Origin of the sequence: Neobacillus solisequens, from assembly GCF_051233465.1 — a bacterium.
Classification (GTDB): Bacteria; Bacillota; Bacilli; order Bacillales; family Cytobacillaceae; genus Neobacillus.
In genome coordinates this window covers 1-57671 of sequence record NZ_JBKFGJ010000006.1, presented here as the reverse complement: position 1 = coordinate 57671, position 57671 = coordinate 1, and the positions used below count along the sequence as shown (strand labels likewise).

Sequence of the window (57671 nt, the reverse complement as noted above, 5' to 3'; positions counted from 1 at the left end):
ACCCGAGCAATATGGGGCAAATGGATTTGACCAGAAGCCTGATACCGAAGCCATGCAAAAAGCCTTAGATAACGGAAAAGAACTTGTGCTTAAAAGCGGGGCGACCTACATAATTGATAAACCCCTACAAGCCAGTCATTCACTTAAAATTAGGACGGATCAGAGTGATCCGGCGAAAATAGTCCAAAAAGGAAAGACTAGTGCGTTTATTTTTGATAACAAACCAATAGTGAGTACAAACGTGGTCCAAAACATCACCTCCCAGCAGCCTTTTGTCGTTTTGGCAGACACAAAAGGGATCAAGCCTGGCTCATTAATTCACTTAACCTCCAGCAAGTTATGGTACTGGGACGATAGGGGATATCTGAAGAAGGGTGAACTGCACCAAGTGACGAGAGTTTTTGGGAGAAGGGTTTATTTAGACTCCCCTATCGTAGAAAACTATAAGGTTGGGTATGGGGAAAATGTGTCAGCTACCATTTATCCCAATGTATCGCTGAAAATGGAGAATATAACATTTGCCCATCCCAAGCCGTACCAAACCATTATGATGAGGATCAACTATACGACTGATGCAACATTCACCAATGTCTCTGTAGAAAATTCAAAAGATATTGGAATTCTCTTAAATACCACTTTCAAAACAAAAGTTATCCATTCTCATGTAGAATTAGGTACCACGAAAGATATTAAAAAAGGGTACGGAATACAGGATTATGGAGGGACAGGCACTCTGATAGAAAACAGTACTTTTGAAAAAGTCAGACGGGGAGTCGACTTCTCCGGTAGTACTCCTTCTAGATTTGGAGTGGTGAGAAATTGCAGGTCGTACGGGTATAAAAAGGGAACACTAGCAAGCGGCAACAGCGGATTTGGAACCCATTCAACGGCAGAATATATCACTTTCGAAAACAATTACGTAGAAAACTTCAATTATGGATTTTTAATTCGAGGTAAAGATATTACGGTTACTCGAAATATATTAAAAGGGGACAGTTACGGGTTTATTGCCGTCTCCTACGGAAACCGAGCCAAGGTAATGGACAATACTTATCAAAGTTTAGGAGGCAGTGCTCTCGAAACCTTTATTATGGCTCCTGATACGTACAAAGGATCCATTAATGCGCAAGGTAACGTTGCGGATATTATAAAAGGTCCATTTCTGACAGGAGATACCAGAAGGCTAAAATTGATTCTCAAGAACAATCACTACACTTCACCAAGCAGGGAACTGGGAGCCTACTAAACTCTGAATAAATAATGTCAACAACGTCCATAATCTACCAACATTGTTAACTGGTAATTCGTTTACAATTCGACAACTTTCTAGTAAAATAGATGAATATGAATAATTCAGAGGGAAGGGTGTCGAATTGAACGAGCAAGATACGAATATGCATGCTGATCAGGTAGAATTCTCTGAGATTGTAAGAAAGGCCTATCTAAAAGGTCAGAATGAATCAGAACTGACACTGGACGAATTAATAAAAGATTTAAAAGAAGAGTTAAAGCATTTACTTATTGGGTAAATATTATATAGTAATAGGGCTGCTGGAGAATCACCGGCAGCCCTTAGTAATTTTTATCTTTTTTTATATTAAAAAACAAATATGATAGAATGAAAAGGTTGAATACATAAAAAGGGGAGAGAGTAGTGGGGAGGATCAAGAAAGCCCGTTTTCTGAAAGGCGCATTAGGAGTTTGGATGATCGGTTCCATTCTTCTGTTTTGGCAACCAATACAGCCTGTGTTTGCGGCAACATCAACCATTAAGCAGGATGTGGCGGGCCAAGAACTAAAAATCTTTAAGCGGATAGAACCAAATAAAAATTCTATTAAAATAGCAGATCAAATAGTTAATAACCAGTATTATGTTAATAGCATCTTTCCAGTTTACGCAATTAGCGGGAAAATAACTTGGAAAGAGGATCCATTTAATAACGCAACCTGGTGTTTTTACTTTCATAGTTTAGATATGGTTGGTTATTTAATGAACGCTTACGAGTTGAATCCAAAACAGGAATACTTGGAAAAATCCAAGTGGTTAATCGAAAGTTGGATGAAAGCCAATCCTTCTCCAGCCAACCAGGCAAGCCCATCTGCATGGGATGATCATAGTACTGCCAATCGGGTGACCAATATCGTTTATTTCTGGGAATACTATAAAAACTCTACGATATATGATCAGGCCTTCGCTCATCAATTAATGGATTTACTGGAAAAGCACGGCGAATTCCTAGCGGATGATCAATATTATTCAAAAGGAAATAATCATGGAATATTTCAAGATCGTTCCTTGATCGAACTGGCATTACTTTTCCCGGACATGGAGAAAAGTCAGTTTTGGTACGATAAGGCCATGACACGTCTTTTGATTCATGTGGACAATGATGTTTCTGCCAGTGGCGTCCACAAAGAGCATAGCCCTAGTTACCATGTGATTATCTTAAATTTATTTAAAGGGATTAATGACTTTATTGGTCAATTTAGCCAGACGAATTCCGCGTTAAAAAATAAAGTAATCCTAATGGAGGATTACTTAGCCTATTTAATGAAACCGGATGGAACCTTACCAATCTTAGGTGATTCAGAACCGGGAGATCTCTATAGCCTTAATCCAAATGATTATACAAGTCCAAAACTCCAGTATGTGCTTTCGAAAGGAGCACAAGGAGTGAAGCCGGATGATGATGCTGTTTTTCCTGACGGAGGCGTGGGCATTTTGCGAAACGGGTGGAATAAATCTATTCCAGTGTATCTTTTATTTACAGCTGCCTACCATTCGAATGTTCATAAACATGCGGATGATTTATCTTTTGTACTAACATACGGAAAGACGGACTTTTTCGTCGATTCAGGAAAATATAACTATGTAGAAACGGATGCTTACCGCAAATATTTTAGAAGTGCTATGGCCCATAACGCCATCGTTGTCGACAATACAACATATGCGCTTACTAAAACCCAAATCAATAAGTCGCGAATATTAAAGTCTAAATCAGCTGGATACTACAGCTACATTGTTGGCGGCCACGATTTATATCCAGGCGTAAAGGTTAAACGAACCATCATCTATTTGAAAAGTAAAAATAGCATCCTAATCCGTGATACAATGCAATCGGCTACGAAGCATACATACACAGAAATATTTAACATCGGTAAGGATGTCCAAATAGGAAATAGCAAGAACACCACCTTTAATTTGAAAAGCACAATAGAAAGCCGGCAGTTAGAATTCATCCAGCTAACACCTAAAGTAAGTTTTAAACAATACAAAGGCTCCACTAACCCAATTGCCGGCTGGGAATCCTTAAAATTTAATAATAAAGATCCCATTTCTCAACTGCGTTTCACCAACAGCGGAGCCAACACAGAATACAAATCTATAATGAATTTGAGTACGAAGGTAGGAGTTAAAACTTATTCTGTAAAGGAATATTCGACTTACACGCTCTATACGATTGTTTATAAAGATGGAACTAAGGGTAATATTAAGGTTGAGAATTAAAATAAGGCTGCCGGGCTAATTCCGGCAGCCATTTTTAATCCTGACTGATGAAATATTTTATTAAATACTCACTCCACATGCGATTCCCCTTCTCACTTGGTGCACTTTGATCTGGCAGTAAGTAATTTTTAAATTCGCTAGTGTTAGAATCAGGCCATGCGGCCCAGTGATCTAAATAAGAAATCTGATTTGACTCGGCGAATTTCTTCAATTCGCCTACTTGAGTTGGATAATTTTTAGCATTATAAAGCGGATATGATGGCTGCAGAATAAAGGTCATCTTCGGATTACCAGCCTTAATGTCATTCATCATTTGGGTAACGTTCTTTAAGGTATCCCCAATTTTAATTTTCCCATTATTCAGCAAAATAAACGGCTCTAACACTACTAAATCCGCTTTTTCTCCGATCACTTCCTCCATCCCCGGACTATGAAGTAATTGAGTGGAAGTGCTGTTAAAGGTTTTGATTCCAACCTGTATATTCTTCTCACCGTAAGTTTCCAGTAATTTATTCTTAATGATCGGATAGGCACCATCTGTTTCTGACCCAATCGCAGGAGAACCAACAAACAGTATTTTAAATGGACGTTTTTCTGTCATAGCCTGTTTAAACTCTTCAATGGAATCGGCCGGCCAATTCTTTGCAAAAGCGAGTAAATTACTGGAATTAGCCTCACTTTCCTGAATATCTTGTTTCGTAACAGCAGAAGAATCCCTCTTAGGCGCAGCTTCAATTTTTTGATTCCAATAGGAATGGCCGTAAATTAATACGCCTATTGTAATAAGTCCTAGAATATACGTAAAAAAAGTTTTCATGAAAAAACCTCCAAATAGATTGCACAACTATTATAGCAAAAATAAATGTATAAAATATTCCAATTATGATGTTTTCCCCCATAAATCTGCGAATATAGGAAAAATTTCGAATGAAATAGGAAAATTTTACGGAAATATGTCGGAATTACCAACATATATGGTATAATACCAGAAGTTTCAACTTTACTGGATAAAAACTGGGAGGACATCATGGAAGAAACGATAAGTTTAGTAGAATTATTACAAACCTTGAAGAAACGATTACGATTAATCGTTAGCATAACTTTTATCGCTGTATTAATAAGTGGAATCATCAGTTACTTTTTCCTTACCCCGATTTATCAGGCATCCACACAATTGCTGGTGAACCAATCTAAACAGGACGAGTCTGTTTATAACTACAACGAAGTTCAAACAAACCTTCAACTAATTAATACCTATAACGTCATCATTAAAAGTCCGGCCATACTAGAAACGGTTATTGATGAATTGAATTTGGATATGACTGTGAAAGAATTAACAGAGAAAATTACAGTTGCAAATGAAAAAGATTCGCAAGTGGTGAATGTATCTGTACAAGATCCTGATGCAGCAATGGCAACGGAAATTGCTAATAAAACTGCTTCAGTATTCAAAACAGAAATCGTAAAAATTATGAGTGTCGATAACGTAAAAATTCTAACAAAAGCAGAAGTAGAGGACAGTGCCGCTCCAATCAAACCAAGACCATTGTTAAACATTGCAATTGCATTGGTAGTTGGCCTTATGGTCGGAGTCGGTTTGGCATTCTTATTAGAATATTTGGACAACACTATTAAAAATGAGCAGGATATAGAAAAATTAATTGGTGTTCCTGTTTTAGGTGTCATTGCCACTATGGATGAGGCAACATTAAAGCGAAACAGCAAGAAACTTAGATCAGAAAGAAGTACTAAGGGAATGCGAGGTGAGACCTTTGGCTCCTAAGAAAAATAATAAGAGAGTATCAAACAATCGAAGGACATTGATTGCCAGCCTTGATTCCAAATCTCCCATTTCGGAACAATACCGTACCATCAGAACAAACATTCAATTTTCATCCGTTGATGATGATATACAAACATTAATGGTCACTTCATCTGGTCCATCGGAGGGTAAATCTACTACCGTAGCAAACTTGGCTGTTGTGTTTGCACAACAGGGTAAGAAAGTTTTACTAGTTGATGCAGATATGCGTAAACCAACGGTTCACTACACATTTAATTTAACGAATGTCCATGGTTTAACCAGTGTGTTAACAAGACAAATGACTTTAATAGATGCAATGACAGGAATAACAGAAAATAATCTCTTTGTGTTACCGAGTGGACCTATTCCTCCGAATCCGTCCGAGCTGATTAGCTCAAGAGCAATGGATGCCTTCTTTAGGGAAGCGCGTGACTTATTTGATGTCATACTATTCGACACCCCTCCAGTATTAGCAGTGACAGATGCACAGCTTCTTGCTAATAAATGTGATGGAACCGTGTTAGTGGTATCAAGTGGAAAAACAGAAAAAGAGCAATTACTAAAAGCTAAAGATTTGTTAGATTCAGCACAAAGCAAACTACTTGGCGTGGTTTTAAATAATAAGAAACTCGAAAACACAAATTACTACTATTATTATGGAAATTAATTGATTGTATACAAATCTTTGTGAAAGGAGTGGCAAACTTTGATAGATATTCATTGTCATATATTACCTGGTTTAGATGATGGAGCACAATTCTTGGAAGATAGTATAACAATGGCGAGGGAAGCAGCAAAGGAAGGTATACATACCATAATTGCCACTCCCCATTTAAATAGTCAGTATGATAATCGAAAACAAAGTATCTTGGAAAGTGTAAATCAGCTGAATCGGGCTTTAACTGAAGCTAATATTGGTGTAACCATCCTGCCAGGCCAGGAGCCGCGGATTTATGGAGAAATCATCGCAGATTATGAGCGTGAAGAAATCCAAACATTAAATGGAACTCAGTTTCTATTTATTGAATTCCCTTCAAATCATGTTCCAAGATACGCAGAACAACTACTATTTGATGTTCAGTTAAAAGGATTAGTACCTATCATTGTTCATCCAGAACGAAACTCAGAAATAATAGAACGCCCAGAATTGTTATACCGCTTTGTAGAAAAAGGAGCACTAGCCCAAGTAACAGCATCCAGTCTATGTGGATATTTCGGTAAAAAAATCAAGCAATTTTCAGAGCAATTAATCGAAGCAAATTTAGCTCATTTTATTGCTTCAGATGCACACAATGTGAATAATCGAACATTCAAAATGTCTGAAGCATTTGACCTAGTTGATTCAAATTTTGGTATAGACTATGTCTACTTATTTAAGGAAAACGCAGAATTATTAATTGCTGGAAGTAACATAGTGAAAGAAATACCAGCTCCAATTGCTAAAAAGAAAAAGTTTATCTTTTTCTAACCAAACGGAATTGAAAATCCCTCTCTGTCTACAATAGTTGGGTTTTTCAACTTGAAAAATAGGTCTTTTTGTCTATGACATTAGAACCAAAAGAAAAAATGGGTATAGTGCAAGAGTTAACTCAAAACTCTAAGAACTATAAATATCTAATAGAGGATAGGTTTAAAGACTAAACCTATATTTCCATTAGGTATTTATTTTTTAAAAAAGTATTTAGTTTTACGAAAAATGTTTATAGATAATATGAGGAGGAAGTAAGCTGTGACTTATAGAAACAGGGTAACAACGCTGGCAGGTTTGGATTCTATTATTGTGTTTACCGCGTTTTATGTGAGTTATTGGACACTAAGTCCTGAACTTGTTATTTTTGAGAATCCAATGTTACTGGCAACTGTTATTACCTTATTAATTGGGCACCATATTTTTTCCTTTATTTATAAGCTCTATAGTAAGGCATGGGAATATGCGAGTGTGGGGGAGTTAACTACAATTGTTAAGGCAGTATCTCTCACCATTGTTGTAGCTGCAATTATGCAAGAGCTGTTTTTTCATAATATATATGTAAGAGCATTAATGATTACTTGGATGCTTCACGTTTTATTAATAGGAGGATCCAGATTTACATGGAGAGTATTCCGTGATCATTTCGTATATAACAAAAAAGATATTAAGAAGACTTTAATTGTTGGAGCCGGAGCAGGTGGAACGATGGTGGCGCGTCAGTTATTACATAATCACGACATTGAGCTAAAACCAGTTGCCTTTATCGATGATGATCCGAAGAAATTCAAATTGGATGTTTTGGGTATTCCAGTTGTCGGTGACTCCAGACAAATCCCAGATATCGTAGAGAAATACAAAATAGAAAATATTATTATTGCGATTCCCTCTCTAGGAAAAAAAGAATTAAATAAGATATTCTCTGAATGTACCAAAACGAAAGCAAAAACCCAAACGATTCCGATGTTGGAAGATTTAATGACTGGGAAGATTTCAGTTAATGAATTTCGGGATGTTCAGGTTGAGGATTTATTGGGTAGGGAGCCCGTGGAGCTCGATATGGAACGAATCTCTGATTATGTTGCTGGTAAAACCATCCTGGTTACAGGTGCTGGTGGATCAATTGGTTCGGAAATATGCCGGCAAATTTGTAAATTCAATCCTCAAAAACTAATACTCGTAGGACATGGTGAAAACAGCATTTACCTAATTGAAATGGAACTACGTAAGAAATACATAGGGCAAATTGAAATTATCGCAGTCATTGGCGACATTCAGGATCGGGCTAGAATGTTTGAAATCATGGATCAACATCGCCCAGCTGTGGTGTACCATGCCGCTGCACATAAACATGTACCATTAATGGAATACAACCCAAGAGAGGCTGTAAAGAACAATATCTTCGGAACTAGAAATGTTGCCGAAGCAGCCGATACATTTGGAGTGAACACGTTTGTTTTAATCTCTTCCGATAAAGCAGTAAATCCAACGAATGTCATGGGTTCTACAAAACGATTTGCCGAGCTAGTGATTCAGAGCTTAGCTCAAAATAGCCATACAAAATTTGTCGCTGTACGATTCGGAAACGTCTTGGGTAGCCGAGGCAGTGTCATTCCATTATTTAAAAAGCAAATTCAAGCCGGCGGACCGGTAACGGTTACCGATCCGGAAATGACTCGATATTTTATGACCATACCCGAAGCATCAAGGCTAGTGATTCAATCAGGTGCTCTTGCTAGGGGTGGAGAGATCTTTGTTCTCGATATGGGAGAACCGGTTAAAATTGTTGACTTAGCAAAGAACCTAATCATACTATCTGGTTTTACAGAAGAAGAGATCGGAATTCATTTCACTGGTCTACGCCCTGGGGAGAAGATGTACGAAGAGTTACTAAATGAAAATGAAGTTCACCCAGAGCAAGTTTTTCCGAAAATTCATGTTGGTAAAGTAAAGGTTATTGACAGTTCTATTTTAAATCATTTAATCGAAGAACTATTGGAAATGTCTCAAACAGAAATGCATGACACGTTACTAGCAGTGGCGAATAATAAATATGATTTCTCAACTATAGTGAGTGTATCAAGTTAATCGACTCTATTTAATCTATAATTACTAATATGCAGATAAAAAATGAGTATTGGAATACCTATCATTCATTCTTCAAAAGGAACAAGTTCATTAATTGAAGAAACTTAATAATTAAAGGGGATTATTATGAATAAACCGAGCTTTTCTTCTTCGCTATTAGAAAAGAAAATGAATATACCTTTTTCACCTCCTGATATTACAGATATCGAAATAGAAGAAGTAGTTGATACTTTAAAATCTGGTTGGATAACAACTGGCCCAAAAACAAAGCGATTAGAGCAGAAATTAGCTGAATTTACAAATACACCAAAAGCGGTATGTTTAAATTCAGCTACTGCAGCAATGGAACTTACCCTAAGATTATTGGGAGTTGGTGAAGGTGATGAAGTTATTACCTCAGCATACACCTATACAGCTTCTGCAAGTGTCATCCATCATGTAGGAGCAAATATTGTTCTAGTAGATACAGCAGAAAATTCATATCAAATGGACTATGACCAATTAGAGAAAGCTATCACCTCTAAAACAAAGGTCATTATCCCTGTTGATCTTGCTGGTGTGATGTGCGATTATGATAAAATTTTTGAATTAGTTAATAGAAAGAGGAATCTTTTTAATCCTGCCAATAAAATTCAGGAGGCTATTGGGAGAATAGTCATTTTGGCTGATGCTGCCCACTCATTTGGTGCGACGTACAAAGGAAAAAATAGTGGTGAAGTTGCTGACTTTACTAGTTTTTCCTTTCATGCGGTTAAGAACTTTACAACCGGTGAAGGCGGAGCACTTACTTGGTGTAATATTCCTGGAATTGATAATGAAGAAATCTATAAGAATTACATGTTGTTATCTTTACATGGACAATCAAAAGATGCCTTGGCAAAAACCAAACTTGGTGCGTGGGAATATGATATTGTTTCCCCTGCCTATAAATGTAACATGACTGACATTATGGCCTCTATTGGATTAGGGCAAATGGAAAGATATTCATTAATATTAGAAAGAAGAAGACAAATTATAGAACAATACAATAAAGGATTAAGCAATCAGAATATTGATATTTTAGAACATTATGGAACTGATTTTTCATCAAGTGGGCATTTGTACTTAATTAGACTATTAGATAAAGACGAAGAATGTAGAAATAAAGTTATTGAGCGAATGGCAGAAAAGGGAATTTCTACAAATGTACATTATAAGCCACTACCCATGCATACTGCATATAAAAGCCTTGGTTTTAATATAAAAGATTATCCTAATGCATTTAATATGTATAAGAATGAAGTAACTTTACCTCTTCATACTTTATTAAGTAATGTGGAAATAAATTATGTAATTGATACTTTTATTGAACTAATAAAATAACTGAATTTTTGATTATCGTTTGGGGTGTCAATGTGTATAAAAGTATTCTAAAAAGATTATTTGATTTGATATTAGCGGTATTTGCCCTCCCATTTTGGCTCATTATTTTGATGATCATTGGTCCAATTATATATTTTCAAGATAAAGGCTCACTTTTTTATAATGCACCTAGGCTTGGTAAAGACGGTAAAGTGTTTAAGATGTATAAATTCCGTTCGATGAAAGTAAATGCTCCTGATTTAAGAAATGAGGACGGTTCAACCTTTAATGCCGAAGATGATCCGCGATTAACTAAAATCGGAAAATTCATTCGGAAGACAAGTCTGGATGAGACCCCACAGCTTTTAAATATTATCAAAGGTGACATGAGTATTATTGGACCACGGCCAGACTTACCAGAACATATCGAACTATATGAAGGCAATGAAAGACGAAAGCTTGAAATTAAACCTGGTGTTACTGGTTATAACCAGGCATATTTTAGGAATACAATTCCATGGAAAGAAAGAATTCAAAATGACATTTACTATATAGATCATGTAACTTTTTGGTTTGATTTTAAGATACTTTTTAAAACTGCTTTATCTGTTTTAAAAAGAAAAAATGTATTTGTTACTGAAGGCAAAACTGAGTCAGAAAATAGTAGCAACCTTGAAGTATAGGTTCGGAGGGGTTCTTTTTGATGAATAGTATTATTGATAATTCAGTAACTTTTAATGACTTAAAATGGGATTCTGAGTTTTTTGGAGTTAAAAGTGCAAAAGCCAATTTGCATAGACATGTTGCATCAAATGAATGGGAAAATCTAAAAAATAGATTTGATAACTATCAGTTTATTTCAATTGTTAATGAAAATTCAGTTCCATCAAATGCCCAATTAATAGGGAAAAGTACAACAGCATTTTTAGCCGATGTGAATATTCAATTTGTAAAAAAAATAGGTAGTGAACTAGATTTACCAAAAGAAATATCCATTCACCATTCTTTAAAAAGAAATAATCAGGTTATTAACCTAGCAAATTTTGAGTTTTCGAAGTTTACTGAGGATCCTGAACTAGCAAAACGTGGAGGCGAAAAAGTTTATCATCAATGGATTATTAATTCTTTTGAAAGAGAAGAGAAGTATTTTGCTTTATCAAAAGATCAAAATGGAGATATTAACGGATTTTTACTACATTCATTTTTAGATGATGCCTGCGTGATAGAACTTATAGCCGTATCAGCAACTAATAAGAATAAAGGCATTGGAGCTCACTTATTTAAAGCGGTGGAATATGCTGCGAAAGAACATGGCTCTAGTGAAATACGAGTTGGGACGCAATTAAGAAATATTGGAGCCATTAACTTTTATCATAAGGTTGGATGTAAGCAGGTAGGATGCCATCAAATTTTTCATTTGTGGAATTTGTAGCGAGAACATAGATTATTTTTATGAAAAGTAAGGAGATCGAGAAGATTTGAGAGTATTATACATTGCCACCTCATTTCCTGAGCCAGAAAAGGGTGCAACCATTTATACTGACTTAGCTGAAGCCCTATATGAAGCTGGACACGAAGTTACGGTTGCTGTTTCAGAACAAGCAAGAAATAAACAAAAAACAGAAATGAAAAAAGAACGTGGCTTTGATGTGCTCCGTATAGTTACTGGAAACTATTATGATGTAGGTCTGATTGAAAAAGGAATTACTACTTTAAAAATTCCAATTTTGATGAAACAAGGCATCACTAAGTATCTTGGAAATAAAGAATTTGACCTAATTTTATTTGAAGCACCCCCAGTAACGAATGCTGGGCTTGTTGCTTGGGCAAAGAAAAAATATAATTGCCCTTCATATTTAATGCTGAAAGATATCTTTCCTCAAAATGCAGTTGATTTAGGGATTATAAAAAACAATAGTCTTGTGTATAAATACTTTTTATCCAAAGAAAAAAGGCTATATCGGACCGCAGATATTATCGGTAGTATGTCTGCTGCTAATATGGATTATATTTTGAAACATAATCCTTGGTTAGATTCAGGTAAAGTTGAAATATTCCCTAATACTAAAAAGATAACAACTCTTTATAAAACAAATAAATTAATTATGCGAAATAAATTCAACATACCAGATGATGCATGTGTTTTTGTTTTTGGAGGCAATATGGGAAAGCCTCAGTATATCGATTTATTATGTAGTGCAGTAAAAGAATGCAAAAACGAAAAAGGGGTTTTCTTCCTTTTTATTGGTAGAGGAACGGAAAGATATAAATTAGAAAAAACGATTAGGGAATATAACATAAAAAATGCATTAGCTATTGAAAATTTACCAAGAATTGAGTACGAACAAATAATTAAAGAATGTGATGTAGGTCTAATCATACTTGACCCAAGGTTTACAATACCAAATTATCCGTCACGAATTTTATCATATATGGAGTATTCAAAGCCGGTGTTGGCAGCAACTGATAGAGTCTCAGACCTTAAAGATTTAATAGAAGAGGTTCAGTGTGGAGAATGGGTTTGGTCAGGTGATACAAGCGCTTTTATTTCTAAAATAAAAGAAATGTCTAAAATGAACGAATTGCAGATCAAGGGAATTAATGGTCGAAAGTACATTGAAAAGTATTTGACTGTTGAAAATTCAGTAGATCTTTTGAACAAACATTTTAACTAAATAAATTATGGAGGATCATAATGTTTAAAAATAAAACATTATTAATAACAGGTGGAACGGGTTCATTTGGTAATGCAGTAATGAAAAAATTTCTAGATACAGATATTAAAGAAGTTCGTATCTTCTCTCGGGATGAGAAAAAGCAAGATGATATGAGGAAACAATATAAAAATAATAAATTAAAGTTTTATATTGGAGATGTAAGGGACTTAGCAAGTGTAAAAAATGCCATGCATGGTGTGGATTATATCTTTCACGCTGCAGCTTTGAAACAGGTTCCTTCATGCGAATTCTTTCCACTTGAAGCTGTTAAGACAAATATTCTAGGTACTGATAATGTGCTAACAGCAGCTATCGATTATAACGTTAAAAAGGTTATTTGCCTTTCAACTGATAAGGCTGCATATCCAATTAATGCTATGGGAATTTCAAAGGCTATGATGGAAAAAGTTCTCATAGCAAAGTCTAAAACAGTCTCTCCAGAAAACACGTTGATTTGCGGAACTAGGTATGGAAATGTAATGGCTTCAAGGGGTTCAGTAATACCTTTATTCATTGAACAGATTAAGAGTGGACAGCCATTAACGATAACAGATCCTAATATGACAAGATTCCTTATGAGTTTAGAAGAGGCTGTTGAGTTAGTTGAATTTGCTTTCCATAATGCTGAAGCTGGAGATATTATGGTACAAAAAGCACCTGCAAGCACAATTGGTGATCTTGCCCAAGCAATTAAAGAGCTATTCGGCGCTGATAATGAAATTAAAATAATTGGTACTCGGCATGGAGAGAAGTTATATGAAACTCTTCTTACAAGGGAAGAATATGTTGTGGCTGAAGACATGGGTAGATTCTTCAAAGTACCTGCGGATCAAAGGGATCTAAACTATGATAAATATTTTATTGAGGGAAATCAAAAGCTTACGACAATTGATGAATATAATTCACAAAATACCGAACTATTAAATATTGAACAGATTAAAGAAAAATTACTTACACTTGATTATGTAAAAGATGAGATAAAAAAATGGAATGAAAATATCTATGTTATGAATTAAAGGGAGTACTAAAGGATGAAAATTTTAGTTACAGGTTCGAAGGGTTTTGTGGGGAAAAATCTAGTTGCTGAACTAAAAAACAAGGGATTTACCGAAATTTATGAATTTAGTAGACAAACCGACATTGAATCATTAGAAGAATATACAAAGGATTGTGATTTTGTATTCCACCTTGCCGGTGTTAACAGGCCAAAGGAAGAGCAGGAATTTATGGAAGGTAATTTTGGCCTTACTGAACAATTAATTGGACTATTAAAAAAATCGGGAAATAAGGCACCAATTTTAATAACTTCTTCTATACAAGCTGAAAAGGATAATCCATATGGAAAAAGCAAAAAAGCTGGTGAGGAATTACTATTTAATTATTCCAAAGAAAATGATATTAAAGTGCATGTTTATAGATTACCAAACATATTTGGAAAATGGAGTAAGCCTAACTATAACACGGTAGTTGCTACTTATTGCCATAATATCGCTAGGGGATTGGATATACAGATAAACAATCCAGAATCAGAACTTACTCTTTGTTATATTGATGATGTCATAGAGGAATTTTTAAGAGCATTAGATGGAAATCCAACTGTTAATGATAATTTCTGTATTGTCCCTTTGGTTTATAATATTAAACTTGGTGAATTGGCAAAGACTTTAATAAGTTTCAAAGAAAGTAGGAAGAATTTAAGTATTCCTAATATGGAAGATCCTTTAAATAAAAAGTTATACAGCACCTATTTGAGTTTTTTACCAGAAAGAGACTTTTCGTATGATTTGAAGATGAATTGTGATCAAAGAGGTTCTTTTACTGAATTTATTAGAACTTCAGAGAGAGGACAAGTTTCAATTAATGTATCAAAGCCGGGGATTACTAAAGGAAATCATTGGCATCATACTAAAAATGAGAAGTTTCTTGTTGTAAGTGGTGAGGGGTTAATTAGATTTAGGAAGATTGATTCGGATGAAATCATAGAGTATAGAGTTGGTGGGGAACGTTTGCAGGTTGTAGATATTCCTGTGGGATATACCCATTCAATCGTTAATGTAGGAGATATTGACCTGGTAACAGTAATGTGGGTAAATGAATGCTTTGATCCAAATCGGCCAGACACATACTTCTTGGAGGTTTAATCTATGAAGAAATTAAAAGTTATGACAGTTGTAGGTACAAGACCAGAGATTATTAGACTGTCAGCTGTTATAAATAAATTAGAAGAATCAGAGGCAGTTGAACATATTCTAGTTCATACTGGACAAAATTATGACTATGAATTAAATGAAGTATTTTTTAAAGACTTTAAATTGAAAAAACCCAATTTTTTTCTAAATGCTGCTAACGGAACAGCGGTTGAAACAATTGGAAATATCTTAGTCAAAATTGATCCTATTTTAGAAGAAGTAAAACCAGATGCATTTTTAGTACTTGGAGATACAAATAGCTGTTTAACAGCTATAGCTGCTAAAAGAAGACATATTCCAATTTTTCATATGGAAGCAGGAAATAGATGTTTTGATCAAAGAGTGCCTGAGGAAACTAATAGAAAAATCGTTGATCACACAGCAGATATTAATTTGACATATAGTGATATTGCGAGAGAATACCTACTTAGAGAAGGATTTCCTTCGGACAGAATTATTAAAACTGGTAGCCCGATGTTTGAAGTACTAAGTTCAAGAAAAGATGACATTGAGAATTCAGATGTATTAGATAGATTAGGACTAAATGAGGGACAGTATTTTGTTGTATCTGCTCATAGGGAAGAAAATATCAATTCTGAAACAAATTTTAAGGATTTAGTTAATAGTCTAAATGTTATTGCGGAAAAGTATAACATGCCGATTATCGTAAGCACACACCCTAGAACAAGAAATATGATCAATTGTTATGGGGTAGAATTTAATCCATATGTAAAAATAATGAAGCCTTTAGGTTTTATCGATTATGTTAAACTTCAGTCCAATGCAAAAGCTGTTTTAAGTGATAGTGGGACTATTAGTGAAGAATCTTCTATCCTTGGTTTTAGAGCACTCAATTTAAGACAAGCACATGAAAGACCAGAGGCGATGGAAGAAGCATCGGTTATGATGGTCGGGCTTAAAAAAGAAAGAATTCTGCAAGGATTAGAGATTTTAGAAACGCAAGAGTCAAATTCTCTTAGACGTGTTGAAGATTATAGTATGCCTAATGTATCGGACAAAGTTCTTAGAATTATATTATCTTATACTGACTATGTTAAGAGGGTGGTATGGAGCAAACAATAATAAGGGCGCTTAAATTGTGTGCAGACTTAAGTAAAATGAAAAACAATTTTTTAAAGGGGCTAATAAAAAAGTGAAAGTATTATATCTTTGTTCTTCACATCCACCCTACGATAAAAGGGTTTATTATAAAATAAGTAATGCTCTTGTAAAAGGTGGATACGATGTAATTAATATAAACCCAAACGCAAAAAAAGAAGTATCTAAAGATAAAATTATTATAGATGGCTTTACTCGTAAAAAGGGCCTTTTAAATAGGGTGCTTAGTCTAAAAAACTTATATAAAGTGGGAAAGGAATATAATCCTGACGTAATTCTAGCTCCTGAACCAGATTCAATTGTTATTGCTTATATATTAAAGTTATTAAAAAAGGATATCAAAGTAATTTTTGATTGTCATGAATGGTATGAAATTCATTTTAAAGAAAAGATAAATAATAAAATTATTGCTAGTATATTAAATAATTTTATTGGGGCATTACTGAAGTTTATTAGTAAAAGGATAGATGCAGTATTTTGCGTGAATAATACTATGCGAAGGAAATATGAGAAATATAATAAAAATTCATTTTCTATTCCGAATACTATGTCAATGGGAGTTAAGGATTCTCTATGTGAGTTACAGAGGGATAATAATAGTTTTGCCTTTATTGGCAACTTTTCAGATAAGAGACAGGAGAGTATATTAATTGAAGCTGCTAAAGTCTTAAAAAGGGAAAATTCAAATGCTAAAATCCACATAGTTGGAGGATTTCCTGATGATGAAACTTATGAGGGTAAATTTAATGAATATACTTTATTAATAAAAGAAAATGATATTCAAGGTAATATTGAGATTATTCCCTGGATGAGTAAGGATAATGTAAATAATTTCTTAAAAAAAAGTATAGCAGGCATTACTCGCTTTGATTCATATCTTTATGGTGATTATCACTGTTTACCTAATAAGTTATTTGATTATATGGCTGCTAATCTTGCAATTATTACTTGTGAACTAAATGAAGAAACGTCATCAATAGTTAAGGAGAGTGAGTGTGGGATAGCTGTATTGGAGGAGTCAGGGGACGCACTAGCAAAAGGAATTATTTATATGATGAACAATAAAGAGAAAACTATACAAATGGGTAATAATGCCTATGAAACAATAAAAGGCAAATACAATTGGGAAAAGTACGAAAAGGAACTTTGTACAATACTAAAAGATATATAAAAATGTTGCTAAATAGTAGAGAGCTAGCTAATCAGTTGGAGAATAAATTAAACATTTTTATGTAAATTATTAATTAGTATTATCTATAAAGATCAAAAAACAGAATATATTAATGTTATAAATTGTTGCTTTTTACAGTATTCAACTTTGATAAAAGTACTTTAAGAAAAATTTATAATAGACAACAGAGACTAAAGGATGTTTATATATATGTTTACTAATTTTAAATATTACTTCTGGGTAATTCTCTATAAAATTGTCTTAGAAGTTGTTTATTATGTTTTTGTTTCCCCAAATTACTCCTATTCTGGAATGGTTTGGGAACCGTCTTTGGTTAAGTTTTTATTTTCTAATTTTGCACTTTTTCTAATGCTAGTTGTCCTGCCAAAGAGACAAAATAGGCCATCTTATCAATTAGCACAATTATTTTTTATTATAACAGTGGTTCCTATATTAAGTATTTTTTGGCAGGCAAATCTAAACATAAATTATTTTATTTATGTTGTAATATGCTCTTTAGTTTTATTTATCTTAATAAGAGTTTCAAAGCCTTTTAAAATAAAGTTTATAAAATTTGAAACAAAAAATTATATGAACTTTGTTAATGCTATTTGTATAATCTCCTTTTTACTTCTGATTCTTTTTTCTATTAGATATGGAGGAATTGATTTAAGAGCTTTTAATTTCAATGATATATACGAGTTAAGGGCAGAAGCAGAATATAGTGTTTTTTGGGGCTATTTGATCAACTGGATTTCAAAGCTTTTAATACCTTTTTGTATTGTAATGTATATGATTGAAAATAAAAAAGCTATGTTATTTTTCTCCTGTTGCTTGCAAATTTATTTTTATTTATGCATAGGATACAAATCAATATTATTTTCGGTTGTATTTCTTATTGTCTTTACATTTTTACTAAAAAGAAATAAGTTCCTTTTTGGGGTTCCTATTTTTTATACTGTTGCCATTTTTGCATCTAGCTTGCTATATAAACTAACAAATAACTTATTTACAATTGCAATAATGCCTATCCGACAATTAAATATACCTGGATTACTTAATTTTAGACATTATGATTTTTTCTCGCATAATCCTAAACTATACTTTTCTGAAGGACTTATAGGTAAAATATTTGGTCTAGAGTCTCCTTATACTATTCATTCTACTTTTCTTGTTTCATCTAATGGAGCTAATGCGAATACAGGATTTTTAGCCGATGCATATGATAATGGCGGGTTAATATTAATGCTAATATATACAATAGTCTTAGGACTAGTATTATTATTAATTGATTCCACTTCTCAGGGTTTAGATAATAGTAAGAGATATACAGCGCTAATGCTATATACAGTAGTTATCTTAAATGATAGTGCCTTACTTACAACTTTTTTGACCTCTGGAAGTATTTTATTGGTTCTATTTCTATATATCGTATCCTCGGGTGAAAGAATATAAAAAGTATAATGTTAAAGTGTTTATAAATATTTTATTTATTTATTTATTTCCTTCTGGCTATAGATACTATTTGTTTTTTCTCTTTTATAATTTTAAATATAGATAATTTTATAACATAATCACTTAAAAGGAATAGGGATAATATTGAACATTGTAAACCTTAAAGGAAGGAAATTTTTATTTGATATTGTAATAAATATTTTTTCTTCTGCAATCTCAGTTTTATTATTACAATTTTTTGTTTATCCATTAATTGGTAGGAAAATTAATGGTAATCTTTTTGGTGAAATACTTACAATTATGGGGATAGTTAATATTATATCGGTTGTATTGGGGAATTCATTAAATAATATTAGACTAATCTTAAATAATGACTATGAAGAAAAAAAAATATCTGGAGACTTTCTTCCAATATTGTTTTTTGCAACAATTGTAAATATAATCTCAATTTTTTTATTAACTCATTTTAATATTATAAAAGAATCGACGTCCTCAATACAATTACTAATTATTGTTTCTATATTAACAATGTTTAGATCATATTTAATAGTAAGCTATCGTTTGGACCTTAATTATAAAATGATTTTTAATCATAGTATTTTTTATTGTTTAGGATTGATAGTAGGGATATATATATATTACTACGGATATTCCGAAAAATGGGAAAATGTATTTATTTGCGGGGAGTTAATTTCAATTCTTTTTCTGGCATTTACTACAAGGTTGTATATAGAACCATTTAAAATTACTTCTGAATTTAAAAAAACATTTAATAAATATATATCATTAGCATTTTCAAACTTTATTGGAAATGTTCTGATTTATTTAGATCGGTTGATGATATTACCATTATTAGGCGGTAAGCAAGTAACAGTTTATTATGCTGCTAGTTTGGTTGGAAAAATGTCTAGTTTTGTATTGCAACCTATTTCTGGGGTTCTGTTAACCTATTTTTCTAAAAGTAGAAAAAGAATGAAGGTTAAAGAATTTATATTTATTAACTTAATTGTTATGTTCTTTAGTTTTATTGCATTTTTAGGTTGTATTTTTTTATCAAAGTACATTCTAAAGATATTATACCCAAGTATATACGATAATGTATTAAATATATTAGTATTAGCAAGTTTAGCTGCAATATTAAATGCTTCAAGTAGTATAACTCAGTCAATTATTCTTAGATATTCCTCTACCTACTGGCAATCTGTAATTCAAGCAATATATGGTTTGATTTATATAGGTGGGGGATTATTTTTAATTGAAAAAAATGGACTTGTTGGTTTTTGCGTAGCGGCAACTGTTGCAGCAGTAATTAAAATAGTACTTATAATAATAATTGGATTAAATTCACTAAGAGACGGTAGTTATAAGGCTAGACCTTTAGAAAATTAAATACTATTTAAATGGTACTTATTAAAATATAAGGGTGAAGACTATATAGCTTTATAAAATTCTATGATGGTTTAAGGATTTTATATTCAACCTATTAATAAAAGCTTCAGTGTAATAGTGTTGGAAACAAATGAGTAAGAAAGGAATCAATTTTATGAAGATCATTACAATTATAGGTGCACGTCCACAATTTATTAAAGCTGCTCCATTCTCTTTTACGTTTAGAAAAGAAAATGAAGAAATCTTAGTTCATACAGGCCAACACTATGATGCTAATATGTCTGATGTTTTTTTTAAGGAACTTGGAATTCCACATCCTGATTACAATTTAGAAGTGGGTTCTGGAAGTCACGGGTTGCAAACAGGTAGAATGCTAGAGAAAATTGAAGATATCATTCTAAAAGAAAAACCAGAGGGTATGCTGGTGTATGGGGATACAAACTCTACTCTAGCTGGAGCTTTGGCAGCAAGTAAACTACATGTCCCAGTTTTTCATGTAGAAGCTGGATTGCGAAGTTATAATAAGCTAATGCCAGAGGAGCAAAATAGAATATTAACTGATCATATTTCCAACTTGTTATTATGTCCAACTCAAACAGCTGTAGATAACTTGAATAAGGAAGGAATTACTAAAGGTGTCCTGAATACAGGCGATATCATGTTTGATGCTGTACTAAGAAACTTAGAAATATCAAAAGGTAAATATATTAATGGATCATGGTTAAATGAATTAAAGCAAGATAATAGTAAGATACCAAATCTTAAAGAAAAGGAATATTATCTTGCTACAATACATCGAGCGGAAAACACAGATAATCATAATAAATTACGTGAAATTTTCTCAGCATTTGAAAAATTTGACAAGCCAGTTCTTTTACCAATTCATCCGAGAACTCGTAAGCTAATTGAGGAACTAAATATTGAATTGAATAATGTGAAATTGATTAAACCGGTGGGCTATCTTCTTATGCTTTATTTAACAGCAAATGCATACATGGTCGTTACGGATTCAGGTGGTCTTCAAAAAGAATCATATTTTTTAAAGACTCCTTGCACAACATTGAGAGACCAAACAGAGTGGGTTGAAACTTTAGAAAATGGATGGAATATGTTAAGCCCAATTGAAGTTAGCACAATATTGGAAGCAGTTTCTAGAAAACTAGATTGTTTTAAATATCCTCAACCTCAGTTATTTGGTGAAGGAAATGCAGCGGAACAAATAACTCAAGCTATTTTAAATGGAGGAAAATAAACCATGAATACTATGGCTTTAACAAGTAATTTAAAAGAAAAATTATTGAATAAAACTGCAACACTGGGTGTTATAGGTTTGGGCTATGTAGGCTTACCTCTTGCGGTTGAGAAAGCAAAGGCTGGTTTTACAACTATTGGTTTTGATGTACAGGAATCTAAAGTGGAAATGGTTAACGCAGGTAAGAACTATATTGGTGATGTTGTGAATGAAGATTTACAGGAAATAGTAAAATCAGGGCTTCTATCGGCTACTACAGATTTTGCTAAAGTAGCAAATGCAGATTGTGTATGTATTTGTGTTCCAACACCACTTGACGAGCATCAACAACCAGATATCAGCTATGTAAAGGCCTCTGCAGAGAACATTCTTCCATATATGCATAAAGACATGTTAATCGTTCTAGAATCAACTACATACCCAGGCACAACTGAAGAACTTCTGAAGCCAATCCTTGAGAGATCAGGCCTAAAATGTGGAGAGGACTTCTATCTTGCTTTTTCTCCCGAACGTGTTGATCCGGGTAACTTAATATATAAGACTAAAAATACACCAAAGGTAGTTGGAGGAATTACTCAGCAGTGCACTGAAGTTGCAGCTGTTTTATACGAAAGTATTTTAGAAGCCCCAATTCATAAAGTATCATCTCCGGCAATTGCAGAAATGGAAAAAATCCTTGAAAACACCTATCGAAATGTAAATATCGGGCTTGTTAATGAACTAGCCATTTTGTGTAATAAAATGGGAATAAACTTCTGGGAGGTAGTTGATGCAGCGAAATCAAAACCCTATGGGTTCCAGGCGTTCTACCCAGGGCCGGGTTTAGGAGGACACTGTATCCCGCTTGATCCATACTATCTTTCTTGGAAAGCACGTGAATACGGGTTTCACACTTCTATGATTGAATCCTCCATGATGGTTAATGATCGTATGCCTGAATATTGTGTAGAGAGAGCAAGTAAAATCTTAAATAGACACAAGAAGGCAATGAATGGTTCTAGAGTATTAGTACTTGGAGTTGCTTACAAACAAGATATTGATGATTATAGAGAAAGCCCAGCTCTCAGAGTAATTGAAGAATTAGAAAAAGAAGGGGTAGAAGTAGTTTACTATGACCCATATGTAACAGAATATCGTGAGCATGGAAGGATTAAAAAAGGTGAATTAGAGTTAACTGCTGAATTAATTGGAAGTGCTGATTTGGTTATAGTAACAACTGCACATACAATGGTAGATTATGATTTCGTTCAAAAGCATGCAAAATCTATTTTTGATACCAAAAATGCCATGAAGCATATAAATCAAAGAGAAAATATTGAATTATTATAGGGGGATCAACATGAGTCTAAAATATGCAATAATTGGATGTGGAAGAATTTCACCCAACCATATAGCTGCTGCCGTTGAAAATGAACTTGATATTGTAGGTTTATGTGATATCATTCCCGAAAATATCGAAGATAAGATGTTAAAATTTGATCTTCCTCAATCAACACCTAGGTATACCGATTATAAGGAAATGCTTACAAAGGAAAATCCACAATTAGTAGCAATTTGTACGGAAAGCGGTAAACATGGTCAAATTGCATTAGATTGTATTGAGGCAGGTTGCAATCTTATTATTGAAAAGCCAATTGCACTTTCACTTGAAGAAGCTGATGCAATTATTGAAAAAGCAAAAGACAAAAATGTAAAAGTAAGTGCATGCCATCAAAATCGTTTTAATAAGTCTATTCAAAAAATAAGAGAAGCGGTAGAAAAAGAACGCTTTGGTAGATTGCTTCATGGTACAGCTCATATCCGTTGGAACAGGGGAGAGGAGTATTACAAACAAGCTCCTTGGCGTGGAACCTGGGAGCAAGATGGAGGAGCATTGATGAATCAATGTATCCATAATATTGATCTTCTTCGTTGGATGATGGGTGATGAAATAGATGAAGTAGTGGGTATGACTGCAAATTTAAAACATAACTTCATAGAAGCTGAAGACTTAGGTATGGCATTAATTAAGTTTTCCAATGGAAGTTATGGAATAGTTGAAGGAACCACGAATATCTTTCCGAAAAATCTTGAAGAAACATTATATATATTCGGTGAGAAAGGCACAATTAAAGCCGGGGGGAAATCTGTAAATCTAATTGAAGAATGGCAATTTGCGGATAAGCAAGATGATCCAGACGAAGTAAAAGCAAATTATCAGGAAAATCCTCCAAATGTATACGGCTTTGGACATAATCCACTCTATGCTGACGTAATAAATGCGATACATAATGATAGAGATCCTTATGTAACTGCAGAACATGGAAGGAGAGCATTGGAACTAGTACTTGCCATTTATAAGTCTGCTGCAGAAGGTAAAACTGTTAAACTACCATTAGATAAATGCAGCACGCTGGATTTTGAAGGCAGGTTTGAGTAATGAGTCACTATGTTCATGACAGTAGTTATATAGATAATAATGTAACGATTGGAGAAGGCACAAAGATTTGGCACTTTTGTCATATCCAAAAAGGAGTTCAAATTGGTGAAAAGTGCTCTCTAGGTCAAAATGTGAATGTAGCTAATAATGTTAAAATAGGTAATGGAGTCAAAATTCAAAATAACGTTTCAGTTTATGAAGGTGTTGAATTAGAAGATTTTGTTTTTTGTGGTCCTTCAATGGTTTTTACAAATGATTTAACTCCTAGAAGTAAATATCCTAAAGGTACTGAAGGTTATAAGCGGACTCTTGTAAAATACGGTGCATCAATCGGAGCAAATGCAACAATCGTATGTGGTAATACAATTGGAAAATGGGCTATGATTGCATCGGGGGCGGTAGTAACTAAGGATGTTCCTGATTATGCTTTAATGGCGGGAGTTCCTGCTAAACAAATAGGTTGGGTTTGCGAGTGTGGATCAGTTCTGAAAGATGAGCTTAAATGTAAGGAATGTGGCAGAGAATATAGTTTAAAAAATGAGAATCTCAAAGAGAAATCTGAGTAGATTAAGTCATATCGTTACGGAGAATGATGCATAATGGAATTTAGGGATTTAAAGACTCAATATCAAAAGTATAAGCAGGAAATAGACTCAGCAATAATTGAAGTATTAACCAAGGCTAATTATATTGGCGGTAAAGAAGTAAAAGAGCTTGAAGCTCAATTAGCAAGCTATGTAGGTGTAAAACATTGTATAACTTGTGCCAATGGTACAGATGCTTTGAATCTAGTAATGATGGCTTGGAACATCAAAGAGGGCGATGCTATTTTTGTTCCAGACTTTACATTCTTTTCAACCGGTGAAATCGTCTCATTTAGAGGTGCAACACCAGTCTTTGTAGATGTTGATAGAAAAACATTCAATATCGATACAACCAAACTTGAAAAAGCAATTATTAGAACGATTGAAGAAGGTAAACTGGCTCCAAAGGCTATTATTCCTGTTGATTTATTTGGGTTACCAGCGAACTTTGAAGAAATTGAGAGAATCGCAAAGAAATATAATTTATTAGTGTTAGAAGATGGTGCTCAAGGATTTGGTGGAAATATTAATGGCAAGATGGCATGTAGTTTTGGGAATGCAGCTACTACTTCTTTCTTCCCTGCAAAGCCTCTTGGATGTTATGGAGATGGTGGAGCAATCTTTACTAATAACGATGAATTAGCGGAATTGCTAAAATCCTTAAAGATTCATGGCAAAGGTGACGACAAGTATGACAATGTTAGGATTGGAGTTAATTCAAGACTTGATACAATCCAGGCAGCCATCTTAAAAGTAAAATTAAGTGCATTTATAAATCATGAATTAGAAGATGTAAATAGGGTATTTAGGTTATATAATGAAAGATTAGATGGAATTGTTGAAATTCCATTTATTCCAGAGGGCTATTATTCCAGCTTTGCTCAATACACAATTAAACTTAAAAGTAATGAACAAAGAGATGCTCTTCAGGCAAAGTTAAAAGAAAATGGAATTCCAAGTATGATTTACTATATTAAACCAATGCATAGACAGGGAGCTTTTTCTTATTTAGATTTCGATGATAAAGATTTTGAGGTAACTAATGAACTTTGTGATACAGTATTATCGTTACCAATGCACCCTTATTTAATCGAAGAGGATATAGAAAAAGTTTGTAATATAATTAATGATTTTATAAAATTACAACCTATTTATTAAATTATTCATTCCACAAAAAAACCAAGAAATTTACTTGGTTTTTTTGTGGAGTTAAAGTATAAATTCCATTTGATTCTATAATTATTTCCCTAATTGATATCCAAGCCCATACCTTAATAATCTATTGATCCAATCATAATAATGCTCCTCACAAAGCCCTTTCTGATAGTGTATATTTTCACACTGATCTACTCCACATAGTTTGATCGTCTTAGGAAGATGTGGATAGCCAACCTTAATGTATGTCATGTGATGATCTTCACAATAACCATTAGAAAAATGAGGCTGGGTGCACCCAGCCGCCAAACAATGTGAAATAGTGACAGATGTAAACCTTTGAACTTCCTTGATACTTCTCCGCCTCATACTAGCATAATGCTTATTGCATAAATGGAGAGCCTCGATGTGGCCATCGCAGCCATCTACCAAACAGGATCCTCTTCTGGAATATTTCCTTCTACTTGAGTTTTTTTCCACCACTTTTCCCTCTATTTCTTGTTCTTTTAATGAAAATATGCCCTGTTATCATCCCTTATTAGCCCTTCTAAATTCTTTCATTTCCTTAGCAAGGTCTTCAGGTTCTATGCCAAATCCTTCTGCAAGTTTAAAAAATGTTTCAATGGATGCCGCTTTTTCGTTTCTTTCTAGTTCTCCAATAAACACTCTGTTTAAGTTGCTGCGAAATGCGAGTTCTTCTTGAGTAATCCCTAGTGCCTTCCTCAGCTTTTTGATTGTGTATCCAATGTAATCAGTCTTGTCAGAATCCAAGGCCATTCTCCTTTTTAAGACAATTACATAGTGAGAATGGCGATAGCTCTACCGTCTATAGACGGCAGGGATGGAAACGTGGTTAAATTTTTTTAGATAAATAGATATAGATTTTGATTAGGCATCCTTAGGGGGGAGGCATATCAGTTATTGATTTATATGAGTAAAAACGCATTTTTAATGTTAATTAGCTAGAAAAATGACTATAACGGGGGTAACTAAATATAGGTATAGGGTATGTTCAGTCACTGTAATGGGAGCCTTTTTTTTAAAAATTTAAAGAAACTCTTCCTATATCGACATTGTTTTTATTAATATTACCTGGGAAATCCATAAAAGCTGTGGATTAGAGAGACTATTAATTAACCGTTTGATTAATCGACAATGTGTAGAATTGTGAAAGGGTGAGGGTGTTGGAAGATGGTTTGCTGCCATCGATAAAGGAGTTTCCAACGTTAGTTAGGAGAATCTTGGTTTCGTCATCATGTAGGTTTTGAATGAAAGAAAAGGATTATAAATTATTGTATTGTAATTTAGTTAAATAAAAAGGAGGGCTCCCGGCCCTCCTAAATACTATTCAATTTGCCCTAATAACTCCAACGCTTGTTCTTTCGTCTGAATCCCAAGCAATTGCTCTCTGTATCCCTCATTCATCAGCTTACGTGACAGCATCTGAAGAATTTTAAGATGTTCATTTCCCGCAGCTTCTTCTGGCACAGCAATCATAAAGATAAGTTTTGCGGGTGTACCATCATAAGATTCCCAGTCTACTCCATTCTTGCTAAGACCAAATACAACTGATGGTTTTACTACTGCTTTTGATTTGCCATGTGGAATGGCGATGTTGAAGCCGATCCCTGTTGTACTTTCTTTTTCACGGTTAATAATCGCTTTTTTAAATTTGCGTTTGGAGTTGATCGCTCCAACACGGTCCAATGATTCTATCATTTCATCGATAACAGATTCTTTCGTGGTTCCTTGTATGTCTGTGTCAATAAGCTCTAAGCTGATCAAATCTGTTAGTTTCATTGCAATCACTCCACATTCTTTTTCAGTGCATTTACCATAAATGCCGTTACAACGACCCCTACGACGATGGCGATTAAGAACATTACGACATTATCGATAGCTCCCAATACTGCTACGATTAGTCCACCGTGTGGAACATGGTCTCCGACGTGGCCAAGCATGGCGATTACGGCACCCACCATAGATCCGACCATGATACTTGGAATAACGCGCAGCGGGTCTTTTGCGGCAAATGGTATCGCACCTTCTGTGATTCCGAATAAGCCCATGAAGAAGGCTGCTTTTCCTGCTTCTTGTTCAGCATCTTCGTATTTCTTTTTATTGATTAAAGTTGCCAGTCCCATTCCAATTGGAGGGATACAGATTGCTGCGGCAATAGGTCCCATGATGGTATAGTTTCCTTCCGCAATCATAGCAGAACCGAATAAAAATGCAACCTTATTAACAGGACCGCCCATATCAAAGGCAATCATCGCACCTAAGATTAAGGCTAATACGATAGAACTTGTTCCTTGCATCCCATTTAAGAAATGAGTTAATCCTGAGAATACGGCTGCTACTGGTTTTCCTAGAATAAATATAAAGATAGCTGAGACGACTGCACTTGCTAAAATTGGGATAATCAGAATTGGCATAATTGGCTGTACCATTTTCGGCACTTTCCAGCTCTTAATCCATTTGGCTACATAACCGGCGATAAAACCTGCAATAATTCCACCGAGGAACCCAGCGCCTGCATCACTAGAGTAAAACTCACCATGGGCTGCAATATAACCACCAACCATACCAGGTACAAGACCAGGTCGGTCCGCGATACTCATGGCGATAAATCCTGCTAGTATGGGTACCATAAATCCAAAAGAAGCGGCCCCTACATTTAGGACTGAATTCCAAATGGAATTGGGATCAACAACCATCCCTTTCGCTGTCGGATGCCCGCCAATACCTAAAGCTAAGGCGATTAAAATACCACCGACGACTACGAAAGGAATCATGTAAGATACACCATTCATCAAGTGGCGATAAATCGGATTTTGCTTATCTTTCATTTCTTTTTTGATCTGATCGACTGATTTTAAGTCCTCTTTGTAAACGGGGAAATCAGCTGCTAATACATTCGTGATCAGTTCCTCTGGTTTTCGGATTCCGTCCTGAACCCCTGTTACCAGAAGTTTCTTGCCAACAAAACGTGATTGATCAACGGTTTTGTCTGCCGCAATAATAATCGCATCGGCTTCTTGAATTTCTTTTGCTGTTAATTCATTTTCAACACCAATGGAGCCTTGTGTTTCGACTTTCATTTGGTGCCCTAGCTTTTCCGCGGCTTTTTGCAGATTTTCTGCCGCCATGTAGGTATGGGCAATACCGTTCGGGCAAGAGGTAATCGCTAATAGCTTCATATTTTTTCAACCCCTATAAAAGTTTTAGTTCCTATGTCTTATTTATACATCTGAAATCGATTCCATAAAGGATGAATGTTTACCACATATTGCGGAAAAATGGACTTTAATAAAAAAGCCATCATTTTGATGGCTCGATTACAGGCTATTTATAAACTCACTAGGAGATGTCTGTTTGACCAAGGTATTTAGGAGAACAGGTTGATCGCATAATTGGCCAATTTCATTAAATAATTCCCTTGTCTTTGAGTGCTCCTCCTGCTTGGTTGCTAATGCTAGAACGAGAGAAACATATTCCTTTCCCCATATTAGAGGCTTCTTCAAGATTCCCACAGCGATGACTGATTTTTTTATATACTCGGGATCACCATGTGGGATGGCGATACCGCCGCCGATATTGGTGGAGGAATGCTGCTCCCGAATGATTGCTGATTCAATATACTCCTCGCTTACGTACCCATGTGCGGCTAATTTCAACGTAAGTACCTCAATCACTTCGTAAGGATGATTAAAATCAAGATCAATTAAAATGAGTTCTTCTTTTACTAAGGCACGAAGAGATGGAAATGTACCTGCTTCTTGAAAAGTTATAGGTAGGTTGAGTCCATCGATAAAACGTTGTAATTTTTTTTCCTCATCAGATGATAAAAGTGGTGTTACTTCAATTACCGGTACATGCGTTTTCGTGATGGGGACGGTTGTGATTATAAAATCAATTTGATGTGATGAATACTGATTAATTTTACTGATGGATACTGTATCAATGATGTCTAGTGAGTGAAATTTCCTTTCCAGTTTTGTCCGAAGTAGGACAGAAGCCCCAATGCCCATCGGACAAACAATAATCGCTTTTTTATTGCTGCCATCCTTTTTCTGCATTCGTTCCAATGATGCCTGAAAGTGAAGCGTCAGGTATGCGGACTCTTCTTCAGGGATCTGCAGGTTCAACTCTGTATTCAAATGGACGATTTCACTAATAATGGTGTCAAATAAATAAGGGTACATCCTCTTGATTTGGTCCAATATCGGATTAGAAACGGTAAACTTTTGTTTTAATCGATTAATGGTGGATTGAACATGAATATTTAGGCCCAATAGTAAGTCTGCATCCTGGGTAAAATCGATTTGTGTCCGGCTGGAAACACGATAAATGAGCATAAGTACCAGTTTATGGACTTCCTCGTCAATAGGAAATTCGCCAATTCTGGCATGTTGAACTTTCCCGCCCATAAAATGCAGGGCTATGTAGGCAATTTCACTGGATGGAAATCGTACCGCAAAACTAGGCTCCAGCTTTTTTAGCGTTTTTTCCGCTAAGTGATACTCGTTTCTTTTTTGTATTCTCTTCATTTCGGTTTCATGAAGGGGGATTGCATTCCCTAATTTTAAGCGCTTAACTGAAATGAGGATGTGGCTTAGTAGACTCTCTAACGTTTCGTCGGTATAAGGATTAGCTAAGGTATGATTGATCTCTTCAAGTGAGTGTTGAACAACCTCTAATTCGTGCTGCTTAAATAAGCGTTTCCAATAGTCCATTTTGTTGTTTGAAGAACTCTCTATGTAAGCAGGTATTTTTGAAATGGCTAGTCGCCAATTCTGTTCGGGACCGTCTACTTCAATTCCGAGTTTTCTTTTGGTAACCATGGTTAGCCCGACATTTTTCAAGTAACTTTCAATCTGATCCAAGTCTTTTTTTACAATGGCTTTGTTGACATAAAACCATTCAGATAGTTTTTGGATGGTAATGGGCTTCTTTTCGATTAGCAATAATTCAAGGATTCGAACTAGTCTCTCCGAATCCTCAACCTCAAGACCTAGAGTATCGACATCATTAAGCAATTGTAAGAGATTATTTCTATCTGACTCTGTTACTTCCAGACGAAAACCAATATTAGGCTTCCTGGAAAGGATACCATTAGAATGCTTGCTTAACCATTCATCTAGAACTTTAGAATCATTCCGAATTGTCTTTTCAGAACACTCTAATTGATCCGCGATTTTCTGAGAAGATAAATATTCCGTTCCAGATTCAAGTAAAATTCGTAACAGATTCTTTTGACGTTCGTTCAATGAATTTCACCTCGCTTTAGTGCTTTTATACCCTACTATGAAAATCATGTCGAATGTTAGCACATTTTCAGGATGGTGTCATTATATATTTTTTAAACAAAAATTATTTTGCATATTATTTGGAATAGCAGTATTCTAGTGAATGATATTCTTTTGTAAGAAATAGTAGGTTGTTATTTATTATTTTGATATACTAATTAGATGAATTTTGGAAGAGTGTAATGCAGCAAAAAATATGGAGGGATAAGCTTTGCAACCATTATTTTTAAAGCCAGTTTTTAAGGAGCGAATTTGGGGAGGAACCACTTTACATAAAGAGTTTGGCTATGATATTCCTTCAGAAGAGACCGGGGAATGCTGGGCGATTTCTGCTCATTCAAATGGTCCTTCTGTCATTGAAAATGGGGAGTTTGCCGGAAAAGGTTTAGATCAGCTATGGAGTGAACACCCAGGGTTGTTTGGAAACCCTAAGGAAGAGGTGTTTCCGCTATTAACAAAAATTTTGGATGCTAATATGGATTTATCAGTCCAAGTTCACCCTGATGATACGTATGCGAAAGTGAATGAAAACGGCGAACTGGGCAAAACGGAGTGCTGGTATATCATTGATTGTAAAGAAGATGCCGATATGATTTTTGGCCATAATGCCAAAACAAAAGAGGAATTAATCCAACAAATCAATGACGGCAAGTGGAATGAGCTGCTTCGTCGCGTAAAGATCAAGCCGGGGGACTTTTTCTATGTTCCAAGCGGGACGATCCATGCCTTATGTGAAGGAACACTTGTATTGGAAACCCAGCAGAGTTCGGATACTACCTACCGTGTTTATGATTATGACAGAAAAGATGCAGATGGAAACCTGCGGGAACTACATTTGGAAAAGGCGATTGAGGTAACGACTGTTCCACATCAAGCTAGCACTAGTGTGCCAAAGGTAGAAGAGCGAGAAAATGCTAGAATCACAACTTTTGTGGAATCAGAATTTTTTACTGTTTATAAATGGGAAATTAAAGGCGAAACAACCCTCGCATTTAACGATCAATATCTGCTTTTAAGTGTTATTAATGGAAATGGCAGTTTGCTTCATAATGGGGAAAAATATGAGTTAGTGAAAGGTGCACATATCATTCTTCCAGTTGGTTTTGGGGAATTTGTATTAGATGGAGATCTTGAATTGATGGTTTCACATAGGTAAATGACATTATTTTAATATAACAAAAAGCGTAAAGATCCCTTAATGGGATTTTTTACGCTTTTTTCGGTTTGGTCAGCCCAATCAACGGTAGGTTAAACATCATCCTATTAAAAAGGACTGACTAAATGGTTACTTTAGTCAGCTCTTAATTACCAATTAAGCAACATTAGAAATGATCTGTTTACTTTCTAATAAGGCTCTTGATTCGTCATTAGCAGGATGGTAGCCCTTTTCAATTAGCTCTTTTATGTATATTTTATTGTAAACAAAGGAAAATACGATCCCTGTTACAAATGAACCGATTCCAAGAGTAAATGACCCAAGTACTGCCTCGATGATCAGCATGATAACAGCCCATTTTAAGTCTCCTCGGAACAATGCCGGTAAAAAGCCAAAGAAGAATGTAGTCCAGCTAAATCCTACCTTAACCTGCTTTGTAACTCCCCCAGAGTTTTTTAGTATAGCTTTCATATCGATAACCTCCTTTTTAAACTGAATTATAATACTATACCAAAATATGAAAAAAAGGTAGATATTTTGCCAAATTCTATAAAATTCCTGGTATGACATCAAAAGAGGATGACGATATGGCAATTTATTATTTAAATTCACAAATAAAAAAGTATCAAACATATTAGGGATTCCAGTGGCTTGAAAATTTTGTAGATTTTTGAACTTTTTTCTCGATTTATTGAATTTTTATGGTAAATTTGTTTTAGTAAAATAGTTACATTTTAGGGGGAAACAACATGAGTGATTTACAATCAAAACTTGGAGGCGGTCTTAATATACTCCAAGATTCCCTGCAGCAGGGGAAACAAAAACTTCAGACAGCACAAGAAATCAGCCAATACAAAAAAGTGCTTAATGACCTTTCTGAAGCAAGAGCCAATTTAATGCTGAAGCTGGGTGAAGATACATATAGAAAAATTCGTTCTGGTGAGTTACAGGATCAAACTCTTGGTGAATATTTCCAAGAAATTACTGAGGTAGACCGCAAGATTTTTACCTCTCAAAAAACGTTAGAACAGCTTAATCAAACATCAAAAGAAGGGACATGTTCTAATTGCGGAAATTCAATCACTCCCGATGATAAATTCTGTGGTTCTTGCGGACAAAAGCAGGAAACCTACTCAGAATTAACTAATCAAGTAAATATGGGGACATGTCCGACATGTGAGGAACAAATACCAGCTGATGCTAATTTTTGTGCCTGCTGTGGAAGTCGTCTTGTCTTGCAGGGGGTATAGGCTGAAATGTATTGTAAAAGTTGTGGCGCAGAGAATCATCCATCAGCCAGTTATTGTGTTAATGATGGGACCCTCTTAACAAATACTAACGTAAAATTTCGTATGAAAGACCATAAAGTAAGCTTTTGCTCAAGTTGTGGTTCCAAAACAGAGGGAAGTTATAACTACTGTATAGAATGTGGATACAATACCTCCCAGTACATAACCCTAAAAAGCTCCGAAGGGAAGCAAAGTCTACCAAAGGAATTTGGTTCAGTGGCAAAGGGTGGTGCAGTGAAGCTGCCTGCTATTAATATTGAATTCTTTAAGAAAATGTTACTGCCGGGTCTTCTAGCGATTTTAGTAGTATTTCTATTAAGCTTTTCTGTTATGAAACAATCTGAAAAGCTTTACGATAGCCTTGTAAGTAATAGTCTTAGTGAGTTTGATGTTAACAGCATGATTGAAGAGATTGAAGGATACACTGACTCAGACTTGCCAGACCTTAATAAAATCTATGGTTTTTCTGATATAGTCATGATGTCTAATCTGCAAAACCCTGTCATAACCCTAAACGGTAATATATTTGGAAAAGTGACGGCAGAGGTGGAAGCTAAAAATGGGTTTATTATTTATTTACTCATACCGTTCCTTGGTCTATTTGGTGCGGGGATTTATGCAGGTCGCAAAAATAAAAATTCTGGAATAAACAGCCATCTTTCTAATGCACTTGGCATCGGTGTTATATATGCAGTTGTTATGTCTATCTTCTCATTATTTGCTGGATTTTCTTATGATATAAATATCAGCAAAGTATCTTTGTCAATGGATAATGATTATTCCTTTTTTAAGACCCTATTCATGACCTTATTGTTCGGCTTTTTCTTTAGCTTTATTGGAAGTCTATTTTCTATTAATTTTCGAAAGGCAACCGGGCATTTGGCAGAATGGCTTCCTTCCGGAGAAGCGATCCATCAGGCAATTGTTATTCCATTTAGAGCAATCTTTATTTTCACAGTTGGCCTATTTATTTATCTTTCAAGTAAATTAGCAGATTTTAAGGAAGGATTAGGAGACTGGTTAAATGGCACACCGTTAGAGCAACTACTGGATAAAAGCTATGCTTTGATTGCATCTTTATCCGTACAGTTGGGAAGCTTCTTCTGGAATCTACTTCACTTTTCACCGCTTACTTTATTGGTGAATGAGGAAGGTGAAAAAGGTTCCCTAGCATATGGAGTATTCTCAGGCTTGATTGCAACTGGAGAGGCAAAAGATGATTCAGATATTCTTGCATTTGATAGTTTGATTTCTTCAGCAGACTTTGATTTATATCTAAAAATTGCACTCATTATTCCTATTGCGTTATTCCTTTGGGCAGGATTTAAAATTGCCAAGCGTGATCAAATGGTGAAAAACTTAATTGTATTCAGTGTTGTCTATTCTATCATTATGATGATATTGGCTGCTTTTACAGACATCGGATTTGTTGTTTCCTCACATGCTATGGGGGAATCAACGAACATGGAAATGAACCTCGGTTTTGGAGCGGCAGGTACTTTTATGAAGAGTTTGCTATTTTCATTTGTATTTGCCTACTTAGGTACGTGGATTCATAAATTTACAGAAAAAGGTTGAAGGAGTAGAAAATAAAATGTCAGTTTGTCGAAATTGCGGACAACCGCTTACTCCGCAACAAGCATTTTGTAAGCATTGTGGTACAAAAAATGATATTGAGCCCCAGACAAGAGCGGTTGGGAAAAAAACAGTGACTCTTTCAGCACCGGTAAAATGGGGAATTATTTCTATATTGGTAGTAGTAGTTGGTCTGTTTTCTGCACATCTTTACCTATCCAATCAGTATAAGCCTGAAAAAGCAGTGCTGCGATTTGAAGATGCAGTGAAAGACAAAGATTATGCTTCATTGCACAAAATTTTGGAACAGGGTGGGACGGAAACCAGTTTAACGGATTCGGAGCTAAAAGGTTTTGTATCCTATTTAACAAAAAAGAATGATTTTAAAGCAACCGTAAAACAACTTCGTCAGGATGCGGCAGGTACCAAGCATTATAAACGGATCCACCCCATTACTGATGATTATGGAAATAAACTAGTGGTGCTCGTAAAAGGTCCGAAAAAGTTCTTTTTATATGATCAGTATTTTGTAAAGGCATATCCGTTTACTATTTCTGCAAGTAGTAATTTGGATCATACAAAAGTAACATTTAACAAGCAGACAAAAATGATTAAAGAAGCTGATGAAGCTGTCACTCTAGGAAAGGTATTACCTGGGAATCTTACGCTTAATAGCGTATATAAGGGAGAATATACAACCTTAAACTCAAAGACAGACGTTGATTATTCAGAAGCTAGTAATAACAAAGTAAGAGTATCCATTTATCTTAAAGGTAAATTTATTACTATCTATTCAAACGGTGATCATGCAGATGTTTATGTAAATGGGAAAAAGACGGGGTTCAAAACTGGTACGGAAAAAGAATTTGGTCCTATCCCAACGAATGGAACGATGGAGATGTATGCAGTTCTCGATCGTGATGGTGGTTTGATAAAAAGTAATGTTGTTAAAATTGAAGATGAAGGTGAAATAGATCTGGAATTTAAGGAACTTGCCGAGGAAAAGCAACGAGCTGAGCAAAAAGAACGTAATATGGAAGCCTTGGCTATGTACGGATCCGATTCGACACCGAATGAGCAAATGCACAATTTCATGGAAGAGTTTATTGCCGCTTCAGTACGTGCATTTAATAACAGAGACTTCAGTCTTGTTTCTTCCTATCTTGCGCCACAAGGATCAGGCTATTCCGCGACAGAAAAATACATTTCTCATTTAGAGGAAGAAGGAATCACTGAGGAGTTATTAAATCTCGAAATCCTCGATGTAACGACAACGGAAAAAGGATTTACTGTTAAAACAAGAGAAGAATACAATATTTATTATGAGGATGCCCCTGGCAAAAATACAATTTTTGAATCAACATATAATCTTGAAGCAACTGATTTTGGTCTAAGGGAACTTTCTTTGGAAAATACCAAACCAGTAAAGTCAGTTGCGCTTGAATCTGATGCTGATTATGAATGATTTCTATTAAAACCTTCTAATGTAAACAAAAATGGAGTGTAGTTATTTCTTATGGTAGATATACTCCTTCTTTATTAAGTCTACTTTGGAATTTGTCTGATGGAATATGCAGTATATAAACTACAAAAATGAATGATTCTTAAATAAACAGGTAATTAAGCCTAAAATCAATAAGATTTTTTTCAAACTTGTTGATTTTAGGCTTTTTTGCATCTCATTTAAAATAATTGAATCTTATATGATACTAATCAATTTTTTCATTAAAAATCAATTCACATCGGACTTCATCCATTCCCTAACCTTCTCTTTTGCTCCCATTCGCCAGTTCTTCACAGCCGAGATCGAAACGTTCTCAATCTCCGCTATCTCTTTGTCTGAGTAACCATTTATGAATCGTTGCAGTACCCACAGCCTTTGCTTTGGTGTCATGGTTTCGCAATAGGTTAATAGAATCTCTTTTTCAAAAGGGCAGACGGGGCAGGTATCCTCAATGGTTTCCCAATATTCCTCTTTTGGACATATGGTGTTTTCAAGATCCTTATAAAGGTTATTCAACTCAGTAAGCATACGGCCTCGGATAAAGGTATAGGCGTAGTTTGTAAAGGTTCCTTTCTCGGAATTAAACGAATTACTCGCTTCCCATAAGGCCACAAGCCCGTGCTGATAGAATTCATCCCGACGATTAAATATGTTTAATGTGTTGATGATCTTATGAATCATTGGTTCATACTGTTTTGCTAGCTGTTCAAAACTTTCCAAAGGTGTTCCCTTTCAGGAAAGCGCGCTTTTCCAAGTATTCCTAGGTGACTCCACCATATCGCGAACGAACGATTCAGGCGAATTTCCTTAAATCGCTTTTTTGCCGCTATTTAATGCAAAAATAACGTTTTTTGGCTACAAAAATCATTTTTCTCGCCAAAAAATGCACGAATTGCCCTTTTACTATCAAAGTGATAAATTTTATAATACTTCTATTCAAATGAATGGGGGATATCAATTGTCTTCGGCTATATGGATACTAGAATTAAGACGAACTGTTTGCCAGCAAAGGTGGGATAGGACGAAAGGGACATCGGTACATTTCTGTCGGAACATCAATAGGTTCAAGGATATTGTAGTTAACTAGTTTATAAAAAAATAAGAAAAACTCGACAATAAGCCGAGTTTTTCTTATTCCTATTACTGGTCAATAGAATATTGACAATTAAGTAGTAACAGGTCCTATAATTTCTAAAACGTCCTCAAAAGGAACAGGTCTGCTATATAGATACCCTTGCTGGCGAAAACAACCAAGGTTATGTAAAAATTCCTTCTGATTTTTTTGCTCTACTCCCTCGGCAATTACATCCATTCTTAGGCTGTTTGCCATGGCCACAATCGTTCTCACAATGGCTTCTTGGTCAGGATTGGTATAGATATCTTGCACGAATGATTGATCTATTTTTAAGACTTTAATCGGAAGTCTTTTCAGATAACTTAAAGATGAGTAGCCGGTTCCAAAGTCATCGAGAAGGACTTCGATTCCCATTTCTTCTAATTTTAATAGTTTTTGAGCTATGGCCTCCATGTTTTTCATCATGATGCTTTCGGTAATTTCTATTTTTAAGCAATGCGGATTAAAGTTTGTTTCATTAAGAATCTCGGTCAATTTGGTGATAAATTCATTAGTTTCGAACTGAGGTGCAGAGACGTTGACGGAAATATACGTTTCAGGGTAGCCGCTCTCATGAATTTGTTTACCGTGTAAACAGGCTGTTCTCAGAACCCACTCACCGATAGGGATGATTTGTCCCGTTTGTTCCGCAATGGGGATAAACTCCGCAGGTGAAATGAAGCCCATGGATGGATGGAACCAGCGAATTAACGCTTCAAATCCTGTAATCCTCCCTTTTTGTGTATTCATAATCGGTTGATAGTACAGTTGAAGTTCACTTTTATTGATGGCATTGACAAGACCATGGCCTAATTCCACTAGCCTTGTTAAACTTTCGGTCATACCTTCTTGATAAAATTTATAATGATTAATTCCTTCTCTTTTCGCTTGATACATGGCAGTTGCCGCTTGTTTTAAGAGATGATCCGGTTTTCTTGAGTGTTCAGAGTAGATGCTGATTCCTATACTTGCTGTAATGGGATATTCACGGCCATGGATATAGAAGGGATTCGCAATGTTTTGCAGAATATTTTTTGCTACGATTTCAACTTGGGAGAGATCGGTAATATTTTTAAGCAGGACATTAAATTCGTCTGCACCATGTCTGGAGACAAAATCACTTTGGCTCAATCCCCGTCTGATCCTCTTGGCAATCGTTTGAATAAGTTCATCACCATTTTTAAATCCAAGTGTTTCATTTACCAGCTTAAAATGATCAAGATCAATATGCAAAACAGCTATTTTCTTTTTCGTTTTCTTTACCTTGGCTATGGCATCTTTCAGTTTTGATTGCAGCATTCTCTTATTGGGTAATTTGGTTAAAGAGTCGTAAAAGGCCATAAAATGCAATTGCTCTTCAGCCCGTTTTCGTTGACTGATATCGGTAGTGACACCATCCACACGCTCTACTTCTCCAGAATCATTGATGACAGGAATGGTTAGTTCGTGAATCCATTTCATGTCTCCCTTTGAATCAATAATTCGGTATTCGAATTTGATTGAATCTCCACCTAATAAAAGTTTATCCATTTTCTCCACCAAGGCTTGATCGTGAGGATGGATGTTCTGTTTCCAAAGAAAAGGGTTCTCCAAATAGTCCTTTGGAGTATAACCATAGATTTTTTCACAAGCTTGTGACATGTGTAAAATCTGTTTGCTCTGAATATCTATTGACCATAAACATACATCAATACTATTAATGATATTTTGCAAGCTGCTTTGGTTAAATACTGAATGCTGCTTGGTTTTATTATTGTCCGTAACCTCTTTTGCAAATCCTACAATGCCAGCCAGTTGATTCATAAAATGAATGGGAATGGTGATTATTTGTAATTCGATGAGATGCTTATTCTTATGTCTGATGGATACTTGATAACTTTTTTGCTGGCCGTTTAAAGATTCCGTCAATTGGGATTTAGCCGTACTTATCGAATCTTCGTTTAGAATAGAGAGAAATGATCGCTGAAGCAGCTCGTCCCTTGAATAACCAGTTACGTCTAAGGTGGCTTCATTCAAAAGTATAAAATGACCGTTCAAATCAACAGCAAAACTTGGATCCGGATTCTGTTCAAAAAGAGATTTATATATATCTTCCAATAGCGCCGGATCTTGGAGGCTATTAAACATTTTTGTATATTCATTCCTTCCTTTACAATTAGGACCAATAATATTATCGGGTAAAATTTTCTAATTGAATAGTAAAAAATGGAGGATGTTGATATTTTGTCATACATAATTATATTTTTTATAGATAGAAGTATTAGTAGAATTTGTCGAAAATTTTTTAGGAATATTCGACATCTTTCGCTTTTTGTTCTTTATAAGATACAATACAATCATTATAAAGTAAAAGTGGAAAAATAAGGGGGGTTACCTCAATTGAAAATCAAATCTATTATTTGTTTTTTTCGAAAATACCATAAGTATGACTATTTTTCTGGAACGTGTATCAGATGCGGAAAGGTGAAAAATCATTTTTAACCAAAAGCCTAACAAGGGCTTTTTTATTTTTTGTATTTTAAACAAGGTATTAAGACAATAGCAGGAGGCAAAGGCATGAGCTAAATATAGGAGACTATTAAGCATTTTTGCGTTGTCATTCCTCCATTTACAATTAGGACCAATGATATTATCAGGTGAAAACTTCCAAGTGGATATTCAGTATAGATAATGATTTATAATCATGATTTGCCGTTGGAATTTTGAAAGCGTCGAAAAGTGGGAGAAATCGCCAGAAAAAAATAGAATGATGAAAAATATGGTATAATTTGGGTAAAAAACTTAAGGTGGAGAGAACCATGAGGAAGCCGTTGATCAGGATCTCGTTTTTATTCTTGCTAGTTTCAATTATTGTTTTTTTCAATACCCAAGAAGTAACAAAAGCAGAAACTACAAAGTCAAAAATTTCTTTTCGTATTTTATCACCTACATTAAACTCAATTGAGTATAATGATGAATTATCTATAAAAATTTCAAATATAACATCTCTTTATCAAATTAGTGCAGTAACGGCCCGAGTTGAAGGAAGGGAAGTTACCCTTACACGTACTAATAGTGAATGGGAAGGAAAAATAAATCTGGCTGGGTTAAAAAGAGGAGCGAAAACTCTTGAAGTAAAGGCCACTGATGTGTATGGGAATAATGCCACAAATAAAACTACATTTACATATACGAAACAACCAAAGCTCACCATTTATACACCGCAAGATTTCAGTTTTACAAATAGTTTTATAAGAATCAAGGCAGAAGCCTCTGATTTAGCCGGTGAAAAATGCACTATTAAAATAACGGCACCCGATGGACAGCAAATGGATGCCGTTAATAAAATTGATACCGTAATGTACCTTGATCTTACAAAAATGATGAATAGGAGTACCTCCATAACATTTGTTGCAACTAATGAGACAGGAGGGACAGTTTCCATAACGAAAACATTGTATGCTGATCCCAGTAGTTATTTAAACAAAAAATATCAAGTAAGTGGTGTAATACTAGATTTTAAGGATAATAAAATACTATATAAAACCACAAATAATGAAATAAAATTAAAAGATCTGCAGACAGCAAGTGAGACAACGATTTTTGCATATGCAGGAAGGCTTAAAGGATATATAACTCCTCAAGGGGTACTACTCGCATTATATAGTTCTTATTACAACAGTTTGTTTGTATATAAAAATAGTAATCTTATTTATATTGGTAGAGAGCTTTTGAATAGCCCTTTAAAGGTTGAAGGAAATTATGCAATATGGAACGGGGATTTAAAACCAAGTTCAAATTCGGAAGATTTTTCCGGAAGAGAAATCTATTTACTAAATTTAGAGACTGGGAATGCACAATTGGTACGTAAAGATGGAATGGTGATTGATGTCACCGCTAACGGAGAGGTCATTTTTGTATCATCAGGAGCGGTTTATCGATATTCGGATGGTAACATGATCAAGCTTTCATCTAGTGAACATGTTTCCTATACAAATGTGTTTTCAGATGGGAACATTACAGTATATGGTGATCAACCGTCTGGAAGTTACAACAGTAAATTAATTTTAAATAAGGATGGGATAGAAAAAACTATTGATGTAGATTCAATGCCTTTGGCCGTTAATAATGGCTATGTGGTATATTCGAAATCCATAAACGGAACAAGCCAAATCTTCTTATGGAAAAACGGAGTATCAAAGCAGCTGACTCATTTTGGGTTAAATGTATCACTAGAATCTCTTAGTGCAAATGGAGATGTCATTGTAAAAGCCTATGGGCTTTATTCAGATCCCGGGAATGGGTACTATTTTATTAATAGAGAAGCCAGTACACCAATAAGATTGTATACAATTGGTGTAAAAAATAAGAATTTAAACTTAAAAAATTACTGGATTGGAAATGAATTATACGGTGTGATTGGCGGTTCTATTTTAAGAATCGATCCTAATCCAATTTTTGTTACTGGTATTAAGCTTGCAGAAACAAAGCTTACATTGAATACCGGTGAACAGCATCAGTTAAAAGCTAATATACTCCCAACCACTTCAACAAATCAAAAAGTGTTCTGGTCCAGTAGTAATTCAGCTGTTGCCACAGTTAATTTTAGAGGAAAAGTAATGGCTAAAAAGGTGGGTACCGCCGTCATAACCGTTACCACAGAGGATGGAAAAAAGCAGGCAAGCTGTAGGGTAGTCGTTACAGATATAACACCACCAAAAATGCCGGTTGTGCAAGCTGTCACGAACCAGTCAACCTTTGTTACAGGAACGGCCGAAGCAGGATCAACTATAACCGTATCAATTGGCTCAAAGAAATATCTAGCTAAAGCAAATTCTAAAGGCTATTTTAAAGTAACAATTGCCAAACAAAAGACTGGAACAAAAATACTCGTCACAGCAACAGATGCCGCGGGAAATACAAGTCCTGCAAGGGTCATTATTGTAAGATAACTAAATGTCGGTAATCATCTTAAAAGATTTGCTTTTACACGGATGCTAAGAGGACATCTCTAGAATGGGACATCAAAAAATGGTACCAGTATAGGCTGAACACTCTTTTTTCGAGTGTCCTACCAACTGGTACCATTTTTAATTTTTATAAGATAACATTGCCAAAAATTAAAAGTGTGTGTAGACCACGTCCTGAATCAGTTTAATCTCAAATCTATGGTAACCGTTCAGGTTAACTATTAATATCAACTAAATAATGAAGCAACAACGTAAACATTGAACACTGCACAATAGTGTAAATCAGGAATCCCAGCTTTCCATCTTTACTCACAATCTTCGGATAAGAAAGACTTAAGAAAAAGAGTGCTGCAATTGGAATCATGTATCTTCCTTGAACCCCGCCTATTATAGGTGCTCCCACGGGACTAAAGCCTACATAAAGAGCCGTATAGATTAGGAGAAAGACTATTGAGAAAATACCTAGAAAAATAAAGCGGTCTATATTTCGTACTGGGATTGAAATCTCCGTCTCTTCCTTTATGATTCCGAATAATAGGAGCATAAAGAGATACGAGAAAATTACAATAGAAGGTGCCTGGTATAGATAATTTGATGTGGCTTTTCCCAGCATCGAAATGACTAGCGTATTCCCTTCACTATATAAGGTATCAATAAAGTACTTAACGTAATATAGCGGATGAGTTAGGACAAATTTTACTTGATCACCTGGTGAAACTCCAGGATTAATTCTTAGGTCAGGTACAGACATGTTTTTCAAATTCATCAAATTCCAAATGACAAATGGAATCATACAGCCTATAAACAAGTAGGCGAATTTTTTTATATACTCTTTTTTACTCGAAAACTTTGAAGTAGGGATAATTAAAAATAAAAAGAGTATCGGAATGTATACAATTTTTGATAAGGCTATAAACAGCCCAATTAAAATGGCAGTAGCTATATGCTTCCTGTTTATTTGATTTACCTTCCCATAGGCTAAGTGAAGAATATAGGCAACAAATAGTAAAGCAGTTGCATCGGTTATTCCATCTGCAGACAGGGAAGCTGCTAGGATCAGTGGCGCCGGGATTAACGCCAAAGTAAAGAATAGTTTTCGTTTTACCGGAACTATTTTTAAAGCCATATAGACAATTGAGATATAGGCGATTAAATTAAATAATCGACCGAGATACATCATCGCTAATGGTGAATCGAAGATCAGCCTGCCCAACATCATCCCCAATGCCTGGGGAAAATAAATTAATGGAGGGTAGGAACTGGCATAATTCCGCGTGAAAATCCTGTGGTCGGAGTCCAGCTTTTTAGCAAACTCCTGCCTCACAAGTTCATATTTAAAGCCATCCTGATGAATAAATCGGACATCCTGTACCGTATCAACGAGGCTAATGGGTATATAGTTTCCTAGTCTTTGATCAACCGTCTGATTGGTAAATTTCCCTTCGGACACTTCAAAGGAACGAAAGTAATGTTCAATTTCGTCAAATTGATCGAAAGGAGGAATGATCAATGTAATGATAAGACCAAACGGGATCGCAATAATCAGAAATACCTTATGTAAATGATCTGAACATTTCCTGATTAGGACAACGGATCCTAAAAAGAGCAGAAGTAATGCTACCCCCACTAAAACAAAGGCTGTTTTACTAAGTAGGGGCTTATTCTCTACTTTCAGGACTTTAAAAAACAAATCCCCCGGTTGCTTTTTCCCGTTTATGGTGAGACTTCCATTCTTATAAGAGTCTTTTGCACTCCTCCAAAGGGTAACCGTATTCCCGCTCTGTAAGTGATGTCCCTCAAGACTTACGATATAACCTTTCCCTTTTGCTTGATGAACCGGTGGAAAGTCTATATAAAAGTTTTTGACATCCGGAAGCTTGGAAAGACTTAACTTCTGTCTGGAAATCATTTTTCCGCTTTTTTGTTCCTTTAACGTAAAAAGGAGAGTTCCGTGATTTTTCCTGCCGTAGGTTCCGAACTGTAATTGAACCCGTGAAAATGTATTTTCTTCCACACGAAATGACTGGGATAACTTCATATTCCCAGTTAATTCTCCAAGAGTCATATCGTTTCTTTGTTGATTGACTACAAGGTGCTCAGATTCACGTTCGTGGATAAAAATACCTCTATTTTCATAGATGTATAAAGAAGAAAAGAAAAAAACAATAGTGATTATCAGCCATGGCAGCCAGTAATCTTTGATTTCTGACTGAATCCATTGTTTGTAACCTGCCATGCTAGTAGAGATGCTCCTTTACTAGAGATTTTGCCATGATTTAACGGGTGATGAGATAGACCCCAAATAGAATCACACCTGTTCCAACCCATCTTGTAACAGGAATACTCTCTTTAAATAAAAAAAGGGCAATAAATATAGCAAACACATAGGCCAAACTTTGTAATGGATACAAAAAGCTTAGTGGCAGCTTAGAGAGTAGATACATCCAAATGCCTGTTGCAGCGATATAAAGAACAAAGCCTGCTAAAATAAACGGCGAAAAAAAGAATTGGAAGAACTTTTGAATGATATTTCCGTGCAGATGCAAGTTTTCAAGTCCAATCTTCCAAGAAGTCTGACCCAATACCAAACAAAGAATATTAGCTAAAATAAGTATGTATTTCATGTATGTAACCTTCCGTCCATAGTTTCATTTGCCTGCATTTTTTCAATTTCCTTTTTTAAAATACCAACCTCCTGGACCACATGAGTTAATTTATTTGATAACTTGGATATGGTTAAGGTCAGACTAAAAATAAGAAAGAATTGAAAAACAAATGATAACAGGAAAATGGCATTTACAGGCTCCACAATACTAAGTGTGGAAGCAATAAATTCGGCAATTTTCGAAAATGATGCTAACAAGATATTCACAACACAAAAAAATAACCAAATTAATGAATATCGTAATTCTAGACGATACTTTCTAATCATATTAACAATGATAATGAATGTAATGATAGAAGCAATAAATAAAATGATTTGCAGTTGTGTAGTAATCATAATTCTCACCTAAAAAGATTCTAGTGGCCTACGTCAGCCCAATTTTTCTTAAATTATCAATAATGATGGCTAGGGAAACTTTAATCATGTAATAAATTGATCGTATAAAGTTTATACTGGACTCTCCGCCCTCGCGTTCATTCATCACGACGGGAACTTCTTTAATGGAATAATTATTCCGCAATAGATAAACGATGGATTCAGGTTCGGGATAGTCCGATGGATACCGGTTACTAAATAACGTGATGACTCGGCGATTGCAAGCTCTAAATCCTGAAGTAGGGTCGGTAATTTTCTTTTTTTGTAAAAAATAAATTAAGCGGCTGAAATAGTTGATGCCAATTCTTCTCATAAACGAAGATTGAAAGCCCGCTTTCTCTAAGTACCGGGATCCAATGATAAGGTCAGCTTCACCTTTTATAAGTGGATCGATTAGGGATTGAATATACAAAGGATTATGCTGTCCATCTCCATCTACCTGAATCGCAATATCATACCCATGCTTTTCAGCGTACTTATATCCTGTTTGCACAGCCCCGCCAATCCCTAGATTGGAAGGAAGATCTATGACGTTGAATCCGAAATCCCGACACATTTCTGAAGTATTATCGGTCGAGCAATCATTAATAACAATTACATCTACGTTCTTTATGTTACTGAAAAGTTCAGCTAAACGATGAATATTGGCGCCCTCATTAAAAGCAGGAACAATGGCCAGAACCTTCATGACAAAATAACTCCCTTTTAAAATAGTAATCTATCTCTATTTAATCCGCAGATGAAACTTTGTGTAAAAATATGGAAATAAAAATTAAACACTTTAAAATTATAACATAACGATACTATTCTTCAAATTATCGACATATAGTTCACAAATTGTTCACATTTTTAAAATAGTAAAAGATATCAATATATGACTATTTGAAACAAATCAGATTGGGTGGATATGGGTTGGGTTTGGGTGAAAACATTTGGGTGACAGGCACCGTTCGTGGACAATTGTCCTTTTGTGGTGGACACTCAGGAGTTGGTAGGGGGCCGACATCCACATACTTAAAACCATTCTTAATTCCAAGTTGCTGTCATATTATAAACTAAAAAACTTGGACAAAGGTGATGGGTATTTATCAGCAAATAATGGCGACGGTAGTTGGCAGTTTTCTTTTGGGTATAGGGGTTAATGGTTTTTTGATCCCGCATCATTTTATTGACGGCGGAATTTTGGGGCTGGCTTTGATCCTACATTACTTTTTGAAGGTTCCGACGGGTTTTGCAATGGTGGGACTGAGCCTGCCTATTTGTTTATTAGCCTCAAAGAATGAAAAAACCTATTTCTTAAGTAGTTTATTTGGTTTGTTTTTATCGTCCATATTTATTGATGTTCTCGCACCTCTTCGTTACCAATTTCTGATTTCTCCGCTAACAAGTGCTATCATTGGGGGAATGGTCATTGGGATAGGTGTTGGGCTCATGCTGTATTACAAGACAAGCTCAGGAGGGACGGATCTGCTGGCTAAAATGATTTCAAAATCTCTTTCGTTGAATATCGCATGGATTATTATCTTCATCGATGGGTTGATTGTATTAGCAGGTCTTTCTGTGTTGAATTTGGATCGAATTTTTTATTCTTGTGTCGTGATCGTTGTTGGTGGGGTGACCACCTCTATGATTGAGGGGAGATAGAAGGCCATGTGAGTTCCAAAAGCCTTTAAAGGCTCAGTAGACTTTAAATGGATGAAAGACAAGTACCTCATTTTTAATAATGGTATTGTCCATCATAGCTGGGATGAAAGACATCAGGCTTCTATTAGAAATGAAAACTGTCCTTCATAAGCTTGATGAAGGACACTGACATGGTTAGTAACAAGTCTTTTGTCTTTCAAAACGCAATTTGCCATAAAGGCTTTTTACATGCAAAGATTTTCATTATATTTGGGACCATATGATACATAATATTGCGACTAGTTTTATTGTATATAAAATCAATTTTGTTGACCTTAGTAATCCCAGTAAGAATTAGCGAAGAAAATCTTATGATTGATACCCCCGTTCACCACTCATTATAATAATAGTAGTTTAACAACTTTGGAATCGAGTGTGAAATAGAAATGGCCATTTTAAAAAATGATTGGTCTCCTTTGTTGGAAGGAGAGTTTGAAAAGCCGTATTATCAACGGCTAAGGGGAATTTTAAAAGAAGAGTATCAAACGAGAGTGATCTATCCGGAGCAATACGATATATTTAATGCCTTGCATCTTACTCCGTTTCATCAGACGAAGGTGGTCATTATCGGACAAGATCCGTATCATGGCCCGGGACAGGCACATGGATTAAGCTTTTCTGTTAAACCAGGCGTGGGTATTCCGCCATCATTGCAAAATATTTATAAAGAACTGAAAGCGGATTTGGGGTGCACGATCCCGAATAATGGGTTCCTTGTAAAATGGGCCGAGCAAGGCGTACTGATGTTGAATGCGACATTAACGGTGCGTGCAGGGACACCGAATTCTCATAAAGACCTTGGGTGGGACCTATTTACGGACAAAGTGATTGAAACCTTAAATCAGCGGGAAACACCGGTTGTGTTTATCCTTTGGGGGAATTTTGCGCAACAAAAAGAACAGTTGATTACCTCACCGCATCATTACATCATCAAATCTCCGCACCCAAGTCCTTTTTCTGCCAATAGGGGGTTCTTTGGCAGCCGACCGTTTTCCAGAACAAATGCGATTCTGCGGGAAATAGGGTTGGAGGAAATTGATTGGCAAATTCCTGATTTATAGAGGGATTTCGTTATTTTTTAAAAGGCTCTTTAAACTTGTATGTTGATTTCCACTCCAGGCACTTCGCTTTCCGTGGGCGTTTCGGCGAGTCTCCTCGGCGCTTGCGCCTGCGGGGTCTGTCCAGAACCGTACTCCCACAGGACATTGATTTTCTACCTAGAATTCGCCCACGCACGAAGGAAATACGGTAGCATTTTCGAGGAGTCTTCGTGCCTTCCGCTCCAATCAACAGGGTTTAAAATCAACCGTATTCTTTAACATAGCCTTTTAAAAAAAGGTACCTGACCGTGATAGTGGGCAGGTACCTTTCCATTTATACACAAGCTTTAAATTCGCTCATAATATTGTTGATGATTGTTTGAACTGGTAGGATTTCTTTGATTTCATGGACTCTGGCTCCGGCAAAAACTAGACCATTCTCGCAATCTCCATTCATCGATGTGATCAAAGAATCAAGCGTACAGAAACGATAAGAACAATTTTTCAAGCAATCCATGCACTTTTTGATTTTCACCTTTTTGTCATCTGAAATAAGATCAATAAAATGGTTTTTAATGGCACGCCCCTGGAGACCAACCGTTGTTTTGACCAAAATGGTATCTTCCTTTTTGGCTTGTACATATTTTTCTTTAAACGTTAATGGGGCATCACATTCATCACTAGCGACGAATCTGGTTCCGATCTGTACACCAGACGCTCCCGCGCGTAGGGCTCTCGCAACATCTTCCCCCGTCATGATTCCCCCAGCAGCAATGACCGGGATCGTAACAGCTTCCACCACTTCAGGCAAAATATCAAACAAAGGTCTATCTGTACCAAGGTGTCCGCCGGCCTCATGACCTTCCACCACAACGGCTGAAGCACCAAGACGTTCTGACAATCTAGCCAGTTTTGCGGAAGATACAATCGAAATAACGGGAATACCGGATTCTTTTCCCCAAGCATACATATCTCTAGAAATTCCAGCGCCTGATATGATGAAATCAACTTTTTCATCAATGGCTGCCTTCATTTTTTCAGCAAAGTCATTCATAGCGAAAAGAACGTTTACTCCTATATAGCCTGAATCCTTTATATTTTCCTTCGCTTTTCTTATATGTGATCGCATTTCATCAACGGAAATTCCAGTTCCTGATATAATCCCAATGCCCCCAGCATTTGCAACAGCAGAGGCAAGTCCGCTTAAAGAGATTCCTACACCCATGCCACCCTGCATGATTGGTACCTTTGGCATCATATGACCTATTTTTAATTGTGGAAAATTCAAGAAAAAAACCCCATTTCATTACGTTTTTTAAGTAAACCTAATATCCACCACTTTAAACAATAGGGTGTCTAAAAAATAGTGATGAATGTAATGGTCCATCCTCACAGTTATAAATAAATTACTAATTGCCACATAATGTTCAAATTTAACGTTTTCAGGGAGAGGTCAATTTGTTGATGTTAAATAATATTTTCTGAAAATATTGAGCGTATTGACAATTCTAAAAATGACTGATAAGGTTATAAAAAAAATATTTCTTATCCAGAGAGGTAGAGGGACTGGCCCGATGAAACCTCAGCAACAGGTCTGCTTAAGATACTGTGCTAATTCCAGCGGGTGATTAACCTGATAGATAAGAGCGGTCCGTTTCTATTTGTCAGTGAAGCACTCATTTTTGAGTGCTTTTTGTTTTTTCTGGATAGCTAAAAAGGAGAGTATGAATGGAAAACAACAATGGGAGAGAATTTCAAAGGGAAATGAAAACGCGTCATATTGTCATGCTATCGCTTGGCGGTGTGATTGGAACTGGATTATTTTTAAGTTCGGGCTATACGATTCAACAGGCAGGTCCGTTTGGGACGATCTTATCCTATCTGATTGGTGCATTAGTGGTGTATCTAGTCATGCTTTGTTTGGGAGAGCTTTCTGTACATATGCCTGAAACGGGTGCCTTTCATACCTTTGCAGCTAAATACATCGGACCAGGAACAGGATATACGGTCGCCTGGTTGTATTGGTTAACGTGGACGGTTGCCTTAGGTTCTGAATTTACGGCTGCGGGAATGCTTATGCAAAGATGGTTTCCATCGGTCAATGTTTGGATCTGGAGTGCCTTTTTTGCCGTTTTAATTTTTATCATTAATGTATTAACGGTTAAATTTTTCGCTGAAACTGAATTCTGGTTCTCATCTATAAAGGTCATCGCCATTGTGGTCTTTATTATTTTAGGTGTAGCGGCGATGGTAGGCATTCTTCCCATGTCCCATTCAAACTCAGCACCTTTCTTTTCAAATTTGGTAAAAGGGGGCCTGTTTCCTAATGGTGCTTTTGCCATTCTCATAACCATGCTTGCGGTGAATTTTGCATTTTCAGGAACGGAATTAATCGGGATTGCAGCTGGAGAAACAGCGAATCCGCAAAAAACAATCCCGAAGGCCATTCGCACGACTTTATGGAGATTGATCCTCTTTTTTGTAGGAACCATCATTGTATTATCTGCGCTACTGCCTATGAACGATGCTGGCGTATTAGAGAGTCCGTTTGTTGCTGTTCTAGAACGTATAGGGGTGCCTTACTCTGCCGACATTATGAACTTTGTGATCTTAACAGCCATTTTATCTGCTGCCAATTCAGGACTGTATGCTTCCTCAAGAATGCTTTGGTCATTAGCTAATAAGAAGACCATTTCACCCATGTTTGCCAAAATGACTAAACAGGGTGTTCCCATCAATGGCGTTATTTTCAGTATGTTAGGCGGAGTTTTATCTTTGTTCTCTAGCATTGTTGCACCAGATACTGTATACATTGTGCTAGTATCCATTTCCGGTCTAGCTGTGGTGGTTGTATGGATGAGTATTAGTGCCTCCCAGTACCTATTTCGCAGACAATTTTTAAAAGAAGGAAATTCAATAGAGGACTTGGTTTATCGTACGCCACTTTATCCGTTTGTTCCAATTTTGTCATTTATCTTGTGTCTTGCATCCTGTATTGGAATTGCGTTTGATCCAACTCAACGAATAGCCTTATATTGTGGTATTCCATTTATATTACTCTGCTACGGCAGCTACTATCTTACACAAAATCTAAAGAAAAGAGGCGCCCATTATGTCCAACAAAATCAACCCAATTGATACCATTTTATCCCAACATTCTATTATGCTTCTAGATGGAGCCTTAGCGACAGAACTGGAGTCCCATGGATGTAATTTGGATGATCCCCTTTGGTCTGCACGTGTGTTACTTGAAAATCCTGAATTGATTTATCAGGTTCATTCTGATTATTTTCGTGCCGGGGCGGACTGTGCCATTACGGCAAGTTATCAGGCAACAATTGATGGTTTTTCCGCTCGTGGAATAGAAAAGAAGGAAGCTTTAGAATTAATGAAGCAAACAGTGCTGCTGGCAAGAAGGGCAAGAGATGATTTTTGGAAGGAAACTGCGCAGCATAATCGGCCTAAGCCATTAGTGGCTGCATCTGTTGGACCATATGGAGCTTACCTAGCTGATGGTTCAGAGTATGTAGGAAATTACGGCGTAACAGATGAAAGATTAGTAGAATTCCATCGTCCTAGAATGGAAGCATTGATTGAAGCCGGAGCCGATTTATTAGCATTTGAAACGATCCCTTCTTTACAAGAGGCGAAAGTGTTATCGTCCCTATTGCGAGAATTTCCGGAGGTATATGCATGGCTATCCTTTTCTTTGAAAAATGAAAAAGAAATTAGTGATGGTACTAAGCTTGCGGAGTGTGCACAGTATTTTGACGAGGACCAACAAATCATTGCCATTGGTATAAATTGTGCACCAGTAACCTATGTTACTAGTGCCATTAAGGAGTTGCGCACGAACACGAAAAAGCCTATTCTGGTATATCCAAATTCGGGAGAAACCTATAATCCGGTAACAAAAACTTGGCATGGCCAAGAATTATGTGGAAGGTTCGAACTGCAATCCGAAGAATGGTACAGAGCAGGAGCAAGGTTGATCGGAGGATGCTGCCGAACAACGCCCCATCACATTGAAGAACTTTCAAAAAAGTGGCGCTACTAAAAGCATGAATGTGTCTAATTTCATCGACATTTTTCGAGAATTGACAGGTATATCTCAATTAATCAAACGTTTGATTAAGACCGATATTTTTACAGAAAAGGAAACAAAAGCCTTGAATAGCAAGGCTTTTTTTATTTTAAAGGAGTGAAAAAATGGCAAAATAGGTGTAGTATTTTGTCTAAAATTTAGACTATTGTAAATATTTACATAAATAGATTGGTAGATTACAATTTTACATGTACTATTTTTTTAATAGAGATAAAGGGAGGCTAAATCGTGAAGAAGAGAGGAAAATTAAAGGTTTTCTCCAGCATTGCGGCAACAACCTTGGCAACATCGGCACTATTTTCTAGTTGTTTTGCAGTACCAAAGATTTCCCCTGTTGCAGCAAAGACGGCTTATACTGCAGAGTCAGCCACAATGGACATGAACATTATTGACCAGGACAGGCTGGCAAAAGCACTACAGAAAAGAGGACTTATTTCAAAGGATGCATCCGGTGAAGAAATCGCAAAGGCTGTAAACGCTTACATTAAAAAGAAGCAGGGAGAAAAGCCGGGCAAGTCCGACAAAGTCCTAACAAAAGAGCAGCAGGAAATGGACAAAAAGGCAAAAGACTTTTTAACCAAGCAAAAGGACAAGCTGGTTGCCCAGCTTAATAAAGGCCACGAAAATTTCAAAAAGGGCAAGCCGAATGGTGAAGTGAAAGTAGACTCTGCCAAGCAGGCCTCGTATAACGGATCTGTCCGTGAGGATAAAGTGCTAGTTTTGCTAGTAGAATATGCAGACTTTAAACACAACAACATTGAGCAAGAACCAGGATATATGTACGCCAAAGATTTCAATCGCGATCATTATCAAAAAATGCTGTTTGGCAATGAAGATTTCACCTTATTTAATGGTGATAAGGTAAAAACATTTAAACAATATTACGAAGAGCAATCTGGCGGCAGCTATACCGTAACAGGAAACGTTTCTGATTGGCTAACGGTTCCAGGGAATGCTGCTGATTACGGTAGCGATGCCCCAGAGGGTGGCAACGATAACAAGCCGGGAACCAAGGGTCCTCGCGGTCTAGTAAAAGATGCCCTGAATGCGGCTGTAGCAAAAGGGGTCAATTTAGCTGATTATGATAAATTGGATATCTATGACATTGATGGCGATGGAAATATTAACGAGCCAGACGGCTTGGTTGATCATCTGATGGTTCTTCATGCTGGTGTAGGTCAAGAAGCTGGCGGCGGAGCACTAGGTGACGATGCCATTTGGTCTCACCGCTGGGATCTAGGCGGTGTTTATTCCGTACCAAATACAAAAGCGGCGGTAGATTATTGGAAAGAAGGCAGAATGGCTGCGTACGACTACACCATCGAGCCTGAAGAAGGAGCAGTTGGCGTATTTGCACACGAGTTTGGCCATGATTTAGGTCTTCCGGACGAATATGATACCCAGTATACCGGTCAAGGTGAGCCAGTTGCCTCATGGTCCATCATGAGCGGCGGCAGCTGGAACGGACACATTGCCGGCACCCAGCCACCAAGTTTTTCACCGCAAAACAAAGAGTTTTTCCAAAAAGTATTGGGCGGCAACTGGGCAAATATTACGGAAGTAGATTATAAAGATCTTGATCAAAACGGTCTAGCAGCTGTTCTTGATCAGAGTGTAACCAAATCCAAGAACCCTGGAATTGTGAAAGTAAACCTTCCTGAAAAGCAAATTCCAGGAATACCACCTAAATTTGGGGCCAAGTACTACTACAGTACAAAAGGGGATGACCTACATACTGTAATGGAAACCCCGAACTTTGATTTAACAAATGCAAGCCATGCAACGTTTGCTTACAAGGCGTTGTACGATGTGGAAACCAATTATGATTACGTAAATGTAACCGCTGTTGCATCTGACGGTACACAGAAAGTAGTGGATGTCATCGGTGATGAATCGGATGTAGTACGCGGAAACTCCGCTTTTGAGTCCACTAAAGGTCAATGGGTAGATAAATCTTATGACTTAAGCGAATTTGCCGGTAAGAAAGTAAAACTTGTTTTTGAATACGTAACAGATGGTGGACTGGCTCCAGATGGTTTTGCAATGGATAATTTGTCATTAACAGTAGATGGCAATGTTGCATTCTCCGATGATGCAGAGGGAACACCAAAAGTAGCATTGAACGGGTTTGAAGTATCTGACGGCTGGATCAAGAAACCACATTATTATTATCTAGAGTGGAGAAACTATTCTGGATCTGATGCGGCATTACAGTACTCCCGTGGGGTGAAATATAATACTGGTTTAGTAGTTTGGTATGGCGATGAAACGTTTACCGATAACTGGACGGGCGTTCATCCGGGCGAAGGCTTCCTTGGTGTTGTCGATTCCCATCCTGAAGCGATCATGGGTAAATCCGTTACTGACGGTTCTCCAACCATTAAGCAAAGCACAAGATACCAGATTGCCGATGCTGCCTTCTCCTTAGACCAGACACCTGCATGGTATATTGAAAATGCAGTCCGTGGAATTTACGATTACAAAGGTCTTCCAGGCGTAAAAACGTTCGATGCCACGAAGACATACACAAACACCGTTATTCCTGATGCCGGACGAATTGTTCCAGCACAGTATCCGCTTAAAATCCAAGTAATCGGTGAAGCAAAAGACAATTCTGCCGGTGCCGTTTGGATTCACAAATAAAATTACGCGTGCTTGATTGCAATACCACGCTAAAAACCCCTTTTCCTCGGAAAAGGGGTTTTTATTTTCTCCCAGTTACATCGTGAAATAGGTGATGACCGATAAAAGAATGGAAGTAATCGACATAGCCAGAAGTGGTCGTAACGCCTTCGTGCGAAGGTTTTTCAGACTAACATTTAAACCTAATCCAATCATGGCCATCGTCAAGATAAAAGAAGTGAAGAAGGATACTCCATTTAGGATACTAGCTGAAATCGTGATCGAATGGCCAAGGACGTAGCTTCCGAACAGGCTCATAATCATGAATCCTATTAGAAACCAGGGGAATTCAATTTTTGTATCGGAATCAGATTCTCTATTTCCTCTACGTTTCATCCAATACATAAGAATAAAACTGAGTGGAACAAGTAAGAAGACACGGCCTAGTTTGGCTAACAAAGCAATTGCGAGGGCATTTGGTCCGGCTGGTGCTCCGGCCAGAGCTACGTGTGCAATTTCATGTAAACTTACCCCCGACCAAATACCGTATTGTAGAGCAGTTAAGGGGATAAACGGCCTTAAAATGGTATAGGCTGTGGCGAAAATGGTTCCAACCAATGCAATGATCCCTGCCCCCATTGCGGTATCTTCATCTTTTGCTTGCAAGATCGGTGAAACAGCGGCAATTGCTGCTGCACCACAGACACCTGTTCCAATTCCAAGTAGCAAGGATAAAGAAGAATCTGCTTTGAATAATTTTGCAAGGAATGTGGTAAGGAATATTGAAAAAACAATGGTTCCGACATCTCTTACAAGTAACCCCAATCCTTGATGTAGAACAACATGGATATTTAGTTTTAATCCAAAAAGAATAATTGCCAGTCTTAACAGTCTTTTGGCAGAAAATTGAATCCCTGTACGCAGTCGCTCCGGGTATCCCCATATTTGTCGATAAACAACTGCGATCAAAATGGCACAGGCAAGTTGCCCGACACGGTCTAGACCAGGCAGTTTGGACAATCCAAAACCAGCCAATGCAATAACAAAAGTAAAAATAATTCCTCCAAGCCAACTTTCTATTGTAGAATACCTCGGCTGCTTGCCTATCGTATGATGTTTAGCTACTGTATTCGTCATTTTATGATTTCCCTTCAAGATGATTTCCTGTGTCCATCATATGCCTCTTACAGTAATAAGTAAAATTAGTTATTATAATGATGATGATAAGTAAATGTTTATTATAAAACTTATTGAATATAAAGGAGGAGACGAAATGGACCAAGCCTTACATGTTTTTATTACAGTGGCAGAACAACAAAATTTCACACGTGCTGCTGAAATTCTCCATATGACACAGCCGGCAGTCAGCAGTTATATACAGAACTTAGAGAAGTCATTGAATATAAAATTATTAGAAAGAACGAATAAGTTTGTCAGGCTTAATAAAGCAGGAGAAATTGTTTATCATCACGCAAAGAATATTCTAGGTCTCTATACCAGGATGGAAAATCTGTTGGATGATCTAAAACATACAGCAAGTGGTACCCTGTCTATTGGCTCAAGCTATACCTATGGCGAATACATTCTCCCACATAAAATTGCAGCCTTACTTAAGACGTATCCGCAATTAAATCCAACTATCATGATAAGGAATTCGAATGAAATTATAGAATTGGTCTTACATCACCAAATTGACGTAGGGATCATAGAGGGAGAATTAAAAACAGAGAAACTAAAGATTACGCCATTTGCCTATGATCATTTATCCATCATAGCAGCACCGAGCCATTCTTTATTTAACAAAGACAAAATAAGCTCTTTTGATTTAAGCCAGGAGACGTGGCTCATTCGTGAGGAGGGTTCAGGGACAAGAGAAATGCAGGAAAAGGGCTTCCAACGATTGAATTTTTATCCCAAGAATGTTATGACCTTTGGCAGTACCCAAGTGATTAAGGAAGCCATTGAAGCTGGTTTAGGAATTTCTTTGCTCTCACACTCGGCTATTAAAAATGAATTGCAGCTGGGAAAGCTAAAGTTACTGGAAATCGAAGGGTTTCCCATGATGAGGAATTTTTCACTTGTGACCCCAAATGTCAAATTCCAAACAAAAGCCACTGAGGTTTTTGTTGAATTATTGGTAGGTGAAGGGAAGTGAACACCCCAGAAATAAATCAGATTAGGGATCAGTAAAAACGTGTACTGGGTACAGAACTAGTGCCACAGCATTTGCACACTGGTTAGGAAACCATACTTACGAATGGTTTCTTTTTTTTTTAAGGCAGCGCAAAAAAAAGCAAGGAAGAGTCCGAAGTCGAGGTACCTTCAGACAAGGCATCGCAAAAAAATAGTGGAAGAGTCCGAAGCCGAGGCACCTTCGGACAAGGCATCGCAAAAAAATAGTGGAAGGGTCCGAAGCTGAGGCACCTTCGGACAAGGCATCGCAAAAAAATAGTGGAAGGGTCCGAAGCTGAGGCACCTTCGGACAAGGCATCGCAAAAAAATAGTGGAAGGGTCCGAAGCTGAGGCACCTTCGGACAAGACAGCGTAAAAAAAGCAAGGAAGAGTCCGAAGCCGAGGCACCTTCGGACAGGACAGCGCGAAAAAAGCAAGGAAGAGTCCGAAGCCG

At 36.2% G+C, this 57671-nt stretch carries 46 protein-coding genes, 1 pseudogene and 1 riboswitch (1 of these 48 running past the window's edge); of the genes and pseudogenes, 33 read left to right on the top strand and 14 right to left on the bottom strand.

Annotated features, from left to right (window positions below):
- The 3 genes from ACI3K6_RS07825 to ACI3K6_RS07815 all read left to right on the top strand — a co-directional run.
- Window positions 1-1246: the 3' portion of a right-handed parallel beta-helix repeat-containing protein gene (locus ACI3K6_RS07825; protein ID WP_472850921.1), read on the top strand. 140 nt of this gene lie to the left of the window's left edge; the window shows 1246 of its 1386 coding nt (coding positions 141-1386); its start codon lies beyond the left edge, outside the window; its stop codon occupies window positions 1244-1246.
- 127 nt (window positions 1247-1373) lie between these two features.
- Complete coding sequence (locus ACI3K6_RS07820) at window positions 1374-1529, top strand: YwzD family small protein (RefSeq protein WP_335474666.1); 156 nt, start codon at window positions 1374-1376, stop codon at window positions 1527-1529.
- A gap of 125 nt (window positions 1530-1654) precedes the next feature.
- Entirely contained in the window at window positions 1655-3508 is a 1854-nt protein-coding gene (locus ACI3K6_RS07815; protein ID WP_435554385.1) for an alginate lyase family protein, read from the top strand.
- Window positions 3509-3542: 34 nt separating this feature from the next.
- On the opposite strand, the gene ACI3K6_RS07810 is transcribed toward ACI3K6_RS07815, so the two are convergent.
- Complete coding sequence (locus ACI3K6_RS07810; protein ID WP_435554384.1) at window positions 3543-4325, bottom strand: SGNH/GDSL hydrolase family protein; 783 nt, start codon at window positions 4323-4325, stop codon at window positions 3543-3545.
- A gap of 210 nt (window positions 4326-4535) precedes the next feature.
- On the opposite strand from ACI3K6_RS07810, the gene ACI3K6_RS07805 reads away from it, so the two are divergent.
- The 19 genes from ACI3K6_RS07805 (at window position 4536) to ACI3K6_RS07715 (ending at window position 25662) form a co-directional block, all read left to right on the top strand.
- Entirely contained in the window at window positions 4536-5291 is a 756-nt protein-coding gene (locus ACI3K6_RS07805; protein WP_435554383.1) for a YveK family protein, read from the top strand.
- Window positions 5281-5979, top strand: coding sequence for a CpsD/CapB family tyrosine-protein kinase (locus ACI3K6_RS07800; RefSeq protein ID WP_435554555.1), 699 nt, complete (start codon window positions 5281-5283; stop codon window positions 5977-5979). The genes ACI3K6_RS07805 and ACI3K6_RS07800 overlap by 11 nt, the downstream gene beginning before the upstream one ends.
- 39 nt (window positions 5980-6018) lie before the next feature.
- Window positions 6019-6780, top strand: coding sequence for a tyrosine-protein phosphatase (locus ACI3K6_RS07795; protein ID WP_435554382.1), 762 nt, complete (start codon window positions 6019-6021; stop codon window positions 6778-6780).
- Between the two features lie 261 nt (window positions 6781-7041).
- Window positions 7042-8868: a polysaccharide biosynthesis protein gene (locus ACI3K6_RS07790; protein WP_435554381.1), complete on the top strand. Its 1827-nt coding sequence runs from the start codon at window positions 7042-7044 to the stop codon at window positions 8866-8868.
- Between the two features lie 126 nt (window positions 8869-8994).
- On the top strand, window positions 8995-10230 hold the full coding sequence (locus tag ACI3K6_RS07785; RefSeq protein WP_435554380.1) for a DegT/DnrJ/EryC1/StrS family aminotransferase: 1236 nt from the start codon (window positions 8995-8997) through the stop codon (window positions 10228-10230).
- Between the two features lie 32 nt (window positions 10231-10262).
- A complete protein-coding gene (locus ACI3K6_RS07780) occupies window positions 10263-10892 on the top strand; it encodes a sugar transferase (protein WP_435554379.1) in 630 nt (209 codons plus the stop codon).
- A 20-nt stretch (window positions 10893-10912) separates the two neighbouring features.
- The gene (locus ACI3K6_RS07775; protein WP_435554378.1) at window positions 10913-11641 is read left to right on the top strand and encodes a GNAT family N-acetyltransferase; all 729 of its coding nucleotides are present in this window, start codon (window positions 10913-10915) and stop codon (window positions 11639-11641) included.
- A gap of 46 nt (window positions 11642-11687) precedes the next feature.
- A complete protein-coding gene (locus ACI3K6_RS07770; protein WP_435554377.1) occupies window positions 11688-12884 on the top strand; it encodes a glycosyltransferase family 4 protein in 1197 nt (398 codons plus the stop codon).
- A gap of 20 nt (window positions 12885-12904) precedes the next feature.
- Window positions 12905-13942, top strand: a complete 1038-nt coding sequence (locus tag ACI3K6_RS07765; RefSeq protein ID WP_435554376.1) for a polysaccharide biosynthesis protein — start codon at window positions 12905-12907, stop codon at window positions 13940-13942.
- Between the two features lie 15 nt (window positions 13943-13957).
- Window positions 13958-15067, top strand: coding sequence for a capsular polysaccharide biosynthesis protein CapF (locus ACI3K6_RS07760; RefSeq protein WP_435554375.1), 1110 nt, complete (start codon window positions 13958-13960; stop codon window positions 15065-15067).
- 3 nt (window positions 15068-15070) lie between these two features.
- Window positions 15071-16198 (top strand): non-hydrolyzing UDP-N-acetylglucosamine 2-epimerase, encoded by a 1128-nt coding sequence (gene wecB / locus ACI3K6_RS07755; RefSeq protein WP_435554374.1) that lies wholly within the window; start codon window positions 15071-15073, stop codon window positions 16196-16198.
- Between the two features lie 70 nt (window positions 16199-16268).
- On the top strand, window positions 16269-17405 hold the full coding sequence (locus ACI3K6_RS07750; protein WP_435554373.1) for a glycosyltransferase: 1137 nt from the start codon (window positions 16269-16271) through the stop codon (window positions 17403-17405).
- 210 nt (window positions 17406-17615) lie between these two features.
- Window positions 17616-18860 carry a hypothetical protein gene (locus ACI3K6_RS07745; RefSeq protein ID WP_435554372.1) on the top strand — a complete coding sequence of 415 codons (1245 nt, stop codon included), beginning with the start codon at window positions 17616-17618 and terminating at the stop codon, window positions 18858-18860.
- A gap of 144 nt (window positions 18861-19004) precedes the next feature.
- Window positions 19005-20249 carry a lipopolysaccharide biosynthesis protein gene (locus tag ACI3K6_RS07740; protein ID WP_435554371.1) on the top strand — a complete coding sequence of 415 codons (1245 nt, stop codon included), beginning with the start codon at window positions 19005-19007 and terminating at the stop codon, window positions 20247-20249.
- Window positions 20250-20403: 154 nt separating this feature from the next.
- The gene (gene wecB, locus ACI3K6_RS07735; RefSeq protein ID WP_435554370.1) at window positions 20404-21501 is read left to right on the top strand and encodes a non-hydrolyzing UDP-N-acetylglucosamine 2-epimerase; all 1098 of its coding nucleotides are present in this window, start codon (window positions 20404-20406) and stop codon (window positions 21499-21501) included.
- 12 nt (window positions 21502-21513) lie between these two features.
- Window positions 21514-22830, top strand: a complete 1317-nt coding sequence (locus ACI3K6_RS07730; RefSeq protein WP_435554554.1) for a nucleotide sugar dehydrogenase — start codon at window positions 21514-21516, stop codon at window positions 22828-22830.
- A gap of 10 nt (window positions 22831-22840) precedes the next feature.
- Window positions 22841-23920 (top strand): Gfo/Idh/MocA family protein, encoded by a 1080-nt coding sequence (locus tag ACI3K6_RS07725; protein ID WP_435554369.1) that lies wholly within the window; start codon window positions 22841-22843, stop codon window positions 23918-23920.
- The gene (locus tag ACI3K6_RS07720) at window positions 23920-24486 is read left to right on the top strand and encodes an acyltransferase (protein ID WP_435554368.1); all 567 of its coding nucleotides are present in this window, start codon (window positions 23920-23922) and stop codon (window positions 24484-24486) included. The genes ACI3K6_RS07725 and ACI3K6_RS07720 overlap by 1 nt, the downstream gene beginning before the upstream one ends.
- Window positions 24487-24519: 33 nt before the next feature.
- Window positions 24520-25662 carry a DegT/DnrJ/EryC1/StrS family aminotransferase gene (locus ACI3K6_RS07715; RefSeq protein WP_435554367.1) on the top strand — a complete coding sequence of 381 codons (1143 nt, stop codon included), beginning with the start codon at window positions 24520-24522 and terminating at the stop codon, window positions 25660-25662.
- Between the two features lie 81 nt (window positions 25663-25743).
- Here the strand turns inward: ACI3K6_RS07715 and ACI3K6_RS07710 are convergent, their stop codons facing one another.
- The 4 genes and pseudogenes from ACI3K6_RS07710 to ACI3K6_RS07695 all read right to left on the bottom strand — a co-directional run bounded on the left by ACI3K6_RS07710 (window position 25744) and on the right by ACI3K6_RS07695 (window position 30929).
- Window positions 25744-25911: a hypothetical protein gene (locus ACI3K6_RS07710; protein ID WP_435554366.1), complete on the bottom strand. Its 168-nt coding sequence runs from the start codon at window positions 25909-25911 to the stop codon at window positions 25744-25746.
- Between the two features lie 276 nt (window positions 25912-26187).
- On the bottom strand, window positions 26188-26430 hold the full coding sequence (locus ACI3K6_RS07705) for a helix-turn-helix domain-containing protein (RefSeq protein ID WP_435554365.1): 243 nt from the start codon (window positions 26428-26430) through the stop codon (window positions 26188-26190).
- A 573-nt stretch (window positions 26431-27003) separates the two neighbouring features.
- Window positions 27004-28859: pseudogene (locus ACI3K6_RS07700) on the bottom strand (fructose-specific PTS transporter subunit EIIC).
- A gap of 138 nt (window positions 28860-28997) precedes the next feature.
- Complete coding sequence (locus ACI3K6_RS07695) at window positions 28998-30929, bottom strand: BglG family transcription antiterminator (protein ID WP_435554364.1); 1932 nt, start codon at window positions 30927-30929, stop codon at window positions 28998-29000.
- Between the two features lie 250 nt (window positions 30930-31179).
- Between ACI3K6_RS07695 and manA the strand changes: the two genes are divergently transcribed.
- Window positions 31180-32124 (top strand): mannose-6-phosphate isomerase, class I, encoded by a 945-nt coding sequence (manA, locus tag ACI3K6_RS07690; protein ID WP_435554363.1) that lies wholly within the window; start codon window positions 31180-31182, stop codon window positions 32122-32124.
- 156 nt (window positions 32125-32280) lie between these two features.
- On the opposite strand, the gene ACI3K6_RS07685 is transcribed toward manA, so the two are convergent.
- On the bottom strand, window positions 32281-32595 hold the full coding sequence (locus tag ACI3K6_RS07685) for a DUF2628 domain-containing protein (RefSeq protein WP_435554362.1): 315 nt from the start codon (window positions 32593-32595) through the stop codon (window positions 32281-32283).
- Between the two features lie 278 nt (window positions 32596-32873).
- On the opposite strand from ACI3K6_RS07685, the gene ACI3K6_RS07680 reads away from it, so the two are divergent.
- Genes ACI3K6_RS07680 through ACI3K6_RS07670 form a run of 3 tightly spaced genes read left to right on the top strand, consistent with a single transcriptional unit; the run spans window position 32874 to window position 36453 of the window.
- Window positions 32874-33374, top strand: a complete 501-nt coding sequence (locus tag ACI3K6_RS07680) for a zinc ribbon domain-containing protein (RefSeq protein ID WP_435554361.1) — start codon at window positions 32874-32876, stop codon at window positions 33372-33374.
- 6 nt (window positions 33375-33380) lie between these two features.
- Window positions 33381-34991: a zinc ribbon domain-containing protein gene (locus tag ACI3K6_RS07675; RefSeq protein WP_435554360.1), complete on the top strand. Its 1611-nt coding sequence runs from the start codon at window positions 33381-33383 to the stop codon at window positions 34989-34991.
- A 16-nt stretch (window positions 34992-35007) separates the two neighbouring features.
- A complete protein-coding gene (locus tag ACI3K6_RS07670) occupies window positions 35008-36453 on the top strand; it encodes a zinc ribbon domain-containing protein (RefSeq protein ID WP_435554359.1) in 1446 nt (481 codons plus the stop codon).
- A 267-nt stretch (window positions 36454-36720) separates the two neighbouring features.
- Here the strand turns inward: ACI3K6_RS07670 and ACI3K6_RS07665 are convergent, their stop codons facing one another.
- Complete coding sequence (locus tag ACI3K6_RS07665) at window positions 36721-37212, bottom strand: sigma-70 family RNA polymerase sigma factor (RefSeq protein ID WP_435554358.1); 492 nt, start codon at window positions 37210-37212, stop codon at window positions 36721-36723.
- A 445-nt stretch (window positions 37213-37657) separates the two neighbouring features.
- Window positions 37658-39733, bottom strand: coding sequence for a sensor domain-containing protein (locus tag ACI3K6_RS07660; protein ID WP_435554357.1), 2076 nt, complete (start codon window positions 39731-39733; stop codon window positions 37658-37660).
- Window positions 39734-40404: 671 nt separating this feature from the next.
- On the opposite strand from ACI3K6_RS07660, the gene ACI3K6_RS07655 reads away from it, so the two are divergent.
- Window positions 40405-42537, top strand: a complete 2133-nt coding sequence (locus ACI3K6_RS07655; RefSeq protein WP_435554356.1) for an Ig-like domain-containing protein — start codon at window positions 40405-40407, stop codon at window positions 42535-42537.
- Window positions 42538-42769: 232 nt separating this feature from the next.
- Here the strand turns inward: ACI3K6_RS07655 and ACI3K6_RS07650 are convergent, their stop codons facing one another.
- Genes ACI3K6_RS07650 through ACI3K6_RS07635 form a run of 4 tightly spaced genes read right to left on the bottom strand, consistent with a single transcriptional unit; the run spans window position 42770 to window position 46283 of the window.
- Complete coding sequence (locus ACI3K6_RS07650; protein ID WP_435554355.1) at window positions 42770-44791, bottom strand: DUF2142 domain-containing protein; 2022 nt, start codon at window positions 44789-44791, stop codon at window positions 42770-42772.
- A gap of 40 nt (window positions 44792-44831) precedes the next feature.
- Window positions 44832-45179: an EamA family transporter gene (locus ACI3K6_RS07645; protein WP_435554354.1), complete on the bottom strand. Its 348-nt coding sequence runs from the start codon at window positions 45177-45179 to the stop codon at window positions 44832-44834.
- Complete coding sequence (locus ACI3K6_RS07640; protein WP_335476667.1) at window positions 45176-45556, bottom strand: DUF2304 domain-containing protein; 381 nt, start codon at window positions 45554-45556, stop codon at window positions 45176-45178. Before ACI3K6_RS07640 ends, ACI3K6_RS07645 begins: the two co-directional genes overlap by 4 nt.
- A gap of 28 nt (window positions 45557-45584) precedes the next feature.
- Entirely contained in the window at window positions 45585-46283 is a 699-nt protein-coding gene (locus tag ACI3K6_RS07635; RefSeq protein WP_335476668.1) for a glycosyltransferase family 2 protein, read from the bottom strand.
- Window positions 46284-46672: 389 nt separating this feature from the next.
- Here ACI3K6_RS07635 and ACI3K6_RS07630 point away from each other — a divergent pair, with 389 nt between their 5' ends.
- Both ACI3K6_RS07630 and ACI3K6_RS07625 read left to right on the top strand, forming a co-directional pair.
- Complete coding sequence (locus tag ACI3K6_RS07630) at window positions 46673-47239, top strand: YitT family protein (protein WP_435554353.1); 567 nt, start codon at window positions 46673-46675, stop codon at window positions 47237-47239.
- Window positions 47240-47664: 425 nt separating this feature from the next.
- Window positions 47665-48339: a uracil-DNA glycosylase gene (locus ACI3K6_RS07625; protein WP_435554352.1), complete on the top strand. Its 675-nt coding sequence runs from the start codon at window positions 47665-47667 to the stop codon at window positions 48337-48339.
- Between the two features lie 313 nt (window positions 48340-48652).
- Here ACI3K6_RS07625 and ACI3K6_RS07620 read toward each other — a convergent pair whose 3' ends face one another.
- Window positions 48653-49606: an NAD(P)H-dependent flavin oxidoreductase gene (locus tag ACI3K6_RS07620; protein WP_435554351.1), complete on the bottom strand. Its 954-nt coding sequence runs from the start codon at window positions 49604-49606 to the stop codon at window positions 48653-48655.
- A gap of 254 nt (window positions 49607-49860) precedes the next feature.
- Window positions 49861-49965, top strand: a riboswitch (SAM riboswitch).
- Window positions 49966-50046: 81 nt separating this feature from the next.
- Here ACI3K6_RS07620 and mmuP point away from each other — a divergent pair.
- From mmuP to ACI3K6_RS07605, 3 genes are all read left to right on the top strand, one after another.
- A complete protein-coding gene (gene mmuP / locus ACI3K6_RS07615) occupies window positions 50047-51456 on the top strand; it encodes an S-methylmethionine permease (protein ID WP_435554350.1) in 1410 nt (469 codons plus the stop codon).
- Entirely contained in the window at window positions 51431-52375 is a 945-nt protein-coding gene (gene mmuM, locus ACI3K6_RS07610; protein WP_435554349.1) for a homocysteine S-methyltransferase, read from the top strand. Before mmuP ends, mmuM begins: the two co-directional genes overlap by 26 nt.
- A gap of 276 nt (window positions 52376-52651) precedes the next feature.
- Window positions 52652-55066 (top strand): immune inhibitor A domain-containing protein, encoded by a 2415-nt coding sequence (locus ACI3K6_RS07605; RefSeq protein ID WP_435554348.1) that lies wholly within the window; start codon window positions 52652-52654, stop codon window positions 55064-55066.
- Between the two features lie 75 nt (window positions 55067-55141).
- Here ACI3K6_RS07605 and ACI3K6_RS07600 read toward each other — a convergent pair whose 3' ends face one another.
- The gene (locus ACI3K6_RS07600) at window positions 55142-56182 is read right to left on the bottom strand and encodes a YeiH family protein (RefSeq protein ID WP_435554347.1); all 1041 of its coding nucleotides are present in this window, start codon (window positions 56180-56182) and stop codon (window positions 55142-55144) included.
- 136 nt (window positions 56183-56318) lie between these two features.
- Here ACI3K6_RS07600 and ACI3K6_RS07595 point away from each other — a divergent pair, with 136 nt between their 5' ends.
- Window positions 56319-57200, top strand: a complete 882-nt coding sequence (locus ACI3K6_RS07595) for a LysR family transcriptional regulator (protein ID WP_435554346.1) — start codon at window positions 56319-56321, stop codon at window positions 57198-57200.
- Window positions 57201-57671: the final 471 nt, after the last annotated feature.

What these genes read in the sequence shown, in the direction of transcription:
- wecB (WP_435554370.1), top strand. Translation starts at nt 20,404, where the DNA reads ATGAAGATCATTACAATTATAGGTGCACGTCCACAATTTATTAAAGCT.
- ACI3K6_RS07660 (WP_435554357.1), bottom strand. Translation starts at nt 39,733, where the DNA reads ATGTTTAATAGCCTCCAAGATCCGGCGCTATTGGAAGATATATATAAA.
- ACI3K6_RS07805 (WP_435554383.1), top strand. Translation starts at nt 4,536, where the DNA reads ATGGAAGAAACGATAAGTTTAGTAGAATTATTACAAACCTTGAAGAAA.
- ACI3K6_RS07685 (WP_435554362.1), bottom strand. Translation starts at nt 32,595, where the DNA reads ATGAAAGCTATACTAAAAAACTCTGGGGGAGTTACAAAGCAGGTTAAG.
- ACI3K6_RS07650 (WP_435554355.1), bottom strand. Translation starts at nt 44,791, where the DNA reads ATGGCAGGTTACAAACAATGGATTCAGTCAGAAATCAAAGATTACTGG.
- ACI3K6_RS07745 (WP_435554372.1), top strand. Translation starts at nt 17,616, where the DNA reads ATGTTTACTAATTTTAAATATTACTTCTGGGTAATTCTCTATAAAATT.
- ACI3K6_RS07670 (WP_435554359.1), top strand. Translation starts at nt 35,008, where the DNA reads ATGTCAGTTTGTCGAAATTGCGGACAACCGCTTACTCCGCAACAAGCA.
- ACI3K6_RS07715 (WP_435554367.1), top strand. Translation starts at nt 24,520, where the DNA reads ATGGAATTTAGGGATTTAAAGACTCAATATCAAAAGTATAAGCAGGAA.
- ACI3K6_RS07775 (WP_435554378.1), top strand. Translation starts at nt 10,913, where the DNA reads ATGAATAGTATTATTGATAATTCAGTAACTTTTAATGACTTAAAATGG.
- ACI3K6_RS07730 (WP_435554554.1), top strand. Translation starts at nt 21,514, where the DNA reads ATGGCTTTAACAAGTAATTTAAAAGAAAAATTATTGAATAAAACTGCA.
- ACI3K6_RS07710 (WP_435554366.1), bottom strand. Translation starts at nt 25,911, where the DNA reads ATGACATACATTAAGGTTGGCTATCCACATCTTCCTAAGACGATCAAA.
- ACI3K6_RS07595 (WP_435554346.1), top strand. Translation starts at nt 56,319, where the DNA reads ATGGACCAAGCCTTACATGTTTTTATTACAGTGGCAGAACAACAAAAT.
- ACI3K6_RS07645 (WP_435554354.1), bottom strand. Translation starts at nt 45,179, where the DNA reads ATGAAATACATACTTATTTTAGCTAATATTCTTTGTTTGGTATTGGGT.
- ACI3K6_RS07680 (WP_435554361.1), top strand. Translation starts at nt 32,874, where the DNA reads ATGAGTGATTTACAATCAAAACTTGGAGGCGGTCTTAATATACTCCAA.
- ACI3K6_RS07630 (WP_435554353.1), top strand. Translation starts at nt 46,673, where the DNA reads ATGGGTATTTATCAGCAAATAATGGCGACGGTAGTTGGCAGTTTTCTT.
- ACI3K6_RS07625 (WP_435554352.1), top strand. Translation starts at nt 47,665, where the DNA reads ATGGCCATTTTAAAAAATGATTGGTCTCCTTTGTTGGAAGGAGAGTTT.
- ACI3K6_RS07810 (WP_435554384.1), bottom strand. Translation starts at nt 4,325, where the DNA reads ATGAAAACTTTTTTTACGTATATTCTAGGACTTATTACAATAGGCGTA.
- wecB (WP_435554374.1), top strand. Translation starts at nt 15,071, where the DNA reads ATGAAGAAATTAAAAGTTATGACAGTTGTAGGTACAAGACCAGAGATT.
- ACI3K6_RS07785 (WP_435554380.1), top strand. Translation starts at nt 8,995, where the DNA reads ATGAATAAACCGAGCTTTTCTTCTTCGCTATTAGAAAAGAAAATGAAT.
- ACI3K6_RS07635 (WP_335476668.1), bottom strand. Translation starts at nt 46,283, where the DNA reads ATGAAGGTTCTGGCCATTGTTCCTGCTTTTAATGAGGGCGCCAATATT.
- ACI3K6_RS07720 (WP_435554368.1), top strand. Translation starts at nt 23,920, where the DNA reads ATGAGTCACTATGTTCATGACAGTAGTTATATAGATAATAATGTAACG.
- ACI3K6_RS07725 (WP_435554369.1), top strand. Translation starts at nt 22,841, where the DNA reads ATGAGTCTAAAATATGCAATAATTGGATGTGGAAGAATTTCACCCAAC.
- mmuP (WP_435554350.1), top strand. Translation starts at nt 50,047, where the DNA reads ATGGAAAACAACAATGGGAGAGAATTTCAAAGGGAAATGAAAACGCGT.
- ACI3K6_RS07655 (WP_435554356.1), top strand. Translation starts at nt 40,405, where the DNA reads ATGAGGAAGCCGTTGATCAGGATCTCGTTTTTATTCTTGCTAGTTTCA.
- ACI3K6_RS07675 (WP_435554360.1), top strand. Translation starts at nt 33,381, where the DNA reads ATGTATTGTAAAAGTTGTGGCGCAGAGAATCATCCATCAGCCAGTTAT.
- ACI3K6_RS07765 (WP_435554376.1), top strand. Translation starts at nt 12,905, where the DNA reads ATGTTTAAAAATAAAACATTATTAATAACAGGTGGAACGGGTTCATTT.
- mmuM (WP_435554349.1), top strand. Translation starts at nt 51,431, where the DNA reads ATGTCCAACAAAATCAACCCAATTGATACCATTTTATCCCAACATTCT.
- ACI3K6_RS07760 (WP_435554375.1), top strand. Translation starts at nt 13,958, where the DNA reads ATGAAAATTTTAGTTACAGGTTCGAAGGGTTTTGTGGGGAAAAATCTA.
- ACI3K6_RS07600 (WP_435554347.1), bottom strand. Translation starts at nt 56,182, where the DNA reads ATGACGAATACAGTAGCTAAACATCATACGATAGGCAAGCAGCCGAGG.
- ACI3K6_RS07640 (WP_335476667.1), bottom strand. Translation starts at nt 45,556, where the DNA reads ATGATTACTACACAACTGCAAATCATTTTATTTATTGCTTCTATCATT.